The sequence below is a fragment of the Bradyrhizobium sp. MI1.3 genome, assembly GCF_055811695.1.
In genome coordinates, this window is record NZ_JBVVPQ010000016.1 from 81380 (window position 1) to 137454 (window position 56075).

General features: G+C 63.8%; 54 protein-coding genes and 1 pseudogene (1 of these 55 cut by a window edge). 31 read left to right on the forward strand and 24 right to left on the reverse strand.

Annotated elements, in window-relative coordinates; genetic code table 11:
• Nucleotides 1-134 precede the first annotated feature (134 nt).
• Nucleotides 135-1421, reverse strand: coding sequence for an oxalate/formate MFS antiporter (gene oxlT, locus AC0L3A_RS14445; RefSeq protein ID WP_007593335.1), 1287 nt, complete (start codon nt 1419-1421; stop codon nt 135-137).
• A 247-nt stretch (nt 1422-1668) separates the two neighbouring features.
• Nucleotides 1669-1806, reverse strand: coding sequence for a hypothetical protein (locus AC0L3A_RS14450; protein WP_007593333.1), 138 nt, complete (start codon nt 1804-1806; stop codon nt 1669-1671).
• A 280-nt stretch (nt 1807-2086) separates the two neighbouring features.
• On the opposite strand from AC0L3A_RS14450, the gene AC0L3A_RS14455 reads away from it, so the two are divergent.
• A complete protein-coding gene (locus AC0L3A_RS14455; RefSeq protein WP_219680890.1) occupies nt 2087-3418 on the forward strand; it encodes an Hsp70 family protein in 1332 nt (443 codons plus the stop codon).
• 227 nt (nt 3419-3645) lie between these two features.
• Here the strand turns inward: AC0L3A_RS14455 and AC0L3A_RS14460 are convergent, their stop codons facing one another.
• The 3 genes from AC0L3A_RS14460 to pcaB all read right to left on the reverse strand — a co-directional run bounded on the left by AC0L3A_RS14460 (nt 3646) and on the right by pcaB (nt 6751).
• Complete coding sequence (locus AC0L3A_RS14460; RefSeq protein WP_007593330.1) at nt 3646-4089, reverse strand: SRPBCC family protein; 444 nt, start codon at nt 4087-4089, stop codon at nt 3646-3648.
• Nucleotides 4090-4351: 262 nt separating this feature from the next.
• Nucleotides 4352-5341, reverse strand: a complete 990-nt coding sequence (locus tag AC0L3A_RS14465) for a Bug family tripartite tricarboxylate transporter substrate binding protein (RefSeq protein WP_007593328.1) — start codon at nt 5339-5341, stop codon at nt 4352-4354.
• 6 nt (nt 5342-5347) lie between these two features.
• The gene (pcaB, locus tag AC0L3A_RS14470) at nt 5348-6751 is read right to left on the reverse strand and encodes a 3-carboxy-cis,cis-muconate cycloisomerase (RefSeq protein ID WP_219680901.1); all 1404 of its coding nucleotides are present in this window, start codon (nt 6749-6751) and stop codon (nt 5348-5350) included.
• 676 nt (nt 6752-7427) lie between these two features.
• Here pcaB and AC0L3A_RS14475 point away from each other — a divergent pair.
• From AC0L3A_RS14475 to AC0L3A_RS14485, 3 genes are all read left to right on the forward strand, one after another.
• A complete protein-coding gene (locus AC0L3A_RS14475) occupies nt 7428-7637 on the forward strand; it encodes a cold-shock protein (protein ID WP_007593324.1) in 210 nt (69 codons plus the stop codon).
• A 98-nt stretch (nt 7638-7735) separates the two neighbouring features.
• Nucleotides 7736-7978, forward strand: coding sequence for a hypothetical protein (locus AC0L3A_RS14480; RefSeq protein WP_007593322.1), 243 nt, complete (start codon nt 7736-7738; stop codon nt 7976-7978).
• Between the two features lie 54 nt (nt 7979-8032).
• Nucleotides 8033-8257 carry a hypothetical protein gene (locus AC0L3A_RS14485; protein WP_007593316.1) on the forward strand — a complete coding sequence of 75 codons (225 nt, stop codon included), beginning with the start codon at nt 8033-8035 and terminating at the stop codon, nt 8255-8257.
• 65 nt (nt 8258-8322) lie between these two features.
• Here the strand turns inward: AC0L3A_RS14485 and AC0L3A_RS14490 are convergent, their stop codons facing one another.
• The 4 genes from AC0L3A_RS14490 to AC0L3A_RS14505 form a co-directional block, all read right to left on the reverse strand.
• Nucleotides 8323-8505, reverse strand: coding sequence for a hypothetical protein (locus AC0L3A_RS14490; protein WP_007593314.1), 183 nt, complete (start codon nt 8503-8505; stop codon nt 8323-8325).
• A gap of 375 nt (nt 8506-8880) precedes the next feature.
• Nucleotides 8881-10158, reverse strand: a complete 1278-nt coding sequence (gene frc / locus AC0L3A_RS14495; RefSeq protein ID WP_007593311.1) for a formyl-CoA transferase — start codon at nt 10156-10158, stop codon at nt 8881-8883.
• A 154-nt stretch (nt 10159-10312) separates the two neighbouring features.
• Nucleotides 10313-12046 (reverse strand): oxalyl-CoA decarboxylase, encoded by a 1734-nt coding sequence (gene oxc, locus AC0L3A_RS14500; protein WP_219680904.1) that lies wholly within the window; start codon nt 12044-12046, stop codon nt 10313-10315.
• Nucleotides 12047-12124: 78 nt separating this feature from the next.
• Nucleotides 12125-12817, reverse strand: coding sequence for a GntR family transcriptional regulator (locus AC0L3A_RS14505; RefSeq protein WP_197031202.1), 693 nt, complete (start codon nt 12815-12817; stop codon nt 12125-12127).
• 348 nt (nt 12818-13165) lie between these two features.
• Between AC0L3A_RS14505 and AC0L3A_RS14510 the strand changes: the two genes are divergently transcribed.
• The 8 genes from AC0L3A_RS14510 to AC0L3A_RS14545 all read left to right on the forward strand — a co-directional run bounded on the left by AC0L3A_RS14510 (nt 13166) and on the right by AC0L3A_RS14545 (nt 23279).
• A complete protein-coding gene (locus tag AC0L3A_RS14510) occupies nt 13166-15295 on the forward strand; it encodes an acetate--CoA ligase family protein (RefSeq protein ID WP_473254629.1) in 2130 nt (709 codons plus the stop codon).
• A 196-nt stretch (nt 15296-15491) separates the two neighbouring features.
• Nucleotides 15492-16340, forward strand: a complete 849-nt coding sequence (locus AC0L3A_RS14515) for an IclR family transcriptional regulator (protein ID WP_007593306.1) — start codon at nt 15492-15494, stop codon at nt 16338-16340.
• A gap of 108 nt (nt 16341-16448) precedes the next feature.
• Nucleotides 16449-17249, forward strand: a complete 801-nt coding sequence (locus AC0L3A_RS14520) for an NYN domain-containing protein (protein ID WP_007593304.1) — start codon at nt 16449-16451, stop codon at nt 17247-17249.
• Nucleotides 17250-17335: 86 nt separating this feature from the next.
• Complete coding sequence (locus AC0L3A_RS14525) at nt 17336-19138, forward strand: adenine deaminase (RefSeq protein WP_473254630.1); 1803 nt, start codon at nt 17336-17338, stop codon at nt 19136-19138.
• A gap of 153 nt (nt 19139-19291) precedes the next feature.
• Nucleotides 19292-21082: a glyoxylate carboligase gene (gcl, locus tag AC0L3A_RS14530; RefSeq protein WP_473254631.1), complete on the forward strand. Its 1791-nt coding sequence runs from the start codon at nt 19292-19294 to the stop codon at nt 21080-21082.
• 11 nt (nt 21083-21093) lie between these two features.
• Complete coding sequence (gene hyi, locus AC0L3A_RS14535) at nt 21094-21879, forward strand: hydroxypyruvate isomerase (RefSeq protein ID WP_473254632.1); 786 nt, start codon at nt 21094-21096, stop codon at nt 21877-21879.
• Nucleotides 21880-21892: 13 nt separating this feature from the next.
• Complete coding sequence (locus AC0L3A_RS14540; RefSeq protein ID WP_219680918.1) at nt 21893-22780, forward strand: 2-hydroxy-3-oxopropionate reductase; 888 nt, start codon at nt 21893-21895, stop codon at nt 22778-22780.
• A gap of 115 nt (nt 22781-22895) precedes the next feature.
• The gene (locus AC0L3A_RS14545) at nt 22896-23279 is read left to right on the forward strand and encodes a DUF1236 domain-containing protein (RefSeq protein WP_007593296.1); all 384 of its coding nucleotides are present in this window, start codon (nt 22896-22898) and stop codon (nt 23277-23279) included.
• 43 nt (nt 23280-23322) lie between these two features.
• On the opposite strand, the gene AC0L3A_RS14550 is transcribed toward AC0L3A_RS14545, so the two are convergent.
• The 3 genes from AC0L3A_RS14550 to AC0L3A_RS14560 all read right to left on the reverse strand — a co-directional run bounded on the left by AC0L3A_RS14550 (nt 23323) and on the right by AC0L3A_RS14560 (nt 24956).
• Nucleotides 23323-23700 (reverse strand): VanZ family protein, encoded by a 378-nt coding sequence (locus AC0L3A_RS14550; protein WP_007593295.1) that lies wholly within the window; start codon nt 23698-23700, stop codon nt 23323-23325.
• A gap of 76 nt (nt 23701-23776) precedes the next feature.
• Entirely contained in the window at nt 23777-24379 is a 603-nt protein-coding gene (locus tag AC0L3A_RS14555) for a thiamine pyrophosphate-dependent enzyme (protein WP_007593294.1), read from the reverse strand.
• 10 nt (nt 24380-24389) lie between these two features.
• On the reverse strand, nt 24390-24956 hold the full coding sequence (locus tag AC0L3A_RS14560; RefSeq protein ID WP_007593293.1) for a thiamine pyrophosphate-binding protein: 567 nt from the start codon (nt 24954-24956) through the stop codon (nt 24390-24392).
• Nucleotides 24957-25223: 267 nt separating this feature from the next.
• On the opposite strand from AC0L3A_RS14560, the pseudogene AC0L3A_RS14565 reads away from it, so the two are divergent.
• The 3 genes and pseudogenes from AC0L3A_RS14565 to AC0L3A_RS14575 all read left to right on the forward strand — a co-directional run bounded on the left by AC0L3A_RS14565 (nt 25224) and on the right by AC0L3A_RS14575 (nt 27246).
• Nucleotides 25224-26274 (forward strand): annotated as a pseudogene (locus AC0L3A_RS14565) (hydroxyacid dehydrogenase).
• A 116-nt stretch (nt 26275-26390) separates the two neighbouring features.
• Complete coding sequence (locus AC0L3A_RS14570; RefSeq protein WP_007593291.1) at nt 26391-26840, forward strand: flagellar basal body rod protein FlgC; 450 nt, start codon at nt 26391-26393, stop codon at nt 26838-26840.
• Between the two features lie 193 nt (nt 26841-27033).
• Nucleotides 27034-27246, forward strand: a complete 213-nt coding sequence (locus tag AC0L3A_RS14575) for a hypothetical protein (RefSeq protein WP_007593289.1) — start codon at nt 27034-27036, stop codon at nt 27244-27246.
• A 4-nt stretch (nt 27247-27250) separates the two neighbouring features.
• Here AC0L3A_RS14575 and AC0L3A_RS14580 read toward each other — a convergent pair whose 3' ends face one another.
• From AC0L3A_RS14580 to AC0L3A_RS14605, 6 genes are all read right to left on the reverse strand, one after another.
• Complete coding sequence (locus AC0L3A_RS14580) at nt 27251-27829, reverse strand: GNAT family N-acetyltransferase (RefSeq protein ID WP_007593282.1); 579 nt, start codon at nt 27827-27829, stop codon at nt 27251-27253.
• Between the two features lie 6 nt (nt 27830-27835).
• Nucleotides 27836-30193 carry an Orn/Lys/Arg family decarboxylase gene (locus AC0L3A_RS14585; protein WP_473254633.1) on the reverse strand — a complete coding sequence of 786 codons (2358 nt, stop codon included), beginning with the start codon at nt 30191-30193 and terminating at the stop codon, nt 27836-27838.
• Between the two features lie 103 nt (nt 30194-30296).
• A complete protein-coding gene (locus AC0L3A_RS14590) occupies nt 30297-32501 on the reverse strand; it encodes a xanthine dehydrogenase family protein molybdopterin-binding subunit (protein WP_473254634.1) in 2205 nt (734 codons plus the stop codon).
• A 7-nt stretch (nt 32502-32508) separates the two neighbouring features.
• A complete protein-coding gene (locus tag AC0L3A_RS14595) occupies nt 32509-33525 on the reverse strand; it encodes an FAD binding domain-containing protein (protein WP_007593279.1) in 1017 nt (338 codons plus the stop codon).
• Nucleotides 33522-34013 carry a (2Fe-2S)-binding protein gene (locus AC0L3A_RS14600; RefSeq protein ID WP_007593272.1) on the reverse strand — a complete coding sequence of 164 codons (492 nt, stop codon included), beginning with the start codon at nt 34011-34013 and terminating at the stop codon, nt 33522-33524. The genes AC0L3A_RS14595 and AC0L3A_RS14600 overlap by 4 nt, the downstream gene beginning before the upstream one ends.
• A 150-nt stretch (nt 34014-34163) precedes the next feature.
• Nucleotides 34164-34643 (reverse strand): Lrp/AsnC family transcriptional regulator, encoded by a 480-nt coding sequence (locus AC0L3A_RS14605; RefSeq protein ID WP_007593271.1) that lies wholly within the window; start codon nt 34641-34643, stop codon nt 34164-34166.
• Nucleotides 34644-34777: 134 nt separating this feature from the next.
• Between AC0L3A_RS14605 and ald the strand changes: the two genes are divergently transcribed.
• The 3 genes from ald to AC0L3A_RS14620 all read left to right on the forward strand — a co-directional run bounded on the left by ald (nt 34778) and on the right by AC0L3A_RS14620 (nt 37494).
• Entirely contained in the window at nt 34778-35893 is a 1116-nt protein-coding gene (gene ald / locus AC0L3A_RS14610) for an alanine dehydrogenase (protein ID WP_007593269.1), read from the forward strand.
• Between the two features lie 175 nt (nt 35894-36068).
• Entirely contained in the window at nt 36069-36287 is a 219-nt protein-coding gene (locus AC0L3A_RS14615; RefSeq protein WP_007593267.1) for a hypothetical protein, read from the forward strand.
• Nucleotides 36288-36435: 148 nt separating this feature from the next.
• Entirely contained in the window at nt 36436-37494 is a 1059-nt protein-coding gene (locus AC0L3A_RS14620) for a YeiH family protein (RefSeq protein ID WP_473254635.1), read from the forward strand.
• A 138-nt stretch (nt 37495-37632) separates the two neighbouring features.
• Here the strand turns inward: AC0L3A_RS14620 and AC0L3A_RS14625 are convergent, their stop codons facing one another.
• The 5 genes from AC0L3A_RS14625 to AC0L3A_RS14645 all read right to left on the reverse strand — a co-directional run bounded on the left by AC0L3A_RS14625 (nt 37633) and on the right by AC0L3A_RS14645 (nt 42263).
• Nucleotides 37633-38505, reverse strand: coding sequence for an ABC transporter ATP-binding protein (locus AC0L3A_RS14625; RefSeq protein ID WP_007593264.1), 873 nt, complete (start codon nt 38503-38505; stop codon nt 37633-37635).
• On the reverse strand, nt 38502-39410 hold the full coding sequence (locus AC0L3A_RS14630) for an ABC transporter permease (protein ID WP_088940900.1): 909 nt from the start codon (nt 39408-39410) through the stop codon (nt 38502-38504). Before AC0L3A_RS14630 ends, AC0L3A_RS14625 begins: the two co-directional genes overlap by 4 nt.
• The gene (locus AC0L3A_RS14635; protein WP_007593262.1) at nt 39407-40828 is read right to left on the reverse strand and encodes an ABC transporter substrate-binding protein; all 1422 of its coding nucleotides are present in this window, start codon (nt 40826-40828) and stop codon (nt 39407-39409) included. Before AC0L3A_RS14635 ends, AC0L3A_RS14630 begins: the two co-directional genes overlap by 4 nt.
• A gap of 165 nt (nt 40829-40993) precedes the next feature.
• On the reverse strand, nt 40994-41770 hold the full coding sequence (locus AC0L3A_RS14640) for a Crp/Fnr family transcriptional regulator (RefSeq protein WP_007593261.1): 777 nt from the start codon (nt 41768-41770) through the stop codon (nt 40994-40996).
• Between the two features lie 196 nt (nt 41771-41966).
• Nucleotides 41967-42263: a gamma-butyrobetaine hydroxylase-like domain-containing protein gene (locus tag AC0L3A_RS14645; protein ID WP_007593255.1), complete on the reverse strand. Its 297-nt coding sequence runs from the start codon at nt 42261-42263 to the stop codon at nt 41967-41969.
• Between the two features lie 208 nt (nt 42264-42471).
• Here AC0L3A_RS14645 and AC0L3A_RS14650 point away from each other — a divergent pair, with 208 nt between their 5' ends.
• From AC0L3A_RS14650 to AC0L3A_RS14670, 5 genes are all read left to right on the forward strand, one after another.
• Nucleotides 42472-43245: a ferredoxin--NADP reductase gene (locus tag AC0L3A_RS14650; protein WP_007593254.1), complete on the forward strand. Its 774-nt coding sequence runs from the start codon at nt 42472-42474 to the stop codon at nt 43243-43245.
• 104 nt (nt 43246-43349) lie between these two features.
• The gene (locus AC0L3A_RS14655; protein ID WP_007593253.1) at nt 43350-45092 is read left to right on the forward strand and encodes a fumarate reductase/succinate dehydrogenase flavoprotein subunit; all 1743 of its coding nucleotides are present in this window, start codon (nt 43350-43352) and stop codon (nt 45090-45092) included.
• A 26-nt stretch (nt 45093-45118) separates the two neighbouring features.
• Nucleotides 45119-45352, forward strand: coding sequence for a 4Fe-4S dicluster domain-containing protein (locus tag AC0L3A_RS14660; RefSeq protein ID WP_007593252.1), 234 nt, complete (start codon nt 45119-45121; stop codon nt 45350-45352).
• A 2-nt stretch (nt 45353-45354) separates the two neighbouring features.
• The gene (locus AC0L3A_RS14665; protein ID WP_007593251.1) at nt 45355-46332 is read left to right on the forward strand and encodes a HEAT repeat domain-containing protein; all 978 of its coding nucleotides are present in this window, start codon (nt 45355-45357) and stop codon (nt 46330-46332) included.
• Nucleotides 46333-46443: 111 nt separating this feature from the next.
• A complete protein-coding gene (locus AC0L3A_RS14670) occupies nt 46444-47616 on the forward strand; it encodes a fumarylacetoacetate hydrolase family protein (RefSeq protein ID WP_007593250.1) in 1173 nt (390 codons plus the stop codon).
• A 59-nt stretch (nt 47617-47675) separates the two neighbouring features.
• Here the strand turns inward: AC0L3A_RS14670 and AC0L3A_RS14675 are convergent, their stop codons facing one another.
• Nucleotides 47676-47843, reverse strand: coding sequence for a hypothetical protein (locus AC0L3A_RS14675; RefSeq protein ID WP_157158567.1), 168 nt, complete (start codon nt 47841-47843; stop codon nt 47676-47678).
• 161 nt (nt 47844-48004) lie between these two features.
• Here AC0L3A_RS14675 and ytfQ point away from each other — a divergent pair, with 161 nt between their 5' ends.
• The 8 genes from ytfQ to AC0L3A_RS14715 all read left to right on the forward strand — a co-directional run.
• Nucleotides 48005-48970, forward strand: coding sequence for a galactofuranose ABC transporter, galactofuranose-binding protein YtfQ (ytfQ, locus tag AC0L3A_RS14680; RefSeq protein WP_007593249.1), 966 nt, complete (start codon nt 48005-48007; stop codon nt 48968-48970).
• A 121-nt stretch (nt 48971-49091) separates the two neighbouring features.
• Nucleotides 49092-50636 carry a sugar ABC transporter ATP-binding protein gene (locus tag AC0L3A_RS14685; RefSeq protein ID WP_473254648.1) on the forward strand — a complete coding sequence of 515 codons (1545 nt, stop codon included), beginning with the start codon at nt 49092-49094 and terminating at the stop codon, nt 50634-50636.
• Nucleotides 50633-51625 (forward strand): ABC transporter permease, encoded by a 993-nt coding sequence (locus AC0L3A_RS14690; protein WP_007593247.1) that lies wholly within the window; start codon nt 50633-50635, stop codon nt 51623-51625. Before AC0L3A_RS14685 ends, AC0L3A_RS14690 begins: the two co-directional genes overlap by 4 nt.
• Nucleotides 51622-52602, forward strand: coding sequence for a galactofuranose ABC transporter, permease protein YjfF (yjfF, locus tag AC0L3A_RS14695; protein ID WP_007593246.1), 981 nt, complete (start codon nt 51622-51624; stop codon nt 52600-52602). The genes AC0L3A_RS14690 and yjfF overlap by 4 nt, the downstream gene beginning before the upstream one ends.
• Nucleotides 52599-53378: a FadR/GntR family transcriptional regulator gene (locus AC0L3A_RS14700; protein ID WP_007593245.1), complete on the forward strand. Its 780-nt coding sequence runs from the start codon at nt 52599-52601 to the stop codon at nt 53376-53378. The genes yjfF and AC0L3A_RS14700 overlap by 4 nt, the downstream gene beginning before the upstream one ends.
• Nucleotides 53375-54301: a Gfo/Idh/MocA family protein gene (locus AC0L3A_RS14705; protein WP_007593244.1), complete on the forward strand. Its 927-nt coding sequence runs from the start codon at nt 53375-53377 to the stop codon at nt 54299-54301. The genes AC0L3A_RS14700 and AC0L3A_RS14705 overlap by 4 nt, the downstream gene beginning before the upstream one ends.
• Before the next feature lie 2 nt (nt 54302-54303).
• A complete protein-coding gene (locus AC0L3A_RS14710) occupies nt 54304-55380 on the forward strand; it encodes an aldose epimerase family protein (RefSeq protein WP_007593243.1) in 1077 nt (358 codons plus the stop codon).
• On the forward strand, nt 55380-56075 hold the 5' portion of the coding sequence (locus tag AC0L3A_RS14715) for an SMP-30/gluconolactonase/LRE family protein (protein ID WP_473254649.1). Its footprint extends 183 nt past the window's final position; only the first 696 of its 879 coding nucleotides appear in the window; the start codon lies at nt 55380-55382; its stop codon lies off the right edge, out of view. Before AC0L3A_RS14710 ends, AC0L3A_RS14715 begins: the two co-directional genes overlap by 1 nt.

A 56075-nucleotide genomic window follows, 5' to 3' on the forward strand; every position in this document is an offset into this window, starting at 1 on the left:
TCTTTTGGGGGGGGGCCCCCAAAAAATTGGGTGGGGCTTCTCCCCCCGGGGGGGCCCCCCCCCCCCCCCCCCCTCCCCCCCCCCCCGGCGGCGGGGGGGGGGGCGTCTTGCGCGAGAAGCGCTTTTGGAGTGCGTCAGACGGTCGATTGCGCGACCACGACCTTGCGCCAGGGCTTGAGCACCGCGATCGCCAGCGCCGAGGCCAGGATGTTGGCGCCGGCCGCGATGATGAACACGTTGTCCCAACTGCCCGACGACTGCTGCATGTAATTGCCGATCGGGACCAGCAGCGCGGCCGTCCCCTTCGCGGTGTAGAGCAGGCCGGCATTGGTGGTCGCGAACTTGGCGCCGAACGTGTCGGTACAGGTCGAGGGGAACAGCGAATAGATCTCACCCCAGGCGAAGAACACGAAGCCCGAGAGCAGCACGAACCAGAGCGGATCGTGGCCCCAGAGGTAGAGCATCCAGATGCCGATACCTTCCATCCCGAAGGCGATGAACATCGTGTTCTCGCGGCCGATCATGTCGGAGATCCATCCGAAGAACGGACGCGTCAGGCCGTTGAGCACGCGGTCGATCGTGGCCGCGAAGGTCACCGCGGTCATCGTCACCGCCATCAACGTGACCGGCACGTTGTCGATCTTCCAGTCGGCCGCGATCGGCTTCAAATTGGCCGTCACCATCAGGCCGCCGGCGCCGACGATCACGAACATGAAGTACATCAGCCAGAAGATCGGCTGACGCAGCACCTCGGTCGGCTGATAGTTGCGGCGGCTCTGTTGCAGATTGGCGTTCGCCACCACGCTCGGCACCTGGCCTGCCTTCGGCGCCAGCAGGAAGAAGGCGAGGATGCAGATGATGATGCCTTGTCCGAGGCCGAAATAGAGGAATGTGGTCTGGAAGCCGCTGTCCTTGATCATGGCCTGGATCGGCGCGACGGTGAGCGCGGAGCCTGCACCGAAGCCCGCGGCGGTGATGCCCGCGGCAAGACCGCGCTTGTCCGGAAACCACTTCAAGGCGTTGCCGACGCAGGTGCCGTAGACGCCGCCGGCGCCGATGCCTGCGATGATCATGCCGAGATAGTAGCCGTTGAGCGTGGTCGCCTCCGCGTTGATCGCCCAGCCGGCGGCACAGAGCACGCCGCCGACCAGCACCACGATGCGCGGACCGTATTTGTCGACGAACCATCCTTCGATCGGCACGAGCCAGGTCTCGAACAGCACGAACAGCGTAAAGGCCCATTGGATCGACGCGCGATCCCAGCCGAATTTCTTCTGGATGTCGGGGACGAAGAACGTCCAGCCATATTGATAGTTGGCGATCATCACCATCGCCGCGACGCCAACCGCCAATTGCGTCCAGCGATATGTGTCGCTAACGCGCGCGGCTGTCGGGGCGGTTGCTTGCACCATGTCCGTCATAAAGCCTCCCGTGGCGCCTCTCATTTTTCTGCGAGCGCTGGAACGGCATTCTTGTATGCATTATGCCAAGCTTCAAGCGCTGGTCCGGTCACCGTGCGCAAATGCCGCAGCACCTTGCCCGGTGGCGGCTGTGACTCAGGACAGCACAAGTAGAAATGGCCCCGTCATCCGGGGCCATTCATCAAAAGTCGTATTCGAACCGATCTAAAACCGTGCCGCTGCGCGGCGGCGCGGGAAGGGGGCCGGCTTACAGGCCGAAGCGCGGCAGGTCGCCATTGTGATTCGAGATCTCGGCGCTCGCCATCAGGAGGCGGTCGATCGTGGCCATCAAGCGGGCGAACAGCGAGGAGGAGGGCGCGAGAGCGACGGAAGCGGTCTTGGACATCGAAAATCCCTTTCTTGAGACGGTCAGTGCTGCTGTCTCATTTCGAAGGGCAACCTATGTATACCAGATGCCAATGTCTATGCATGCCATTGCATGGCAGCATTTAGTGTACCGCATTGCAGCATAATAATCCGTTAAATGGGCCGATTTGAGCGGGGATATGCCCAAACCCCGCCGAAACTGAACCATTTGACCGTCGATGTCCAAAAACGGAGCCTTGGCAGCGGCACACGAAGCCGCTAGTGGTCTGCCCCCTTCCAATCATCTGTCAGAGTGGTTCATGTCGAGCGCCTCGCCCGCCGTCTCGATCGGCATCGATTTTGGGACCAGCAACACGGTCGTGGCCCTTGCGGCGGACGACCGCCGGGTCGAGGCCATCCGCTTCGACCATGGTGGACAGCGCCACAGCGTCTTCGTATCGGCGCTGTGCTTCTGGGAGGATCGGCCGGGAGCCGGCGCCCAGGCCGAAGGTGGCCCGTGGGCGATCGAGCAGTTCCTGGAAGGACGGCATGTCTACCGCTTCCTCCAGTCGTTCAAGACCTTCGCCGCGAGCTCCAGCTTCAACACCACCCAGGTGTTCCGGCAGCGCTACAAGTTCGAGGACATTTTGGCGGCGTTCCTGCGGACGCTGGCGCGCCATGGCGGCGATAAATTCGGCTTCGAGACGTCCACCATCACGGTCGGTCGCCCCGTCCGCTTCGCCGGCGGCAATCCTGACGAGGCGCTCGCGATGCAGCGCTACCGGGCCGCGTTCGAGCGCCTTGGCGCCGGCCACGCGCGCTATGTCTACGAACCCGTGGGCGCAGCGTTCTCCTTCGCTCGCCGCCTGGAGCGGGATGCGACCGTGCTGGTTGCGGATTTCGGCGGCGGTACCAGCGATTTCTCCGTGATGCGGTTCTCGCGTGCCGGCGGCGCCTTGCGCGCCGAACCGCTCGGCCATGCCGGCATCGGGATTGCGGGCGACACCTTCGATTACCGCATCGTCGATCACGTCGTCTCGCCGCGGCTAGGCAAGGGCTCGAGCTTCCGCTCGTTCGACAAGGTGCTGCCGATCCCCACCGGCCACTACACCAACCTCGCGCGCTGGCATCAGCTCGCGATGATGAAGAGCAACGGCGACCTGCGCGAACTCCGGGAGCTTGCGCGCACCGCGGTGAAGCCGACTCTGCTCGAGGATTTCATCACCATCGTCGATCTCGACCTCGGCTTTTCGTTGTACCGCGCGGTATCCGACGCCAAGGTCGCGCTGTCGGCGCAGGATCAGGTGGAGTTCCGCTTCAAAGGCGGCGGGGTCGACATTGGCGCGACCATCACGCGGAAGAATTTCGAAGCCTGGATTGCCGACGATATCGCGAGGCTCGGGGCCACCGTCGACAAGGTGCTTGGCGAAGCCGGCATCACCGCGCGCGAGATCGAAAAGGTGTTTCTGACCGGCGGCACGTCCTTCGTGCCGGCCGTTCGAAAACTGTTCGCCGAGCGGTTCGGCAACGAACGGCTGATGTCGGGCGATCAGTTCGAGTCGATCGCCTACGGCCTTGCTTTGATCGGACATAGCCCGGATCCGGACCGCTGGACCGCAAGCGGCGGGGTTGCGCCGAAGGCAGGGGCGTAGGCTCGCTGAGATGACACTCGATCGCTGGTTCCCGTCGTGAGCTGGCCATCGCACTTGGCGACCGTTTCGGCGGCCCATCCTTCGAGACGCCCGCCTTTGGCGGGCCCTCAGGATGAGGTCGGAGTATGTGGCCGCAGTCTCGACGAGCGCTGTTGCCGCTAGCCTCATCTTGAGGAGACCGCGGAGCGGTCGTCTCGAAGGACGAGGCGCTCGCTCTACCTCAGACGCTATTGTTTGATCTCAGGCTCGACGAGCTTCGCCAGATTGCGCAGCGATTCCTGCCAGCCGAGATAACAAGCCTCCGGCGGAATGACGTCGGGGATGCCGGCCTGCGTGATATCCAGCTCAGTGCCGACGGATACCTTCTTCAGGATCACGGTGACCTGGATTTCGCCGGGCAGATTGGGGTCGTCGAACCTGTCGGTGTAGCGGAGACGTTCGCCGGGAACGAGCTCGAGATATTCGCCGCCGAAGGCGTGGCTGTTGCCCGTCGTGAAGTTACGGAACGACATCTTGAACGTGCCCCCGACCTTCGGCTCGAAATGATGGACCGTGCAGGTGAAGCCGTTCGGCGGAAGCCATTTCGCCAGCGCATCCGCCTCCAGGAAGGCGCGATAGACTTTCTCCGGGCTGGTCGTCAAAACGCGGTGCAGGCGGACAGTGCTGGGCATGATCATCTTCCTCATGAATCGCCGGGCTCGACGTCAGCGTCTATTGCCCATTCATGTCTAGATGACGGATCAGATACCGCCGATCCGACAGGGCGTCTCGATTTTTTTGATGGATGATTGGCAGACTGCCGCCACGTCGTGCGGCGTCATGGTGAATGCGAGATTGTAGCCGGGGATCGTCGGATTGTTCCGCCCGCCTGCGGCTGATGCGCCGACGGCGAAAGCTGGCCGGCGATCACGCGCTCGACTGCATCGGTCGCACTTATTGATCGAGTCGAATCTGCGCGGTTTTGACGATGTCCTGCCAGCGCGCGATCTCTTCGGTCATCCGTCGCTTGAGCGGTTCGGGGCCTCGCTGGTCCGGCGGTGGCAGGATCAAGCCTACCAGTTCGAGCCGTCTCCGCACGCCGTCATCGTCGAGCGCTGCGCAAAGCGCATCCGAGAACCGGTCGCGAATGGCGTCAGGCGCGCCTTTCGGCAGGTAGAACGCGAACCAGCTCGATGCGACAAACTGTGGAAGCCCTGCTTCCCTGGCCGTCGGTGTCTCCGGCAATTGCGGAACCCGCGCTGCGGCCGAAACGGTCAGGAAACGCAGATTGTTGTCACCCAGGAAGGGAAGAACGTCGCCCAACAATCCACAACTGAAGTCGCTGCGGCCGGCGATCAGGTCGGTCATCGCCAGTGCTGATCCCCGATATGGCACCTCGACCGGCTTGAATCCGATCACGGAGGTGAACAGCAGACAGCTGATGTGGCTGATCGAACCGACACCCGCATGGGCCAAGGTGAGGTCCGGGCCGCGCGCCTTGGCGATCGCGATGAACGACGCCATGCTGTCCGCGCCAAGGTCGCGGCGAGCGACGACGAGGATCGGCGTTTCCGCGACCAGGCCAATCGGCGTGAAATCAACCAGCGGGTCGTAACGCAGATTCGGATACAGCGCGACCGATGCCGCATGCGTCCCGACGTGACCGCTGACGAGCGTATAACCGTCGGGCGCGCTTTTTGCGACGCGCGCTGAGCCGGTCGTGCCGCCCGCCCCGGCGATGTTCTCGACAATGATCGGCTGCCCGAGTTTTCGCGACATGTGTTCGGACACGATCCGGCTCATCACGTCATTCGGGCCGCCAGCCGCGAACGGGACGATCAACGTGATCGGCCGTGATGGGAAGGGCGACTCGGCATGTGCCGCATTCAACATTGACAGCATCGCAGCTGCGAGGAGGGCCGTATGCTTGCGTTTCAGAATCATATGGCCTCACTCCGCATCAGGGGCGTCGTCTTGCGCAGCACTGGCCGGTCGATCGGCACAGGCCGCGAGGACACGATCGACCTCACGGGCGGACAGGCCGATGTATCGAGCCGGGTCCGCAGCCGCCTCGATCTCATGCAGGGCGATGTGGGCCGTCACGGCCGGATCGCGCGAAAGGCTCTGGGCCAATGTCAGGCCCGAAGCGATCGCGTGCGTGCATGCCGCGCTCACCATCTCGTGCGCATGATGGCGCCCGACGTGTGGAGCCAGCGCCATCATGACGGCCTCGGCGGCGATGAGACCCTGTGTCCGCCCGAGATTGGCCTGCATCGCATCGGGTCTGACGACCAGTCCGCCGCAGAGGCGAACAGCGTTGTCCAAGGCCCGGGAGACCAGTACGAATGCTTCCGGCAGCAGCGACCATTCGGCCTGCCACGGTCCCGTCGCCCGTTCATGGTCGTGGACCGAAGCGTCGAGCATGGCGCTCGCGAGCCGGCGCAACGACAGTCCGGTGCTGAGAATCTGCTCACAGATGATTGGGTTGCGCTTGTGCGGCATGGTGCTGGAGGCGCCGTGGCCCTGGCCGCCTGGCTCCAGCACTTCGCCGACCTCAGTCTGCGCCATCAACACGACATCGGTCGCGATCTTGCTCAAGGTCGCGGAGATCAGCCCAAGCAGGCAAACCGTCTCGGCCAAACTATCGCGCGCGGCGTGCCATGCCACCAGAGGTTCGCCGAGTTCGAGTTCGCTGGCCAACGCAGCGCGGACGCTGTCGCCATTGTCGCCGAGTGATGCGAAAGTGCCGACCGCACCGCCGAACTGGACCTGGAGGACTCTTGGTTTGAGTTCGGCGAGACGTTGCCTGTGGCGCAGCAGGCCCGACAGCCAGACGGAAACCTTGAATCCGAAGGTGATCGGAATCGCGTGTTGAAGTTTCGTCCTGCCGACCATGGGCGTATCGCGGTGGGTACGCGCCAGATCCGCAAGCGTCGATATCAGGCGCTCCAGATCGCGGTGGATGAGCTCGAGCGCGTCGCGGATCTGCACCACGAGCGCGGTGTCCATGATGTCCTGACTCGTGGCGCCCCAATGGACGAATTCGCCATGGGGGTTGCCGGTGAGTCGGATCAACTGCTCGACCAGATTCACGACCGGCAAACCAGCGCGCAAAGTTCCCGCCGCCAATTCGTCGAGGTCGAGTAGTTCAGCACGTGCAGCGGAGGCGATCGCAGCAGCAGCCTCGGCAGGAATCACACCGAGCTGCGCTTGAACCTTCGCCAGCGCGACCTCGACCAGAAGCATGGACTCAAGCGAATTGCGCTCACCGAACATGGTGCGCATCGGGGCGGTGCTGAAAATATCGGCGAGGTGGCGGCTGCTGAAGACCGTTCCGGGCTCGAAACTCAGCATGGCCGTATCGCGATCATGGATGAGCGAACGCGCGCGCGTTCAAACCAGTCGGCAAGCCTCAATCCGAGCTCATGAATGGCGACTCTTACCTTGCGGGCGTATGGCGACGTCTGAGTAAAAAATAGCCGCATCGGTCGGTATCGGTCCCTCCGTCGTCGCGCTCCATTGCGCGCCGTACGGCTTGGCATCGATCAAGCCTAGATTACCCCCTCGTTTTGTAAAAATGCATTATTGCGATACATGCGTTCTGAATTGGAGAACGCGGCGAGCGCCCCCAAAATACTCTGAATTCGGATATTGCAACCCGTAATCGGGTTGGGTCGCAGATCGTCGCCGAGAAAATCAGAGCCGCTACGAAAGCTTCATCGGGCGCGATCTGGTCTCCGTGCGGCCGAGTCGACGCATGTGGCGCTCGGCAGCCCTCCCAGAGCAGCTGGCGCCGAACGATGAGTGCTCGGCAGCGTGACGTCCTGTACCTACCGCCGGGCTCCCCAAGGCGGTAAATTCGGTCAAGCCTTGCAAATGGCGAGGATGAGGTATACGTTGAGGCTGTTCGTTCAGCCGCTGTGCCTTGTTGAATGCGCCCGCGGGCTCCTTTTCCATAGACATCGACGAATAGAATTTGTTCTGCGTGACGATCACGCGGAACCTGCGCGTATGCGCTTTGGAGAAGAAAATGACGACAGGTACTGTGAAGTGGTTTAACGGCCAGAAGGGCTTTGGATTCATTCAGCCGAACGACGGCGGCAACGATGTGTTCGTTCACATCAGCGCGGTCGAGCGGGCTGGTCTTGCAGGTCTCGCTGAAGGCCAAAAGGTCAACTTCGAGCTCAAGACCGACAAGATGCGGGGCAAGGTCAGCGCTGAGAATCTCTCGCTGGCCTAAAGCCTTGGTGCCGTTTCACGGATGTACTGAAACGGCCATGCCACCCGCTCGATCCCAGGATTGAGCGGGTTTTTGTCCGTTGCAGAGCAGGGTGAATAATGAGCGCCAAGAGACCGGCCGAACCGTCACCCGAAAGCATCGCGCGTACTAACCGTCAGCGTTTGGCCGCTGAGGAAGGCGCTCGGGCGATGGTGGATGTTGGAAAGCAAGCCGTCGATGTTCGCAAGAACATGGCGCGGCTTCGAGAGCTGCGCGAAGCCAAGGAAGCGGCAGACGCCGCCCTTCAGGCATCGTTGCCCGCGGCCACCCCGACGAAGCGCAAGAAGAAGGTGACGCCATAGCTGCCTTCCATTGCGCCAACGACAATTCGGAGAGGGCCGATCACATGCCAAAGAGTGCGGATCGTGCCTAGAATCAAGTCGGATGGCGGTGGCACCATCACCTTCTTTCTCGCGCTTGGCGCAGGACGACAGATGTGCCGTCTTGCGACGACGTTCCTGACGCAGAAGCAGGCTTTCAGTTATCTTCGCAAGAACCGGACCGAGTTAGAGCGGATGGCGCGGGCGCAGCTCGCTTCCGGGGCAGTTGAAGACGGAATCGTCGTGCTCTCGATGCTGTAGATCAGGCGGATTTCGGCGCCCCCGCTTCAGCGGAATTCGCCGTCGGAGCCTGGTACCGTCCGCGCTTATTCGGAACGGCTTCCCGGCTTCGCTTCGCGGGCCAATCGCTCCGCTTTCAGCCGTTCGCGATTTTCGTTGAAGGAGTTCTGGTCCTTCGCATAGTCATTGATCGGCTTCTGCGTTGTCGCAGGCTTGAACGCCTTGTTGGCTTCACGCTTGGCGCGATCAGAGGATTGATCTTTCGACATTTAAGCCCTCAATTTGATCAAAGAGCGTGGTCCTGGCGAGTGCCGGACGCGACGCCACCCGTGCCCGAACTGAAAGGCCGACTTGCCATCCTCGGAAGCGAAGGCGACCAGTTATTCAGCGTGGGGCAGGGTCTTTGCGAGGCGTGCTGCACTCGCTGTGGAGATGGCATGCTGGCATTTCCGGGCATGCTCTCATTCCCGGGAGCACGCCGGTCGAGGGAGCAACGGCCGGCCGCCGCGTCTGTTCCTCGCGAACCAATCTTTAATCCAGCCTTCGCGGCGCGGCAAGCGTGCCGATCGTGCGATGCAGCCCCTTCGGCGTCAACAAAAAGGCCGCCGAAGCCGGCGGCCTTTCGCGTCGTGAGATGAGCCCGCTCACTCGGCGGCCTGCTTTTGCGGCGGATCGAGCGCGCCGGACTTGTGGATATCGGCGACCTGATGGTCCGAGAAGCCAAGCACGGTGCGCAGGATCTCGTCGGTGTGCTCGCCGAGCAGCGGGGAGCGCTCCACATCGCTGGGGGAGTCCGACAGCTTGATCGGGTTGCCGACCGAGATGTACTTGCCGCGGGTGGGGTGGTCGACCTCAACCACGGTGCCGGTCGCGCGCAGCGACTGGTCCTCGGCGATCTCCTTCATCGACAGGATCGGGCCGCAGGGGATGTCGTCCTTGTTGAGGATTTCCATCGCCTCGAACTTCGTCTTCGTCATCGTCCACTGTTCGATGCGGCCGAAGATCTCGTTCAGGCGCGGCAGGCGGACGGCCGGCTTGGCGTAGTTCGGATCGGTCTTCCAGGAGGGCTCACCGATCACGTCGCAGATCTTCTCCCAGACCGGGGCCTGGGTGATGAAGTAGATGTAGGCGTTGGGATCGGTCTCCCAGCCCTTGCACTTCAGGATGCGGCCGGGCTGGCCGCCGCCGGAATCGTTGCCGGCACGCGGCACGGCATCGCCGAACGGAATGCCTTCGCCGAACTGGCTGTATTCCTTGAGCGGGCCGTGGGCGAGGCGCTGCTGGTCGCGCAGCTTGACGCGCGCGAGGTTGAGCACGCCGTCTTGCATCGCAGCCGTCACCTTCTGGCCCTTGCCGGAATGGGTGCGGTGATAGAGTGCGGTGACGATGCCGAGCGCCAGATGCAGACCGGTGCCGCTGTCGCCGATCTGCGCGCCGGTGACCAGCGGCAGGCCGTCGCGGAAGCCGGTGGTGGAGGCGGCGCCGCCGGTGCACTGTGCGACGTTCTCATAAACCTTGCAGTCTTCGTACGGTCCGGGGCCAAAGCCCTTGATCGAGGCGACGATCATCTTCGGGTTGATCGCCTGGATCTTCTCCCAGGGGAAGCCCATGCGGTCGAGCACGCCGGGGCCGAAGTTCTCGACCAGCACGTCGCACTTCTTGATGAGCTCGGTGAGGACTTCCTTGCCCTTGGGGTTCTTGGTGTCGAGCGTGATCGAGCGCTTGTTGTGGTTGAGCATGGTGAAATACAGGCTGTCCACGTTCGGGATGTCCTGCAGCTGGCCGCGGGTGATGTCACCCACGCCCGGGCGCTCTACCTTGATCACGTCGGCGCCGAACCAAGCGAGCAACTGCGTGCAGGTCGGCCCGGACTGGACGTGGGTGAAGTCGAGAATGCGAACGCCCTCGAGCGCTTTTGTCATCGTGTTGCTCCTGTTACTCTTCTGTTTCCGTCATGCCCGCGAAGGCGGGCATCCATTATTCGCTGAAGGTTCAGTTGGGCCTCAGTGCTCGCCTCAAGGATGATCTGGCGATTACTGGATTCCCCGCCTGCGCGGGGAATGACCCGGCGGCTGGTTACTTCTTCTTCTGCAGAACGCTCTGCGGATTGAGGTTGCCGATGCGGCCGCTCTCGGAACCGGCGGCCGGATCGATCACGGCGTTGATGAGCGTCGGCTTGCCCGAGGCCATGGCTTCGTTGACGGCGCGCTTGAGCTCGTCCGGCGAGGTGGCGTTGACGCCGACACCGCCGAAGGCTTCCATCATCTTGTCGTAGCGGGCGCCCTTGACGAACACCGTCGTCGCCGGATCGGCATTGGCGCCGTTGACGTCGGTGCCGCGATAGATGCCGTCATTGTTGAAGATGACGACGCAGATCGGCAAATTGTAGCGGCAGATGGTCTCCACTTCCATGCCGGAGAAGCCGAAGGCCGAGTCGCCTTCCACCGCGAGCACGGGATGGCCGGTCTCGAGCGTAGCCGCGATCGCCTGGCCCATGCCGATGCCCATCACGCCCCAGGTGCCGACGTCGAGACGCTTGCGTGGGCGATACATGTCGATGACGCCGCGGGCGAGGTCGAGCGTGTTGGCGCCCTCGTTGACGAGGATCGCCTCGGGATGATCCTTGATGACGTTCTTCAGCACGCCGAGCGCGCCGTGATAGTCCATCGGCGATTTGTTGTTCATGAGCTTCGGCGCCATCTTGGCGACGTTCTCTTCGCGCTTGGTCGAAATCGCCTTGGTCCATTCGACCGGCGGCGCGGTCCAGCCCGACGCCATCGCCTGGTTGAAGGCGGAAACGACCGAGCCGATGTCGCCGACGACGGGCGCGACGATCTCGACGTTGGAGTCCATCTCGCGCGGTTCGATGTCGACCTGGATGAACTTCTTGGGCGCTTCGCCCCAGTTCTTGCCCTTACCGTGCGAGAGCAGCCAGTTCAGTCGGGCGCCGATCAGCAGCACGACGTCGGATTCCTTCAGCACCGTCGAACGGGCGGCGCCTGCGCACTGCGGATGCGTGTCGGAGAGGAGGCCCTTGGCCATGCTCATCGGCAGGAAGGGAATGCCGCTCTTCTCGACGAAGGTCTTGATCTCCTCGTCGGCCTGCGCGTAGGCCGCGCCCTTGCCGAGGATGATGAGCGGACGTTTTGCGCCCTTCAAAACATCAAGCGCGCGCTTGATCGAAGCGGGCGAGGGGATCTGCGCGGGAGCCGCGTCGATCACCTTGACCAGCGACTTCCGTCCGGCATCGGCGTTCATCACCTGGCCGAACAGCTTTGCCGGCAGGTCGAGATAGACGCCGCCCGGACGGCCGGAGACGGCGGCACGGATGGCACGGGCAAGACCGATGCCGATGTCCTGGGCGTGCAGCACGCGATAGGCTGCCTTGCACAGCGGCTTGGCGATCGCCAGCTGGTCCATTTCTTCGTAGTCGCCCTGCTGGAGGTCGACGATCTCGCGCTCGGAGGAGCCTGAGATCAGGATCATCGGGTAGCAGTTGGTGGTGGCGTGCGCGAGCGCGGTGAGACCGTTGAGGAAGCCGGGAGCGGAGACGGTGAGGCAGATGCCGGGCTTCTTGGTGAGGTAGCCGGCGATGCCCGCCGCATAGCCGGCGTTCTGCTCGTGGCGGAACGAGATCATGCGAATACCGGCCGCCTGGGCCATGCGGCCCAAATCCGTGATCGGGATGCCCGGCACATTGTAGATGGTGTTGATGCCGTTCAGCTTGAGCGCGTCGATGACGAGATGAAAGCCATCCGTCAATTCCTGCTCGGTGCCCGGTGCTTCGGACTTGGTCGCGGTATTCAGCATGGGCCTTGTCTCCCTGGTCTCAAGATGCCGTTTCAGGCTTTAGGGGCGATGCCTCGCCCTTCTGGTGAACGTTGCTGGCTAGAAGAGTTCCTGACCATGCGCTTCGACGTAAGCGGCAAGGCCAAGGGTGTGATCGCGGGCGCGCTTCTCGGCGAGCTCGGTATCGCGCGCCTCCAAGGCTTCGATCATGCCGAGATGCTCGGGGAGCGACGTCGCGGTACGGTCCTTGCGTCCGATGGTCAATTGCCGATAGCCACGCACGTGCAGCAGCAAGTCGTTGGTGAGATCGACCAGCACCGGTGATTCCGACAGCGAGATCAGCGCCTGGTGGAAGGCGATGTTGGCGCGCGAATATTCCTCGACGTGATCCTCGGGCAGGCGGTCTTTACCAAAATCCTTGAAGTAGTCGCGCAGCGCCGTGATGTCTTTCTTTCGCGCTGTGGCGGTGATGAGGCGGGCCGCCATGCTCTCCAGCGCCGCCCAGGCGCGGATCATGTCGACGATCTCGCTCTTGGTCCTCCGCACCACCATGATGCCGCGGCGCGGGACCGTCTTCACGAAGCCGTCCTGCTCGAGCATCGCGATGGCTTCGCGGATCGGCGTGCGGCTCACACCCAGGCGCTCGGACAACGCCCGCTCGTCGAGCATCACCGGCTCGGGTGTCGAGTAGATGTCCATCTTGAGGATGGCTTCCTTCAAGGCGTCATACGCCTTGTTCTTGAAGCTCGACTCCGGGGCAATACGAACGATTGCGATATCTGCCTCGGCCATGTTCGGCAACGCCTTGGTTGGTTTCCGCAGTGACACGACGAATCTCCTCCAGTGGGAGTCGTCTTTTACAGGATTATTAACGGGAAAGTTTTTGGCATACCAAATACCAGAATGTCAAGCTGCCTATTTTTTGCAGCGTTCTAAGGTGCGCTGCAGCTTGACAAGTTGGCTTCTGGCATACCAAATGCCATCGCCAGCCATTTTTGATCCAAGCCGGCGGAGTAATCTCGGCTTTATGCCACTCCGTTCCGCGACATGGAACAGAGCGCGGCGAATGGAAAGCATCACGGGCAGCCGCAACACGCGCGCGCTTCGAGAACGCAAGAACCAAGGTCAAGGGAGAGCCACATGTCCAATTCCAAAGATGCCGTCCGCAAGGTGCTTGACCAGGTCAAGGCGGACAAGCGCACCAGCCTGACCGCGCCGGAAGGCAAGCTGGTCTGCGACGCCTACGGCATTCCAGTGCCGAAGGAGGGTGTGGCGAAATCGGCCGGCGAGGCCGGCAAAATGGCCGCCTCGATGGGCTTTCCGGTGGTGATGAAGATCGTCTCGCCGGACATTCTCCACAAGACCGAAGCCGGCGGCGTCATCGTCGGCCTCAAGACGGCCGAAGACGCCGAGAAGGCCTACGAGACGATCCTGTCCAACGCCAGGAAGTACAAGTCCGACGCCAAGATCGAGGGCGTCCAGGTGCAGCAGATGCTGGCCGGCGGCACCGAAGTGATCGTCGGGTCGATCACCGATGCCTCGTTCGGCAAGCTGGTTGCCTTCGGCCTCGGCGGCGTGCTGGTCGAAGTCCTGAAGGACATCACCTTCCGCCTCGCGCCCGCGACCAAACAAGACGCGCTGTCGATGCTCGACGGCATCCAGGCGCATGAAATTTTGAAGGGCGTTCGCGGCGGCGAGCCGGTGAACCGCACGGCGCTTGCGGATGTCATCGTCAAGGTCTCGCAGCTCGTCACCGATTTCCCGGAGATCGTCGAGCTCGATCTCAACCCGGTGTTCGCGACGGCCAAGGACGCGATCGCGGCCGACGTCCGCATCGTCGTCGACTTCGCTTACGTGCCCAAGCCGAAGCCGCGCCCGACCGAAGAGATCGTCGCGGCCATGAGCCGCATCATGCAGCCGAAGGCCGTTGCCGTGGTCGGCGCTTCGGCCGAGGACGGCAAGATCGGCAATTCCGTGATGAAAAACCTCATCAACGGCGGCTACAAGGGCGACATCTACCCGATCCATCCCAAGGCCGCCGAGATCCTCGGCTACAAGGCCTATAAGAGCGTCAAGGACGTGCCCGGCGTGATCGATACCGCGGTGTTCGCCATTCCCGCGAAGTTCGTCGCCGCGGCGCTCACCGAATGCGGCGAGAAGAAAATTCCCGGCGCGGTTCTGATCCCGTCCGGTTTCGCGGAAGCCGGCGCGCCGGAGCTGCAGGCCGAGATCGTCGAAGTCGGCAAGAAGTACGACATCCGCCTGATGGGCCCGAACATCTACGGCTTCTATTATACGCCTGCCAATCTCTGCGCGACCTTCTGCACCGCCTATGACGTCAAGGGCCACGCGGCGCTGTCCTCGCAGTCGGGCGGCATCGGCATGGCCATCATCGGCTTCTCGCGTTCGGCCAAGATGGGCGTGTCCGCGATCGTCGGCCTCGGCAACAAGTCCGATATCGACGAGGACGATCTGCTCGCCTTCTTCGAGCAGGATCCGAACACCAACCTGATCGCGCAGCACTGCGAAGACCTCAAGGACGGCCGCGCCTTTGCGGAAGCGGCAAAGCGCGTCTCCAGGAAAAAACCGGTCATCGTGCTCAAGGCCGGCCGCACCTCGGCCGGCGCGAAGGCGGCCTCGTCGCACACCGGCGCGCTCGCCGGCAACGACAAGATCTACGAGGACGTCCTCGCGCAGTCCGGCGTGATCCGCGCCCGTAGCTTGCGGCAACTGCTCGAATTCGCCCGCGGCGTGCCGGTGCTGCCGACGCCGAAGGGCGAGAACGTGCTGATCATCACCGGTGCCGGCGGGTCGGGCGTGCTGCTGTCGGACTCCTGCGTCGACAACGGCCTGTCGCTGATGTCGATGCCGGCAGATCTCGATGCTGCCTTCCGCAAGTTCATCCCGCCGTTTGGCGCGGCCGGAAATCCCGTGGACATCACCGGCGGCGAGCCGCCGATCACCTACGTCAACACGGTGAAGCTCGGCCTGACGGACGAGCGCATTCATTCGCTCATCCTCGGCTACTGGCACACCATCGTCACGCCGCCGATGGTGTTCGCCCGCAACATGGTCGAGGTGAAGAAGGAGATGGAGGCCAAGGGCTTCGTGAAGCCGATCGTCGCCTCGCTCGCCGGCGACGTCGAGGTCGAGGAGGCCGCCGAATATCTCTACCAGAACGGCATCCCGGCCTATGCGTATTCGACCGAGCTGCCGGTCGAAGTCCTCGGCGCCAAGTACAAATGGGCGCGCGGAGCAGGGCTGCTCTGAGGCTGCCTTCGCCTCTCCCCGCCTGCGGGGAGAGGCCGGAATTTGCACAGCAAATTTCGGGTGAGGGGCACTCTCCGCGAGTCCGTCTCTCACCGTCTTCGCGGAGATAGCCCCTCACCCCGACCCTCCCCCCGTAAGAACGGGGCGAGGGAGGGCAGGCGGCTCGCGTCTTGTCTGATTGGCAATGCAGGTCGCGATGAGCAAGAACGTGATCCGACGCAAATCGATCGAGCCCCGATCGTCATCGGAGCCTGACCACGACGCGCGCGACGGCGGCGTGCAATCCGTTGATCGCGCGCTGTCGATTCTCGAAACATTGTCCGAAGACGACGAAGGCTATCGCCTCAGCGATCTCGCCGTTCGCACCGGGCTCTCGGCCTCGACCGTACACCGCCTGCTGGCGACGCTGGAAAGCCGCCGCTTCGTGCAGTTCGACCGCGCCGAATCCAAATGGCATGTCGGCGTGCGCAGCTTCACGGTGGGCGCGAGCTTTGCCCGGCGGCGCAATTTCAGCGCCCAGGCTATCCCCTATTTGCGCAAGCTGCGTGATCTCACCCGCGAGACCGCCAATCTCGCCGTGGTCGACGACGAGTTCATCATCGTGCTGACCCGCATGGAGAGCCGTGAAATCATGCGTTCGCTGACCAAGGTCGGCGGCCGCGTTCCGATGGTAACGTCGGGCGTCGGCAAGGCGGTGCTCGCGACCTATTCCGACGAGGACGTCGGTGCCGTCATTCGCCATCACGGCATGCCACGCCTGACCGAGAAATCGATCGTGCGACCAAGCGACCTGTTCAAGGAGCTCGCGACCATCCGCAAGCAGGGTTTTGCGATCGACGACGAGGAAGCCGAGATCGGCCTGCGCTGCGTTGCCGCCGTGGTCTACAACGCGCTTGCCGAGCCGTTGGCGGCGATCTCCGTTTCCGGCTTGACCAGCAGGGTCACCGATGCGCGGCTGCCGGAGATCGGCCGTGTGGTGCGCGAGGTTGCGGCGGAACTGACGGCCGCGCTCGGGGGTGTGACCCCGGTCGCGAAGCCAGCCTGACCCCGGTTCGCGGTCCGTCGTGGCCCGTTGAAGAAATCAGCTCTGGCGGCAGCTGCCCCGACATCGGTATATCCACGCACCGTTGTCGCCTCCTTTTTAGGAAAAGTCATGCCGTCAGAGCTCCGTTCGCCCCGTCTCGCTGTCCTGATCGATGCCGACAACGCTTCGGCAAAGATTGCCGATGGACTGTTCGAGGAGATTGCCAAGATCGGCGAGGCCAGCGTTCGCCGCATCTACGGCGACTTCTCCAATGCCAGGTCCAGGGGCTGGGCCGACATCCTTTCCAAACACGCCATCATCCCGCAGCAACAGTTTGCCTATACGACCGGAAAGAATGCCTCCGACATCACCCTGGTCATCGACGCGATGGACCTGCTTCACAGCGGCCGGTTCGACGGCTTTTGCCTGGTGTCGTCGGATAGCGATTTTACCCGTCTGGCCGCCCGGATCCGGGAGCAGGGCATCGATGTCTTTGGGTTCGGCGAACAGAAGACGCCGGAGAGCTTCCGGCAGGCCTGCCGAAGGTTCGTCTACACGGAGAACCTGCTTGCCGCGCCGGCGCACACCCAGGACGCCGCTTCGAGATCGAAATCGCTTCAGCCGCTCGATGCCGCGACCCCCATCATCAAGAAGGTCATCACCCAGATGGAGAGCGAGGACGGCTGGGTCACGCTCGGGGAAGTCGGCCGCCAACTTGCCAATCTCGCGTCCGATTTCGATCCGAGAACGTTCGGCTTCCGCAAGCTGAGCGACCTCGTGCGCAAGACCAATTCCTTCGAGATCGACGAGCAGAACGGGAGGTCAATGCGGATTCGGGTCAAGCCCACTGCCGCAGCGGCCCCGAGACGACGGAACTCGCGCAGGCCCGCGAGGTCAGGGGCGGCAGGCGCTTCGCCGCCTAAGGCGTAAGCAGGGCCTGCCGTTATATTTGCGCTTGCCCGGTCCGGCGCAGGGCGTAACCATCGCGGGGACCGTAACGCCACGCGAGGGTCCCGATGACCAGACTTACCCGCTTCGCCGTCGCACCGTTGCATTCGATGACCCGGCGTCTCGCCGATGTGGCCTCGGCGCGGGTCGCGCCGGATCTCGTCGTCACCGGCGCGCGGGTGCTTTCGACCTATTCGGAGCGCATCCATCAGGGACGTGAGGTCTGGATCACCGGCGGCCGCATCGCGGCGGTGAAGCCGGCTGGAATAGCCAAGAAGGCCTGGAGCGGCGTCACGACCTACGATGCCGCGGGCGGCATTATCGCGCCGGGCCTGGTTGATCCGCACATCCACATTGAATCCTCGATGGTGACGGCCTGCGCCTATGCCGAGGCCGCCCTGCTCAACGGCACCACCACGATCTTCTGCGACAGCCACGAGATCGGCAACGTCATGGACGTCGCCGGCGTCGAGGCGATGCTGGAGGACGCGCGCGAGGCGCCGCTGTCGATCTTCTTGACAGTGCCGAGCACGGTGCCCGCGACTTCGGCCGCACTGGAGACTGCGGGCGGCGACCTCACACCGGACAAGATCGCCGGCCTGTTCGACCGCTGGCCGGAGGCTGTCGGGCTCGGCGAGAAGATGGATTTCGTGCCCGTGACCATGGGCGATGAGCGCAGCCACGCCATCCTCGCCGCCGCCCTGAAGCGTGGGCGGCCGGTGTCCGGCCATGTCTATGGCCGCGAATTCGTTGCGGCTTATGCGGCATCCGGCGTCACGGATACCCATGAGGCGATCGACCGCGACATCGCCGACGATTTGCTCGATGCCGGGGTCTGGGTCTTCCTGCGCGGGGGACCGCCGACCACACCGTGGCACTCGCTGCCGCAGGCGATCCGCACTATCACCGAGCTCGGCGCTTCGCACAAGCGCACGGCCGCGTGCACCGACGATCGCGACGCCGATGATCTCCTGCTGTTCGGTCTCGACTGGGTGGTGCGGGAGGCGGTGAAGGCGGGAATGTCGCCCGAGCAGGCCTGGTCGATGGGCTCGCTGCATGGCGCGACGCGCTTCAACATGGACAGCGATATCGGCGGGCTCGGCGGGGGGCGCCGCGCCGATCTGGTGCTGATGGACGACAATCTGAAGCCGCAATGCACCTGGTATGGCGGCGAGCTGGTGGTCGAGAACCGCAAGATCACGCCGCGGCTCGATCAGGCATTGTCGCAGCGATATCAATACCCGAAGGCGGCCTACGCGACTGTGAAGCTGCCGGAGAAGCTGAAGCTGACGCCGGAGCTGCCGGCGAAGGCCTGCACCGTCAACGCCATCAAGACCGCGTTGCCCGGCATCACGCTGATCCATGAGAAGATCGAGATCGAGCCGGCCAAGGATTGGCCGGAATTGTTCGCGCGCTACAGCCTGTGCTTCGTCACGGTGGTCGAGCGCCACGGCAAATCGGCCGGCAATGTCGCCTATGGCCTCTTGAAGGACTTTGGCCTGAAGCGCGGCGCGGTCGCCTCCAGCGTCGGGCACGACAGCCACAACATCATCGTTGCCGGTACCAACGAGGCCGACATGCAGGTCGCGGTGGCCGCCATCAAGGAGCAACAGGGCGCCGTCTGCCTCGTCGCCGAGGGCAAGGTGAGGGCGCTGGTGCCGCTGCCGATCGCCGGTCTGCTGTCCGACAAGCGCGTTACCGAAGTGGCGGAAGAGGTCAAGGTGCTGAAGAAAGAATGGGCGGAAGCCGGCTGCACCATCCCCTACATGGGCTTCAATTTGATTCCTCTATCGGTCATTCCGGAAATTCGCATCACCGACAAGGGCCTCGTGCTGGTGCCGCAGATGGAGCTGGCGCCGCTGTTCGAGTGAGCGCTTTCACGCGAGTCTCGACCTAACCGACTGAAGCCGCCGCGATTTTTTCGCGGCTGCCGCATCGTGGAAAATAAAATCGATCTCGTTGAGTGAAGCCCTCGCGGGCCCGATGATCTCGCTCGAGCCAATGCAACTCAAGCGAGGTCCGATATGGCGAAGATGCGAGCCATCGATGCTGCCGTGCGAATTCTGGAGAAGGAAGGCATCTCGACTGCCTTCGGCGTTCCCGGGGCCGCGATCAATCCGCTTTACTCGGCGCTGAAGAAGCGCGGCTCGATCCGCCATATCCTGGCGCGCCATGTCGAGGGGGCCTCGCACATGGCCGAGGGTTATACGCGGGCCAAGGCGGGCAATATCGGCGTCTGCATCGGAACCTCGGGGCCGGCGGGCACCGACATGATCACCGGGCTCTATTCGGCGATCGCCGATTCCATCCCGATCCTCTGCATCACCGGCCAGGCGCCGCGGGCGCGGCTCTACAAGGAGGATTTCCAGGCCGTCGACATCGAATCGATCGCAAAGCCCGTGACCAAATGGGCGGTGACCGTGCGGGAGCCCGGGCTGGTGCCTCGCGTGTTCAGCCAGGCCTTTCACATCATGCGCTCGGGAAGGCCTGGCCCGGTCCTGATCGATATGCCGCTCGACGTGCAGCTCGCCGAGATCGAGTTCGACGACGAGACCTATGAGCCGCTGCCGGTCTACAAGCCCACCGCGACGCGCAAGCAGGTGGAGAAGGCGCTGGAGATGCTCAACGCGGCCGAACGGCCGCTGATCGTCGCGGGCGGCGGCGTGATCAATGCCGACGCCTCGGATTTGCTGGTGGAATTCGCCGAGATCGCCAACGTGCCGGTCGTGCCGACGCTGATGGGGTGGGGGGCCATCCCCGATGACCACGTGCTGATGGCCGGCATGGTCGGTCTTCAGACCAGCCACCGTTACGGCAATGCCACCATGCTCGAATCCGATTTCGTGCTGGGCATCGGCAACCGCTGGGCCAATCGCCACACCGGCTCGGTCCAGACCTACACCAAGGGCCGCACCTTCGTGCATGTCGACATCGAGCCGACCCAGATCGGGCGCGTGTTCAACCCCGACCTCGGCATCGTCTCGGATGCCAAGGCCGCCCTTGAGCTTTTCGTCACCGTCGCCAGGGAGTGGCGCCGGTCAGGCAGGTTGCGCGAGCGCCAGGCGTGGCCCGCTTCCTGCCGCGACCGCAAGAAAACGATGTTGCGCAAGAGCCATTTCGACAACGTTCCGATCAAGCCGCAGCGCGTCTACGAGGAGATGACCAAGGCCTTTGGCCGTGACACCTGCTACGTCTCCGTGATTGGCCTGTCGCAGATTGCCGGGGCGCAGTTTCTGGGGGTCTACAAGCCGCGCAACTGGATCAATGCCGGGCAGGCCGGGCCGCTCGGCTGGACGCTGCCCGCGGCGCTCGGCGTGCGCGCGGCGTGTCCGGATCGCGACATCGTCGCGCTCTCCGGCGACTACGACTTCCAGTTCCTGATCGAAGAGCTCGCGGTCGGGGCGCAATTCAATCTGCCCTACATCCACGTCGTCGTGAACAACTCCTATCTCGGCCTGATCCGCCAGGCCCAGCGTGGCTTCGACATGGACTATCACGTCCAGCTCTCCTTTGAGAACATCAACGCGCCCGAGCTCGGCGGCTATGGCGTCGACCATGTTGCGGTCGCCGAAGGCCTCGGCTGCAAGGCGATCCGCGTCACCGACCCGAAAGACTCGCAGGCGGCGTTCGCGACCGCGCGCGAATTGATGGCCAAGCATCGCGTGCCCGTGATGGTCGAGTTCATCCTCGAACGTGTCACCAACATCGCGATGGGCACCGAGATCGACAACATCGTCGAATTCGAGGAGGTGCTGGATCTGCCGCTCGACGAGGTCGCGACCGCGCGGTCCGGCGTGCTGCAGCCGGCGGAATAGGGAACAGCATCATGCCGAGATTCGCCGCCAACCTCACCATGCTCTTCAACGAAATGCCGTTCGTGGACCGCTTCGCCGCGGCCAAAGCGGCGGGCTTTTCCGGGGTCGAGTACCTCTTCCCCTATGATTTCGATAAGGCGCTTTTGCGCGAGCAGCTCGACCGCCATGGGCTGACGCAGGTGCTGCACAATCTGCCGGCCGGCAATTGGGCGGCAGGCGAGCGCGGCATCGCGATCTTGCCGGATCGTGTCAGCGAGTTCCGGGACGGCGTGTTTCGCGCCATCGACTATGCCAAGGCACTCGATTGCGAGCAGCTCAACTGTCTCGTCGGCATCGCGCCTGTCGATGCCGACCCGCGTGAGCTCAACGAAACGCTGGTCGGGAATCTGCGGTTTGCAGCTTCGACCCTGGCGCGCGAGAACATCAAGCTTCTGGTCGAGCCGATCAACACGCTCGACATTCCCGGCTTCTTCCTCAACGGCACCGAGCAGGCCGTGCAGCTGGTCTCCGAGGTGCGCTCAAACAATCTGTTTGTCCAATACGACATCTATCACATGCAGATCATGGAGGGCGATCTCGCCCGTACCATGCAGGAATATCTGCCGCAGATCGCGCACATCCAGCTCGCCGACAATCCAGGTCGTCACGAGCCCGGCACCGGCGAGATCAACTTTCCCTTCCTGTTCCGCCATCTCGACGCGATCGGCTATCGCGGCTGGATCGGTTGCGAATACAAGCCGCGCACTACGACGCTGGAAGGCCTGTCCTGGCACGCCGCGCAGACTTTCGAGACCTGAGGAAACCGTAGACATGATCGACATCGGCTTTATCGGACTTGGCACCATGGGACGGCCGATGGCCGGTCATCTTCTGGCCGCAGGCCATCGCGTTCTCCTGCACGATGTCGGGCCGGTCGCACCCGAGCTGATCGCGGCCGGCGGCGTTGACTGCAAGTCAAGCAAGGAGGTCGCGGAGGAGGCGGATGCGGTCATCATCATGGTGCCGGATACCCCGCATGTGGAGGCCGTGCTGTTCGGCAAGGACGGCGTCGCGGGCGGCGTTTCCAAGGGCAAGATCGTGGTCGACATGAGCTCGATCTCGCCGCTGGCGACCAAGGAATTTGCGAAGAAGATCGAGGCGCTCGGCGCGGATTATCTCGATGCACCGGTGTCAGGCGGGGAGGTCGGTGCCAAGGCGGCAAGCCTCACCATCATGGTCGGTGGCCCCGAGCGCGCCTTCAACACCATGAAGCCGATCTTCGACCGGATGGGAAAGAACGTCACCCGCGTCGGCGCCAATGGCGACGGCCAGACGACGAAGGTCGCCAACCAGATCATCGTCGCGTTGACGATCGAGGCGGTCAGCGAAGCGCTACTGTTCGCGTCGAAAGCCGGTGCGGATCCGGCGCTGGTGCGGCAGGCCCTGATGGGCGGCTTTGCGTCGTCCCGGATTCTCGAAGTGCATGGCGAGCGCATGGTGAAGCGCAATTTCGATCCCGGCTTCCGCATCGAGCTGCACCAGAAGGATCTCAACCTCGCGCTTGAAGGCGCCCGCGCGCTCGGCCTGTCGCTGCCGAGCACGGCAGTGGCGCAGCAACTATTCTCGTCCTGCGCCGCGCATGGCGGCAAGGGCTGGGATCACTCGGCGATGGTGCGCGCGCTGGAACTGATGGCGGGCCACGAGATCGCGGCGGCCTGAACTGTTACCGGGTAACAGTCTCCGGTTTTGGTGCCGTCTAGATCGGGCGGGGAACCGGAACAATGATCCGGCCCCGCGGTTGAAGGCGCACAACAATCACTGGAGACATAAGCACATGAAAACCCGTCTTGCGATTTCGTTGGCTGCCGCGTCGCTGCTGGCGTCGAGTGCGGCCTTTGCTCAGTCGACGACCGAAGAGGGCGCCAGGAACGGCGCACGCGCGGGCGGCGACATCGGCGGCCCGGTCGGAGCGATGGTCGGTGGTACCGTCGGGGCGGCGGTCGGCGCTGGTCTGGAAATCCCGAATGCGATCCTCGGCGGAATTCCGCGTGATGATTCGGTCGTGGTCCACGAGCGCGTCGTGGTCGGCGAGCCGCTGCCGCCGACCGTGGTGCTGCGGCCCGTGCCGAACTACACCGAATATCGCTATGCGGTCGTGAACGATCGCCGCGTGATCGTGGAGCCGCGCACGCGCCGCGTCGTCAAGATCATCGACTGATCGATCAGAGCGTGAGCTTTGAAGAGACGGGCCCTGCGGAGCGTCACTCCGCGGGGCCTTGACTCGAGAGGGCCGAATTTGCGCGAAACCGCATCATGGCCCAATCGGCGATGGCCGCCAGCGCGAAGCCGATGCAGGTGGTGCCGGCATCGACCAGAAAGTCCTCCAGCCGCGGATGTCGTCCCGGTGCCCAGAATTGCATCAGTTCGAGCAGGCCGATCAGCACCACGGCGATGGCTGTCGCCGACAGGCGGCGGCGCGGATAGGCGAAGCCGAAGGCTAGTCCCACCAGGACGAAGGCAAGGGCATGCTCGCCGTCCTGGCCAAGGTCGGAATGGGGCCGCAGGCCGGGCGGACCGAGGGTTGCAAAGGCGACGGCGGCGGCAAGCAGCCAGGCAGAGGAGCGAACCAAAATGGACATCCGCACCGCTTAGCACGGATTGCAGCAGCTTGCCGAGGCGCCGGGATCAGATCGCCGTGTAGTTAATGACGAAACGTTAAAGCGGCTCGCGCACGCCCAGGCCGTGCATGAAGCGTTCCCGGATTTGTACGGGATCGCGTCGGGTGGCGCCGACGCCGGGCTTGTCATCGATACGAACGGCGATCAGGCTGGGCTCGCCAGCCGACATGGCTTCCTCGACCAGACGCTCGAAATCCTCCTCGTCCGCGGCCCAGGCGCTGTTGGCAAGCCCGGAGCCGGTCGCGATGGCGACGATGTCAGCTACGTTCGCGGCCGGTGTCGGCTGCGCGCCGGTGATCTGGTAGATGCCGTTGTCCATCACGATCATGACGAGATTTTTCGGCTTCAACGCCGCGATCGTCGAGAGCGCGCCGAGCTGCATCAGGAGCGAACCATCGCCTTCGAGCGCAAAGACGCGCCGGTCCGGTTGCGCCAGCGCCACGCCCAGCGCGATCGGGAAGGCGAGGCCCATGCTGCCGAGCATGTAGAAATTCTGCGGACGGTGGCCGGCGGCCCAGAGGTCGAAATTGGTGTTGCCGATGCCGCCGATCACGGCTTCCTCGTGCTCGAGTTTCGCGATCAGGCGCGAGGTGACGTCGAAGCGGCTCATCACTTTGGTGTTGCGCGCGTCTGTCTTCATTTGGCCGTCCTCACTTGTCGAACACCTTGCCGCCCGTGAGCAGCGGGTTGAGGATCAGCGCGACTGGCGCCTGCGTCGTGATGGCCTGCTTGATCGAACGGTCGGCAATGAATTCGAGCTCGTCGAGCCGGGTGATGGTGTGATGCTCCAGCGCCAGCGAATCCAGCACCGGACGCATGGTGCGGCAGACCAGTGACTGGCCGTAATTGAATTCGCCGAGCGTGCCGCGCTCAGACACGAACATGATCAGCGGAATCTGGTAGGGCACCGCAAGCGAGGCCAGCACGTTGGCGAGCGTCGCAAACCCCGAGGTCTGCATCAACACCGCGCCCCGTCGTCCGCCCATCCAGGCGCCCGAGACGATGCCGACGGCCTCCTCCTCGCGGGCGGTGGCAAAGGTGGTGAAGAACGGATCGGCGTGCAGGTTCTTGATCAGCGGCGTCAGCACGCGGTCGGGCACGTAAGGGACGAGGCTGATCTCGTTCCGCTTCAGCGTTTGCAGGACGATGCCGTGCCAGCTCTTGTCGCTGGAGGTCTGCGCCGCCTCGGACGAGGTCTGTTGCTCCGCAATCGGCATTGCGTTCTCCCTTCGGCCGCACATGCTTCTTGGTTTTTTGCCTTTGTCGTGGCCATCGTCTTGGCCGTCGCGGCGGTCTGCCGAACTTGACGCAGGCAGCGGGATTGTCAACATGTCCGGGCTGCACCGTGATCTGCGCCAGACGGCCTGCCGCGGCCGGTGCCGCCGTGTCATAAGCGGCAATAACAAGAGAACGGAGGAACGTATGAAAGGATCGCGCGCCGCGCTGGCCCTGCGGATCTCCTGGAGAAAGCCGGAAGGGTCCTGATGTCCGTCAACAGCAAGCGCGTCTTCTACGTTAAATATCTGGCCAATCCGATCTATATCGACATTCTGAAGGCGCGGCCCGACGTCCGGCTCGATCGCATCGAGAACGAGAGCCCCGAGGAATATTTCGCGCCGATCATCGAAGCGGCTCATGTCTACCAGATCGGCGCCGCCCGTGACGAACTGGCCCCGCATTTCCATGTCGATGCTGCCTTCCTGAAGCGCGCGCCGAACCTGCTGCTCGTCTCCAGCAACGGCGCTGGATTCGATCCTGTTGACGTCGAGGCCTGCACCGATGCCGGCGTGCTGGTCGTCAACCAGTCCGGCGGCAACGCCCATTCCGTCGCCGAGCATGCGCTGGCGATGATGCTGACGCTGTCCAAGCGCATCATCCAGTCCGACCGCAAGCTCCGCAGGGAGTCCAACGTCAACCGCAACGAACTCGTCGGCAACGAGATCGAGCACAAGACCGTCGGCATCATCGGCCTCGGCAATGTCGGTCGCCGCATCGCCGCGCTGTGCAAGGGCCTGTTCGGCATGAAGGTGCTGGCCTACGATCCGTACCTGACGGCCGAAATGATGGCCGAGCGGGGCGGCGAGAAGGTCGAGCTCGACGAGCTCTTGCGCCGCGCCGACTTCGTCTCGATCTCCTGTCCGCTCGACAAGGGCAGCCGCAATATGATCAGCGTGCGCGAGTTTGGGTTGATGCAGCCGCATGCGTACTTTATCACCACGGCGCGTGGCTTCATCCACGATGAGGATGCGCTGCTCCAGGCGTTGCGTGACAAGCGCATTGCGGGCGCCGGTCTCGACGTCTGGTCGAAGGAGCCGCCGCCGCCGGAGCATCCGCTGCTCCAGCTCGACAACGTGCTGGCGAGCCCGCATACGGCCGGCGTCACGATCGAGGCGCGCCAGAACATGGGCCGCATCGCCGCCGAGCAGGTGCTGCAGACGCTCGACGGTAAGCGCCCGCCGCGCATCATCAATCCCGAGGTCTGGCCAACGCTATGCCGAGCGGTTCAAGCAGGCGTTTGGTGTGATGCCGGCGTAGGGCGCGCGAAGTCTGATCGTGCTCCGATCGCTGGTTACGAGGATGAAAACAGAAAGCGGCGGATTTTACTGATGGCGTGAGTGAACACGTATGACTTGTCCTGTAGATCAGGGTTCATGAGCATATTTTCGATTGCGACATCCGGACTTTCCGCGGCGAGTTTGCGTGTGAACGTGGCCGCGAGCAATATCGCCAACATTCGCACGACAGGCCCGCTACCTGCGTCAGGCGGATCGAGCACATCGGCCAGTGCGGTCAGTTCGAGCATTAGTCCGACGTTTCCCGCGGCGTATGTGCCGTTGCGAGTCGATCAGGTCGACCAATCGAGCGGCTCGACGCCGGGCGGTACGTTCACGACCGTGTCGGCGGTTTCGCCGAGCTTTACCGCACAATCCGACCCAAGCGCCCCCTTCGCAAACCAGGACGGCCTGGTCGCCGCGCCGAATGTCGATCTCGCCAGCGAATTCGTTCAACTGGCGACCGCGAAGTACAGCTTCATTGCCAATGCGAAGGTCATTCAGGCCTATTCAGAAACGACAGAGTCGCTACTCGACATCACGACGTGATGTCGGCGCGGGCGCTCGTGTCGCGCGCGCCTTCCGCAGGCCCCTAGGCAGGGCGAGGGTGGTTGACGGATTGAGCCGACGACTGTCGGCGGGCGGGAACCGCGCCCCGACCTTGATCCGCATCAAAATCTCCCTCCCGCAATCCGGCTAAATGGGATTAGAGTGAGCGCCGCCGGGGCAGGCAGGAGGTCCCATGTCAACTTATGTGGTCAGGTTCATGAAGGACGTGCTCGGCCAGTACGGCCGGCAGATCGAGGTGTGCCAGGGCACGCTCGAGATCGACGCTTCCGACGAGAACGAAGCCAGAGAGCGGGCGAAGGCGAGGTTTTGCGAGGACCAGGCACTGCACCACTGGTCCTTGCATGCCGACCGCATCCAGGTCAGACCGGCTGACTTTCCGTCGTGAGGGCCTAGCGGCCGGGCGCCGTGACGGGCGGCGGCGCGGTGACGCCCGCACCGAGCGAGCGCTGTACCATGACGGTGTCGGACCAGTGACCGTTGCGATAGGCGACACCGCAGAGCAGGCCGGCGCGCGCGAAACCGAACTTCTCGTGCAGCGCCAGCGAGGGGGCATTGTCGGCATCGATATAGCCGATCATCTGGCGGAAGCCGGCCGCCGCACACGCGTCGATCAACTCCTGCAGCAATAGCCGTCCGACTCCGCGGCCGAGATGGTCGTGGTGCACATAGATCGAATGCTTGGCGGCGTAGCGATAAGCTGGACGCTTGCGGAACAGTACCGCATAGGCATATCCCACGACTTCACCACGAAAGGTCGCGACCAGATGCGGCAGGCGGGTCTGCTTCAGGTTCTTGCGCCGATCGCGCAGATCGTCCGGCTCGGGCGCACCGGTTCCCTCGACATCGCGCGGCACGCCGTTGCGGACGTGATGGCGGTAGATCGCCAGCATCGCATCGACGTCGCTCTCGCGTGAGGGCCGGACCACGACTGGCCCGTCATCCGGGCGCGCAATCGCAGTTTCGTTCATCGGCACCTACCCGGCAACGACGTAAGTATAGAGCCCGATGCGCCCCTGCGCATCGATCTCCTTGTAGACGCCCTGGATTTCCACATCGAAGCCCGGGAACGTGTTGAAGCAGGTCTCGAACATCTTGAGATAATCCAGCATGGGCTTGGCCCGTTCCGTCAGCCGCTCGCCGGGCACGATGGTTGCGATGCCGGGCGGATAGACCACGAAGGGCGTGGTGGCGATGCGGCCCGTGATCGCCTCGATCGGCAGATAGTCGACATCGTTGCGGAACAGGTAGCGCGCGGCATCGCGGGGCGACATCGCGATGTCAGGCATGTGCTCGGGCATGAACTGCCGGGCCTGGAGTGCGCTGACGTCGGCGGCACGGAAGAAACGGTGCATATCGCCGCAGAGATCGCGCAGCCGCACGCCGGCATAGCGCGCCTGCCGTCGCTGGCAGAACTCCGGGATGGCGTCGGCCAGCAGCGCATTGTCGTCGTGCAGCCGCTTGAATGCGACGAGACCGGAGATCAGCGTGCCCGCCTTGCTTGCTTCGACGCCCGGAGTGAGCAGGAAGAGCAGGGAGTTGAGGTCGTTCTTCTCGGGGACGATGCGGTTCTCGCGCAAATATTGCGCGACGACCGGCGCGGGGATGCCGTGCTCGACATAGGCGCCGGTGATGCGATCGAAGCCGGGCGTGAGCAGCGTCAGCTTGTTCGGATCGGTCATGGCAAAGCCCTCGCTGAGGCCAGGGAAGCCATGCCAGGCGCTGTCGGGGGAGAGCTGCCACAGCGCAGGGTTGGTGGCGAGTTCGTCGGTGGAGAGTGTTTCCCAGGCGACGTTGTGGGCGGCGCCGGCGCGGCTGACGTCGGGAATTGCGACGCGGTCGGGGACGAAGGGTTCGAAGAACCAGCGGCGGTCCGGAGTCTGCTCCTTCTCCTCGAACTCCCGGCGCATCGCGCGGATTTTCTTGCGCAACTCGATGCCGAGCCGGATCGTGTCGTCCCACAACACTTCGCCGGAGCGGCCCTTCATCATCTGTGCGCCGACGTCGAGCGAGGCGAACAGCGGGTAGAATGGCGACGTGGAAGCGTGCTGCATGAAACTTTCGTTGAAGCGGCGGTGCTCGACGCGCCGTTTCTGGCCGCGGATGTGACGATCCTTGATGTGGATCTGGGATGCCTGCGAGAAGCTCGCGAGCTGCTTGTGGGTCGACTGCGTCGCGATGATGCCGGGAGCCTCGGGGGGAAGGTTGGTCAGCCCCATGGCGAAGCGGCCGGCATAGAGCGGGTGGAATTTCATGAAGCCGGCCCAAGCCTCGTCGAACAGGATGTGCTCGCAGAGATGGCCGATGCGCTTCAAGATCATCTCGGCGCTGTGAATGGTGCCGTCATAGGTGCACTGCTCGACCACGGCGACGCGGAACGGCCGCTCCTTGCGCCAGGCGTCCTTGTCCGTCACCAAGGGATGATTGCGGATCGTCTCGCGCAAGGTTTTCTCGTCGAGCATGTCCCAGCGCATCGGGCCAATCAGGCCCCAGGCGTTGCGGATGGTCGGCACGTAGACCGGAACGCCGCCATTGATCATCAGCGCGCCATGATGAGCGGCTTTGTGATTGTTGCGGTCGAACAGCACGAGATCGCCGTCGGTGACGAGAGCGCCGAGCGCGATCTTGTTCGATGTCGAGGTTCCGTTGAGCACGAAATAGGTCTTTTCCGCGCCAAAAATCTGGGCGGCTTCCTTCTGCGCCCTTAGCGCGGGACCTTCGTGGGTGAGGAGGTCGCCGAGGTCGAGCACGGAATTGTCGAGGTCGTCGCGGAACACGGACTCGCCGAGATGTTCGACGAACACCCGCCCGATCGGGCTGCGGTTGTAGAACACGCCGCCATTGTGGCCTGGACAGGTCCAGAGCTGGTTGCCCTCTTCGGCATAATCGACCAGCGCGCCGAAGAAGGGCGTCTTCAGCGTCTCCGCATATTGCTTCAGACGGCTGATCAGGTTCTTGGCGATGAAGGTCGGTGTCTCCTCGGACAGGAAGACATAACCGTCGATGAAGTCGAGCACCTCGACCGGCAGATCCTCGAACCGCTTGCGCCGGATCAGGAGGATGATCGGGAAATCGAGGCCGCGCCGCCGCATCAAATTGATCAGCGCCGAGGTCTTGCCCTCCAGGCCCTTCTTGCCCCAGTCCACCACCATGCAGCCGATTGCGGCATCGGTCTGCACCGCCATCTCCGCGTCCTCCAGCTTGCGGGCGCGAACGACCTCGAAGCCGGAACGCTGGATCTCCTCGATGATCTGGTTGAAGCGGACACCTTCGAGGTCGTCGGCGTCGAACACAGGTGCGGCGAACAGGAAGTTGAAGCGCTTGAAATAGTCCATGTCATGTCCCGAATGTGCGAGACCGACAGGTCTCGACACATTTGATGACAGCTGGATGACAGGGAGCGCGATCCCGAGCGGGCCGGGTCGGATGACCATCGGCTCAGTCCAGCAGCTTGTCCAATGTGATCGGGAAGCGGCGGATGCGTTTGCCGGTGGCGTGATAGACGGCGTTTGCGATCGCCGCCGGGACGCCGACGATGCCGATCTCGCCAATGCCCTTGATGCCGAGCCCGTTGATGTGCGCGTCCGGCTCGTCGACGAAGATCACGTCGATGTCGTGAACATCCGCATTCACGGGAATGTGGTACTCGGCGATGTTCGCGTTCATGATCCGACCGAAGCGATGATCCATCACCGTCTCCTCATGGAGCGCCATCCCGATCCCCCAGACCACGCCGCCCATGATCTGGCTGCGGCCGGTCTTGGTGTTCAGAATCCGCCCGGCCGCAACGGCGCTCACGACCCGCGTCACGCGAATGACGTTTAGCTCTTCGTCCACCTTGACCTCGGCGAAGACGGCCGAATGGGTGTTGCGCGCGTGTTTCTTGTCCTCACCGAACTGGTTGAGCTTCTCCTTCTCGATGCGCTCGACGCCGCCATGGCGCATCGCGTCGGCGATCGAGACTGCGCGGCTGTTGTCGCTGGCGCTGGCAATGCTGCCGTCGGTCAGCACCGTATCGACAAGCTCGGCGCCGGCGACCGGCGAGCCTGGCATCTTCCCGGCCAGAGCTAACAGCTCCTTGCGCACTTCCTCGGCGGCTGCGAGCACCGCATGTGCGCTCGAGGCGGCCATCCAGGAGCCGCCCTCGACAGGCGCCTGCGGCAGACTGGAATCTGCGAGCCTGACGCTGATGTTCTCGATTGGCAGGCCGAGTGCGTCGGCTGCGACCTGAGCGACAATGGTGTAGGTGCCGGTGCCGATGTCCGATGCGGCACATGACACCTCGGCATGTCCGTTCGACGTCAGCGCGATACGGACGGCGACCGGCATCTGCAGTGCTTCCCACACACCCGTCGCCATGCCCCAGCCGACCAGCTCCTTGCCGTCGCGCATCGAGCGCGGCACAGGATTGCGTCTGCTCCAGCCGAAGGCGTCCGCGCCGCGCGCGTAGCATTCGCGCAACTGCTTGCTGGTGTAGGGCAGGTTTTCGCTCTGGTCGCGATCCGAGTAGCACTTCAGCCGCAGTTCGACCGGGTCGAGCTTGAGCGCGACGGCGAGCTCGTCCATGGCGCATTCGAGCGCGCAGACGCCCGACGCCGCGCCCGGTGCGCGCATATCGCAAGGCGTGGAGACGTCAAGGTGAACCAGCTTGTGCGCGAAGCGGCTGTTCGGACTCTTGTAGAGCTGTTCGGCCCAGCCGGTATCGTTGCGCGCAAAATCCTCGTAGCGCGAGGTGACGGCAATGGCCTCGTGCGTAACGGCGTCGAGCGTACCATCCGATTTTGCGCCGAGCGCGACGCGCTCGATGGTCATCGGCCGGTATCCGAGCCCGTACATCTGCTGCCGCGTCAGCACGACGCGAATGGACCGCTTCAGCGCGAGCGCGCCGAGCGTTGCCAACACCACCTGATATTGCGGCCGCAAGCCGGAGCCGAAGGCGCCGCCGACGTATGGCGAGACCACGCGAATGTCATCCGGTTTCTTGTCGAACACCCCGCAGAGAAATTTGTGGACGTTCTGGACGCCTTGAGTCTTGTCGTAGATCGTGAGCTTGCCATTGCTGTCCCAGACCGCCGTAGTCGCATAGAGCTCCATCGGATTGTGATGCTCGGTCGGTATCACGTAGTCCGCCTCGTGGCGCACATAAGCTCCCGCAAGAGCCGCTACGGCGTCGCCCCGCGGCTTGTGCGGCTTGTCCTTCTCGGCAGCGTTGCTGCGCTCGCCTTCGAGGTCGGTCGCAAAACCATGCTGCTCATATTCGACCCGCACGAGAGTCGCGGCAAATTTCGCGGTTTCCCAGTCCGCCGCCACGACCAACGCAATCGGCTGGCCATTGAACTTGATCGTGTCATCATAAAGCGGACGGAAAGGCGAGCCTTCCTCGGGCGCTACTTCGTCCTTCCACGAATCGTCCTTGTCGGCCAGTGGCGGACGGTTCGCATGCGTGAGCACGTCGAGTACGCCTTCGACCTGGAGTGCCGTACTGGTGTCGAGGCGGGCAATGCGCCCGCATGGAATGGTGGCCTCGACCACGAAGCCATGGAGGAGCCCGTCCGCCGGAAATTCGCCGGCGTATTTGGCGGCCCCGGTGACCTTGGCTCGGCCGTCGACACGCGACGTTGGCGTTCCGACATAAGCGTTCATAGGGTCCTCACGCGATCTTCTTGTGAGCCTGGGATTGCGGTGTGGCGTTCGCCGCCTGTGTCAGCGTCCGCACGATGGCGCGGCGTGCGAGCTCGACCTTAAAGCCGTTATGTGAGCGGGCCGTTGCTCCCTGGAGCAAGAGATCCGCGGCGTGCGAGAAGTGATCGGGCGTCGCGGCCTGACCGCGCAACGCAGCTTCGGCTTCGAGGCTGCGCCAGGGCTTGTGAGCCACGCCGCCGAGCGCCACGCGTGCCCCGCTGATTGCGTTGCCCTCCAATTCGAGCGCGGCGGCAACCGAGACCAGAGCAAAGGCATAGGACATGCGGTCGCGAATTTTGAGGTAGCTGTAGTTTTGAGCAAAGCCGAGCGGCGGCAGTTCGATCGCCGTGATGATCTCGCCGGTGCCGAGGTTGGTATCGACGTGAGGCTTGTCGCCGGGCACCCGGTGGAAATCAGTTAGCGCGATGGTGCGTTCGCCGGAGGGGCCCGCGATGTGCACGAGCGCATCGAGCGCGGCCAGCGCCACGCTCATATCGGACGGATTGGTCGCGATGCAGGCGGCGCTCGTACCCAGGATCGCATGGTTGCGGTTCAGCCCGTCCATCGCCGAGCAGCCGCTGCCGGGATGTCGCTTGTTGCAGGGCGTGGCCGTGTCATAGAAATAGGCGCAGCGCGTTCGCTGCATCAGATTGCCGCCAACGGAGGCCATGTTGCGCAATTGCGCCGAGGCGCCGGCCAGAATGGCGCTGGCGAGCAGGGGATAGCGCTGCTCGATCAATGGATGATAGGCGAGGTCCGAGTTCGGCACCAGGGCGCCGATGCGCAAGGACCCGTCGGCCGTCCCCTCGACCTTGCGGAGCGGCAGGCGGGAAATGTCGATCAGCCGGGTGGGGCGCTCGACATTCTCTTTCATCAGGTCGATCAGATTTGTGCCGCCGGCAATGAGTTTTGCGCCGGGATCGGCGGCGAGCAGGCGAATCGCGTCGGCGACATCATTGGCTCGGGCGTATAGGAAGTTGTTCATGGCTGGCCCATTGCCTGCTGGATGGCGGCGACGATGTTCGGATAGGCGCCGCAGCGGCAGAGGTTTCCGCTCATCGACTCCCGGATCTCGTCGGTATCTTTGGCACGGCCTTCGACGAGCAGTCCGGCCGCCGAACATATCTGTCCCGGCGTGCAATAGCCGCACTGGAAGGCGTCATGGTCGATAAACGCCTGTTGCAGTGGATGCAGCGCGCCGTCGTTGGCAAGGCCTTCGATGGTCGTGATCTTCGCGCCGTCGTTCATGACGGCGAGCGTGAGGCAGGAATTGATTCGCCGGCCGTCCACCAGCACCGTGCAGGCGCCGCACTGACCATGGTCGCAGCCCTTCTTGGTGCCGCTCAGCGCAAGATGGTCGCGCAAGGCATCGAGCAGCGTGGTCCATGGCACGAGATCGAGCGTGTGACTGACGCCGTTGACGACAAGATGGATCGGAATGCGTTCGGAAATTTGATGCGTGACATCGCCCATGTCCTGCTCCCTGCGACGGCGACCGTGCCGGACGTCAGCCGTGTTGACGCGGGGGCACGCCTCCGCCGGCCAATAGCGCCCAACGGACCACCGACCGGTTGGTTCCTTTTGATTCTCTTGCCGGCAGTTCGCCCTTCCGAGAGGTTGCGATCAGCGCTTCGCTTCGCCGAACACCACATTCGGCACGGCGCGGTTGACGACCTCGCGCAGCGCGAAGCTCGATTGTACCCGCGCGACGCGCGGCAGGCGCGACAGCTCCATGCGGTGGATGCGCTCAAAATCCTGGATGTCGCGGGCGAGCACGATCAGGATGTAGTCGTCGGTCCCCGACATCAGGAAGCAGCGCACGACGGACGGGCATTTCACCACTTCCGCCTCGAACGCCTTCAACGCCTCGTCGCTTTGGCTTTCCAACGCGATGCGGACCAGCACCGTGGTGGTAAGGCCGAACTGCGCGAGGTCGAGCGTGGCCTGATAGTCCTGGATATAGCCGTCGTCTTCCAGCGCCTTCTGGCGCCGCGCGAGCGCGGTGCTTGATAGCCCAACCTTGTTGGCGAGCTCGGTGTGGCTGGCCCGCGCATTGGTCGTGAGTTCCGCGAGGATTGCGAGATCTTTCCGGTCGAGGGCCAAAGTTTCGTTTCCAGCGTGAAAGGGCGTTTGCGCGCCGGAAACCGGCGCAGGGATGTCAAAGCTAGCGGATATTTGCACGAAACCAAACCGGGCAGGTCGCTACGATCATGAGGTGAATCAAAAGGAGGCCAGGGATGCGCGTCGGTGTGCCCAAGGAAATCAAAGTGCAGGAATATCGCGTCGGGCTCACCCCGGGCGCAGTCCGCGAATATGTCGCGGCCGGGCACGAGGTGACCGTCGAGAGCGGCGCGGGTGGCGGCATCGGCGCATCCGACGAAGTCTATAGGCGGGCAGGGGCCACCATTGCCGACAGCGCGCGCGACATCTTCGCGAAGTCCGACATGATCGTGAAGGTGAAGGAGCCCCAGAAAAGCGAGTGGGCCCAGCTCCGCGAAGGCCAGATCCTGTTTACTTACCTTCATCTTGCGCCGGATCCCGAACAGGCCAGGGGTTTGCTCGCCTCCGGCTGTACTGCGATAGCCTATGAAACCGTCACCGACGCGGCCGGTCACCTCCCCCTGCTTGCGCCGATGAGCGAAGTCGCCGGCCGCCTCACCATCGAGGCCGCCGGCGCCGCGCTCAAGCGTTCGGCCGGCGGCCGCGGGCTGCTGCTGGGCGGCGTTCCCGGCGTGCAGCCGGCGCGGGTCGTCGTGCTCGGCGGCGGCGTGGTGGGAACGCAAGCAGCGCGCATGGCCGCGGGCCTTGGCGCCGAGGTCACCGTGATCGACCGCTCCATTCTAAGGTTGCGGGAGCTTGATGACCTCTTTGCAGGGCGCGTGCGCACCCGCTTCTCCACCATCGAGTCAGTCGAGGAGGAGGTGTTCGCTGCCGACGTCGTGATCGGCGCGGTGCTGGTGCCGGGCGCGAGTGCGCCCAAGCTCGTCACGCGTGCGATGCTGGCATCGATGCGACCGGGCGGCGTGCTGGTCGACGTCGCGATCGATCAGGGCGGCTGCTTCGAGACCTCGCACCCGACCACGCATGCAGAACCAACTTATGTGGTCGACGGCATCGTGCATTATTGCGTCGCCAACATGCCCGGCGCAGTGCCGGTGACGTCGAGCCAGGCGCTGAACAACGCGACGCTACCGTTCGGCTTGATGCTCGCGGACAAGGGTTTTGCCGCGGTGCTGGAAAATCCACATCTGCGCAGCGGGCTGAATGTGCATCGCGGCCGCATCACCAACAAGGCGGTGGCGGAGAGCCTCGGGCTGGAATTTGCTCCGGTGGGGAGCGGGCTGGCGGCATAGAGCATGATCCGGAAAAGTGCGCAGCGGTTTTCCAGGCCGGAAGAAGAAAACTATTGTCCCGTGCCCGTCCTGCGGAAGGAGTTTCCCCGCCGGGAGGCAAAAAAGCCAATCGCTTCCATTGCTGTTTGGGGCCGAAACGACGACATTTCCATCAGAAATTGATGGATTGACTGCTATGGAACGCACCAGGTTTGAGCCTTTCGGCGAGCAATTGGTGTCCGCAACGGACACCCAACCGCGCTCGCGCGGGTCGAAGCTGCTGCTGCGGGTTGGTACCGGCCTGTTCTGGTCGCTGGTTGCCGGCATCGTGCTGGCGCGTGCGGCCTTCTTCGAGCCCGGCGTCTACGATGGCTTCAGCCGCGTCGCCTCGCTGGCCAAGAGCCTGATCTTCTAAGGCGCGCCTGATCTTCTAAAGGGCGCCTGACCTTCAGAGCCAGATTATTCCGGGCTGAGGATAGAACTTCCCTGAGCCCTGATATGTCGAAAACTTATTTCCCAATCGGATGGCGCTGCGTATAAATCCTTCTCCTTGGGAGAGATTTGTGTCGCAGAATCAAGCATCCAGCCCGGCCGACGCCAAGCCGACCACGGCCACTGGCCGCATCGTCGCGCTGATTCCCGGGATCCTCCTCTGCATCGCCGTGGCCGGCGTTTCGGCCCTGCTCGAACGGGCGGAATTGGGCGTCTTCGAACATCCCTATGTCGAGGCGCTGGTGATGGCGATCTTGCTCGGCATGGCCGTGCGCAGCTTCTGGAAGCCCGCGCCGCGCTGGCAGTCCGGCATCGCCTTCAGCGCCAAGCAACTGCTCGAAGTCGCCGTCATGCTGCTGGGGGCCTCGATCAGCTTTGCTGCTATCGCGGCGTCCGGGGTCGCGCTGTTGGCCTCGATCGCAGCGGTCGTCGTGATCGCGCTCTGCGTCTCCTTCGGCATCAGCCGCCTGCTTGGTCTCTCGACGCGGCTCTCGATCCTGATCGCCTGCGGCAACTCGATCTGCGGCAATTCGGCGATCGCCGCGGTGGCGCCGATCATCGGCGCCAACAATGACGAGATCGCATCCTCGATCTCCTTCACCGCGATTCTCGGCGTGATGATGGTGCTCGGCCTGCCGCTGCTGATTCCGCTGCTGCAGCTATCGGCCACGCAATACGGTATCCTCGCAGGCCTCACCGTCTATGCCGTGCCGCAGGTGCTGGCCGCGACGGTGCCGGCGGGACTCGTCTCGACGCAGATCGGCACGCTCGTCAAGCTGATGCGCGTGCTGATGCTCGGGCCGGTGGTCGTCGGCCTCTCGCTGACCGCCTCGCGCTGGCAGAGCGACGCCAAGAAGAGCAATGTCGGCTTTTTCCGCCTGGTCCCGTGGTTCATCCTCGGCTTCCTTGCGCTGGCGACCCTGCGATCCCTGGAGATCGTGCCGTCCACGGTGGTTGCCCCGATCACGCGGATCACGGGTTTTCTCACGGTGGTGTCGATGGCTGCACTTGGCCTGGGCGTCGACGTGAAGGTGCTTGCGAATGTCGGGGGCAGGGTGACGGCCGCTGTGACGCTGTCGCTGATACTGCTGCTCGGCATCAGCATCGCGCTGGTGCACTGGTTCAAGTGAGCGGCGCGACACTGCCGTAGGGTGGGCAAAGGCGCGAAAGCGCCGTGCCCACCATTTCTCTCATGGAGAACGATGGTGGGCACGCTTCGCTTTGCCCACCCTACGAAACTGGCTTCCCGCAAGCGGGGCGAGGTAAGATCAAATCACGTCCGCGAGCGAATGCCCGTGCAGCTCGATGTTCAGCCCCTGCATGCCCATGTCGTTGAGCTCGCCGCCCATCGCTTTGATGCTCTCCTCGCGGATCAGCGACATCAGTCCGCGGCGCAATGCCAGGAATTCCGACGACATCATCATCGACTGCTGCCGCGGCCGCTCCAGCGGGATCGGAATCTCCGCCTTGATCGAGCCGGGGCGCGCGGTCATGCAGTAGACGCGGTCGGACAGGAAGATCGCCTCGTCGATGTCGTGGGTGACGAACAGCACCGAGATCTTCAGCCGCTGCCACATGTTGGTGAGGATCTGCTGCATGATGACGCGGGTCTGCGCATCGAGCGCGCCGAAGGGCTCGTCCAGCAGCAGCACTTTGGGTCCTGTCGCGAGCGCGCGGACGATGCCGACGCGCTGTTTCATGCCACCTGAGAGTTTCTCGGGGTAATGCTTTTCGAAGGCTTCGAGGCCCGCGAGGCCCAGCAGCGTGCGCGCGGCGCGCTCGCGCTGCGAGCGCGGCATGCCGCGCATCTTCAGGCCGAACTCGACATTCTCTCGCACCGTCTTCCAGGGAAACAGCGAATATTGCTGGAACACCATGCCACGCTCGGCGCTCGGACCGTTCACCCTCTCGCCGTCGACGGTGACGATGCCCGTGGTCGGCTTGAGGAAGCCGGCGACCGCGTTAAGCAGCGTCGACTTTCCGCAGCCGGAGGGCCCGACGATCGAGACGAACTCGCCAGGCTTCACATGAATCTGCGTATCGGTGACGGCCTGTACCGGTCCTTCGATGCTGTCGTAGCTGAGGGAGAAATTCCTGACCTCGATATGCCCCTGCGGTGCCTTGACGACGATCTCACTCATCTTGACCTCCACGGCATCACCAATTGTCCGGCCCCCCGGATCAGCATGCTCGATCCGAGGCCGAGCACGCCGATCGCGATCATGCCGAGCGCGATGTCGGCATACTGGACCAGCGAATAGGCCTCCCAGGTGAAATAGCCGATGCCGTACTGCCCCGAGATCATCTCGGCGGCGATCAGCGACACCCAGGCCACCCCCATGCCGACGGTGAGGCCGGTGAAGATGTGCGGGAGCGAGGCCGGGAAATACACGTCGCGGAAGATCGAGCGTTCCCGCGCGCCGAGACATTGCGCGGCGCGCACCAGCACGGGGTCGACCAGCGACATGCCGTGCAGCGTGTTGACCAGGATCGGGAAGAACGAGCCGAGGAAGGTGATGTAGACGATGCTCTGCTCGTTGGTAGGCCACAGCATGATCGCCATCGGCACCCAGGCGATCGCCGGGATCGGCCGCAGCACCTCCGCCACGGGGAAGATAATCTCGTGGACCAGCTTGAAGCGGCCCATGATCAGGCCGAGCGGCACCGCGACGATGGCCGCGAGCGAGAAGCCGAAGAAGATGCGCCGGCAGCTCAAGAGAACGTGCAGCAGGAATTTCGGATCGTGGATCGCCTTGGTGAAGCTCGCATAGACCGCGAGTGGCGAGGGCACGTTGGTGAAGCGCACGAAGAACACGACGCGGTAGGTCGTCAGCAGGTGCCAGACCAGCAGGAAGGCGAGCAGCGAGATGATGCCGATCGCGGTCGCGCGCAGCCCGCCCCGGTTGAGCCGGTACCAGCGCAACGCGAGCGTGCCGAAGGAAGGCGGTGATGCGGGTGGAGTGGAGGCGGGCATGGCGCTTGCCTCCGCGATGGCACTTGCCGGCATGCTGTCCTCGGGATGTCTGAGGAGGGCGGGACTGCTCACGTCTTGCCCCCGCCGACCGCCGCCTTCACGGCCTCGTCGAAGCCGAGCACCTTGCCGCTGATCTTGGCGGCATAGGCTTCGGCGTCCTTCTTCAACAGGAACGGCACAACCTCGCCATTGCCGACCGCGAAGAAAGCCTGGTCGGCGAACAGCTTGATGCCGCGGGTGGTATCGAAGACGTAAGCGACGTTGATCTTCTTGCCCTTTGCCTTGTAGTCGGCATAGGCGGCGAGCGTGCAGCCGGTTGACGAGAAAGGCATGATGCCGGCTTCGTCGACCCAGACCTCGCCGGCTTTGCGCGGATCGGAGATCGGTTTCTTGCAGAAGGAATCTTCGCCGGAGATCTCGTAATTTCTGGTGCTGGCGAGCCGCGCGTCGTAGTCGAGCTTCATCTCGGAATAGGCTTTGCGGATGTAGCTGTCGTCGACCCATTTCTTCGGGTCGAACTCCTTCATCCGGCCGAGGTTCTGCAGCACCTTGACGTCGGCCGTCGCGGCGTCGATCAGCGCCGGCTTGATCGAGGGATCAGTGGTCATGTTGCCGCTGGGGCCGAGGAAGATGTAGACGACCTCCTTGTTGATGCCGGTCCATTCCTGGATTTTCTCGGCGGCGAGCTTGGGATCGTCGCGCAGCCACTGATTGGCGGCGATCAGCGCCTTGAAATATGCGACGACGACCTCGGGATATTTCTCGGCGAAATCGGTGCGGACCACGATGCCGTGGAAGGTCGGCAGATTAGTCTCGACGCCGTCAAAGATCTTTCGCGCGAAACCGCGGAACGGCAGCAACTCGGCGAACGGAACGAAGTCGGCATGCGCGTCGATCTTCTTCTCCTGGAGATTGGTCGAGCCGACCTCCGGGCTTTGGCTGACCAGCTGGAAGAAATCCGACGCGTAGCCGCGGTCCTGCATCGCCTTCAGCACCATGCCGTGCGCGGCGGAGCCGAACGGCACGCTCACGAGCTTCCCCTTGAGGTCTGCGAGATCGTAGTAGGGCGAATCCTTGTGAACGACGATGCCGTTGCCGGAGCCCGACAGGCTGTAGGCGGCGATGCCGATCAGTCGGCTCTTGCTCTCCGGATTGCTGTCGAAAGTGAAGCCGTTCACGATCAGCGGATAGTCGCCCATCATGCCGATCTGCAGCTTGTTCGCCATCATCGCATTGGTGACGGGCGGACCGGACGTGAAGTTCTGCCACTCCAGCTCGAACTTGATGTTGGCGTATTTGCCGTCCTTCGGCAGATATTTTTCGAGGAGATGGAGCTGGCGGATGACGACGCCGGCGGTCACCGTGTTGGTCGTGGTGTCCTGCGTTCCGATGCCGAGCGTAACGGTTTCCGCCGCGGCCGGCTGCGCGAGGAGAAGCGCCAGCGACGTCACCGACATCGCGATCGAGAGCGTGGGAAGATGGCGGACCATTCTCATCCTCATTCGGTTGGATGTGCTGTGGTTGCCATGATTGGGTGAGGGCGTGGGCAGGGCAAATCCGGAATGAGCGCCACAGTCGATTAGTTGCCGGGAAAAGTTGATTGCATAGTCCTTGGGCAGTCCTGCACTATAAAGCCGCTTGGGTGGGCACCGGCCCTAGTCCGACGCTTGCCCTCGCATCTCTTCCAGCACGTCGGGCCGGCAGACCACGATCTGGGAGCGCTTGGTCAGCACGATTCCCTTCTCCTGCATGCGCTTCAGGCTGATCGTGACCCATTGCCTGGTGGCGCCGACCATGTGGGCGATATCGGCATGGGTGAAGGCGGCCGCGATCACCCGGCCGTCGGCGTCATCGACGCCATAGAGGTCGACGAGATGCAGCAACAGATGCGCAAGGCGCTGTGTGATCGAGCGCGTTCCCAGCATCTGGGCCAGCGCCGAATAGCACTTGCCCTTGAAGGTCAGGCCTTCGATCAGGCCGATCGCGAGGTTCGGAATCTCGACCGCAAGCGATCGCAACTCCTTTCCGGGCAGATGCACCACGCTGCAATTGCTGGATGCAACGCCGGACCATTGATGCACGGTGCCTTCGAACACTTCCGGCCCGCCGACGAAATTGCCGACATGCCAATAGGCCAGCGTGATCTCGCGGCCGAGCGGCGAGGTGTAGAAGACCCGGATACGGCCGCTTTCGATCAGCCAGATACCGTCATGCTTGCCACCCTGGCTGAACAGCGTCTGGCCACGGTTGAGCACTTTTCGGCGGCCCTGCTTCAGCACCAGCTCCCGCTCGCGCTGGCTGAGCTTGTCCATCAACGGCGGCGGTCCGCCGATCCATTGCTGGTTCTCGGTGAGCAGCAGCGAGGAACCGCCGGCAGGCCGGACTGCCGGGGGACCGGCCCCCCGAACCGCATTCGCCGCCGCCTGCAACATTATCTGCCTCCGGAACGTTCAAACCGTTCTAAAGAGGAGCAATGTCCGTGCCAGATTCACTCCGCTGTCATCGCCCGGCTTGACCGGGCGATCCAGTATTCCAGAGACGTCAATGGGTTATCGAGAAGCCGCGGCGTACTGGATTCCCCGCCTTCGCGGGGAATGACAGCGGAGTTTGGAGGACGACCTGTTGCGTCTACCGTCCCGCCAGGCTCAGCAAATACGGCTTCGGGTAAATCCCCCGATTATGCCCATCCGAAAACGAGATGTTCAGCCCGTAACCGAGATCGCCGATTTCGGTGATCGCGATGCCCGGAAAACGCTCGGGGAAGCGGCCGTCGAAGCGGGCGCGGGTGCAGTGGGCGCATTTGCAGGAGAGGCGGAGCGTTTCCGCCGGCAAGTCCAGCGTGTCGTCCTGAGCGGTGCGAACGCGGAGCGTCGCGAGGTCGGCGCTTGCTTCGTAATCTGCCACGATCGGTGCCACCAAGGTCATGACGTGTCTCCGACCCTTCTCTACGTTGCCGCAGCGCTGCTGCGATAGCAACTAATTGCCAGGCTCAGGTGCGAGGCGCTGATCTTCGCTGCCTGCTGTTCGATCATCGCCCACGAAATGTGAAACTAATCGACCGGGAATTTCAGTTCGGCGTTGCCGGATTCCCGTCTCTCCGAAACCTTGTGCGCAATCGAGGTCAGGAGAGACAATGAGCGCATTTCAGAAGGAAACGGTCCTGTCGGTCAGGCACTGGACCGATAGCCTGTTCAGCTTCACCGCGACGCGCGATCCGGGCTTCCGCTTCCAGAACGGCCAGTTCGCGATGATCGGGCTGGAAGTCGAGGGCAAGCCGTTGCTGCGGGCCTACAGCATGGCGAGCGCCAATCACGAGGAGGCGCTCGAGTTCTTCTCGATCAAGGTGCAGGACGGTCCGCTGACCTCGCGCCTTCAGAAGATCAGGGAGGGAGACGTCATCCTGGTCGGCCGCAAGGCCACGGGCACGCTGATCACCGGCAACCTCCTTCCCGGCAAGCGCCTGTTGCTGCTCTCGACCGGCACGGGGCTCGCGCCGTTCGCCAGCCTGATCAAGGACCCCGACGTCTACGAGAATTACGAGACCATCGTGCTCGCCCATGGCTGCCGCCAGGTCTCCGAGCTCTCCTATGGCGAGCACCTGGTAGAAGGCCTGCGCGATCACGAGTTCTTCGGGCCGCTGATCCGGGACAAGCTCGTCTACTACCCGACCGTTACCCGCGAGCCGTTCAGGAATCGCGGCCGCATCTCCGACCTGATCGCGTCGAACCAGCTCTTCGACGACATCGGTCTATCAGGCCTCGATATCGAGACCGACCGCATCATGCTGTGCGGCAGCCCGGCGATGCTGGAGGAACTTCCCGCGATGTTGTCCGCACGCGACTTTGTCGAGGGCAATCACAGCCGGCCCGGTCATTTCGTGATCGAAAAGGCCTTTGTCGAGCGCTGAGGCGCAAATCGCAGCCCGGCGACAACTAATTGCTATCGCCGGGACGCCTGCTGAACAAATCTGATGCAAAGGCGCCGGACCTGCCGGCGAACCAGGAGCAAGCGATGTCACTAGATCAGATCGTCGATGGACTTTCGGAGGTTTCCTGCGACGTGCTGGTGATCGGCGGCGGCACGGCCGGCCCGATGGCGGCACTGAAGGCGAAGCTGAAGAATCCGAAGGCCAATGTCGTCCTGCTCGAAAAGGCCAACGTCAAGCGCTCCGGAGCGATCTCGATGGGCATGGACGGCTTGAACAACGCCGTCATTCCCGGATACGCAACGCCGGAGCAGTACACCAAGGAAATCACCATCGCCAATGACGGCATCGTCGATCAGAAGGCGGTCTACAAATACGCGCAGAACTGCTACTCGATCATCGAGGAACTCGACAGTTTCGGCATCCGCTTTCTGAAGAACGAGAACGGCGACTACGCCGTCAAGAAGGTGCACCACATCGGCACCTACGTGCTGCCGATGCCGAACGGCGAGACCGTGAAGAAGGCGCTGTATCGCCAGCTCCGTCGCGCCCGCATCCTGATCTCCAACCGCTACATGGCGACGCGGCTGCTCAAATCCGCCGACGGGCGCATTGCCGGCGCGATCAGCGTTAATACTCGTACCGCCGAGATGCTGGTGATCAAGGCCAAGGCCGTCATCCTGTGCATGGGCGCCGCCGGCCGGCTCGGTCTGCCGACCTCCGGCTACATGTTTGGTACCTACGAGAACGCAGCCAATTCCGGCGACGGCTATTCCATGGCCTATCATGCCGGTGCGGCTCTGGCGAACCTCGAATGCTATCAGATCAATCCGCTGATCAAGGACTATAACGGCCCGGCCTGCGCCTACGTCGCCGGTCCCTTCGGCGCCTTCACCGCCAACAACGAGGGATCGCGCTTCATCGAATGCGATTACTGGTCGGGTCAGATGATGCTGGAATTCTACAACGAGCTGCTGTCCGGCAAGGGCCCGGTGTTTCTCCAGCTCAAGCATCTTCACCCCGACACCATCTCGGAGATCGAATCGACGCTGCACAAGGTCGAGCGTCCCACACGCGGCCTGTTCCAGCAGGGGCGCGGGGTCGACTACCGCAGCGAGTCGATCGAGATGCATATCTCCGAGATCGGCTTCTGCTCCGGTCACAGTGCGTCGGGCGTGTTCGTCGACGACAACGCGCGCACCACCGTCCCGGGCCTCTATGCCGCCGGCGACATGGCCAGCGTGCCGCACAATTACATGCTCGGCGCCTTCACCAACGGTTCGGTCGCCGGCCTCGACGCGATGGAATTCGCTGACAATCACGACTTCGCGGAATTCGACGCGGCCGATGTCGCCAGCGAACGTGACCGCGTCATGGCGCCGACCAAACGCGAGGACGGCATTCCGCCGAACCAGATCGAGTACAAGACCCGGCGTCTCGTCAATGACTATCTCCAGCCGCCGAAAGTTACGCGCAAATACGAACTCGGCATGCGCCGGCTCGCCGAAGCGAGGGAAGACATGCAGGAGCGCATGATCGCGCGCAATGCGCACGAACTGCTCCGCGCGCTCGAAGTACAGTCGATCATGGACTGCGCGGACATGGCTGTGCATGCCTCGCTCTACCGCGAGGAAAGCCGCTGGGGTCTCTATCACTGGCGCACGGATTTCCCGGAGAAGGACAATGAGAACTGGTTCTGCCACACGCTGCTCAGCAAGCAGGACGGCAAGATGACCAGCGAGAAGCGTGCCGTGGAGCCCTATATCGTGCCGATCGCCGACGATGAGAAGGATCTCTACGACAAGCAGCGCATCCGCGCGACAGCCTGACCCGCCAAAGTAACAGGAGACATACGATGCCTCTCGCTTCCTATCAGACATCGGTTCCGGTGGTCGTCGACGACGCCAAATGCATCGCGGACAAGGGCTGCACGGTGTGCGTCGACGTCTGTCCGCTGGACGTGCTGCGTATCAGCGATATGACCAACAAGGCCTATATGGCCTATGACGAATGCTGGTACTGCATGCCCTGCGAGGCGGATTGCCCGACCGGCGCTGTCACCGTCAACATTCCCTATCTGCTGAGGTAGTCATGTCGAGCCCGTTCGAATCCTACGACGATCTCGAAGATGCCGACGAGCGGCTCCAGGCCGCCGATCCAGGGGAGCGCCGCGTCGCCATCATCGCGCTCGGCCATTCCGGCGATCCCGCAGCAGTCGGCCATCTCGCCAAAATGGTCGCCGATCCCGATGCCGGCGTCCGCCAGCAGGTCGCGATGGCGCTTGGCGAGTTCGACGGGCCGGAGGCTGCCAGCGCGCTGGTGAAGCTGCTGGTCGATCCTGAGAGAATCGTTGCGTCCGCCGCGGCCGACAGCATGGCCGAGTTCAAGGATCCTGCCTGCGCCGAAATCATCCTGCCGCTGGTCAAGCACGCCCACGCCTTCGTCCGCATGGGCGCGTTGCGCGCGCTGAAGGAGCTGCGCTGCAAGGATACGCTGAAGCCGGCGCTGGAAGCGCTCCAGGATTCCGACGCCGCCGTGCGGGTGCAAGCGATCGGCGTGATCGGGTTCCTCAAGCTGGAGGAATCAATCCCGGCGCTGACCGCGCTGATCAACGATCCCGACGCGCATGTGCGCCGTGCCGCCGTCAGCGCGCTCGCCTTCTCGCAGATGAAGCCCGCGGCTGAGATGATCACGCGCGCGTTGAAGGATTCGGACTGGATGGTGCGGGAGATGGCCGCAGAAACGCTGGGCCTCAACGTCAACGGCTCGATCGCCGCCGACCAGCTCATCGCTTCGCTCAGTGACGAGTTCTGGCAGGTGCGGCTGAAGGCAATCCGCAGCCTTGGCCGGATGAAGATCGAGCACGCGGTTCGCCCGATCGGCAATTGCGTCAACCATGAGCAGGCGAATTTGCGGAAGGAAGCCGCTGCTGCGCTCGGCGAAATCGCCCACCACGACGGCGAGGCGTTCCTTGCCGTCATCGCCAACGATCCAGATCCCGAGGTGCGCAAGAACGCGCGCTGGGCGCTTCAGCAGATCGCGGCCCGAAAAGCGCGCGCGGGGGCATAGGAGCGCGGCGGGCTGCCGCGCTGGACTTCCCGTCCCAGACGTTTATTGGTCTTCGCCAATGTGATCGGCCTCCGCGAGCGCGGCCGATCCGAAAAGAGCGAGGATACGCCCATGACGACATTGACGGTAAAGGACCTTCTTCCCGAGGACGGCACGCGGGGAACGCTTGTCGGCCGCGTCTGGCTGCCGCAGGCGAATGGCCCGGCCGTGGTCGCCGTGCGCGGCGATGGTGTGTTCGACGTCACCGCAACGTTCCCGACCGTCAGCACGCTCTGCGAGGAGGACGATCCGGCGAAGGCGCTTGCCACGACCAAGGGTGAGCGCATCGGCGATATCGAGGCCATCGTCCGCAACACGCCGCCCGATCAGCGCGATCCGAAAAAGCCGTGGCTGCTCGCGCCGGTCGATCTCCAGACGCTGAAGGCGGCCGGTGTGACCTTCGCCATCTCGATGCTGGAGCGCGTGATCGAGGAGCGGGCGAAAGGCAATCCGGCCTCGGCCGAAGCGATCCGGCAAGAGGTGACGCGGCTGATCGGCGACGATCTGTCGAAGCTCAAGCCGGGTTCGGACCAGGCGATGCACCTGAAGCAGGTGCTGATCGACCAGAACGCCTGGAGCCAGTATCTCGAGGTCGGCATTGGCCCCGATGCCGAGGTCTTCACCAAGGCGCCGACCTTGTCGTCGGTCGGCACCGGCATGGATGCGGGGCTGCATCCGAAATCGACCTGGAACAACCCCGAGCCGGAGCTGGTGCTGTTCGTCTCGAGCCGCGGCAAGATCGTCGGCGGCGCGCTCGGCAACGACGTCAATCTGCGCGACTTTGAGGGCCGTTCGGCGCTGTTGTTGTCGAAAGCCAAAGACAACAACGCGTCGTGTTCGATCGGTCCGCTGCTGCGCCTGTTCGACGACAGCTTTACCCTCGATGACGCCCGCAAGCTCGACATCAGCCTGAACGTGAAGGGGCAGGACGGTTTCGTCCTCGACGGCCATTCCTCGATCAGCATGATCAGCCGCGATCCGACCGATCTGGTCGAGCAGACCATCGGCAAGGTGCATCAATATCCTGATGGCTTCGTGCTATTCCTCGGGACCATGTTCGCACCGGTTAAGGATCGCGACGCGCCGGGGCAGGGGTTCACCCACAAGCGCGACGACATCGTCACGATCTCGGCGCCCCAGCTCGGCAAACTCGTCAACCGCATGCGGACCAGCGACGAGTGCGAGCCCTGGACCTTCGGCATCGGCGCGCTGATGAAGAATCTGGCGCAGCGGAAGCTGATCTAGCGGTCGGCATGTTGCCCGGCCGACAGCGGGCGATTGCACATCGAAATCAGAGAAGGTCGTCATGCCCGGGCTTGTTCCGGGCATCCACGTTCTTTGTCCCGCATGGCAAGAACGTGGATAGCCGCGACAAGCCCGCCCATGACGATGTGGCGCTGGCCAAGCTGCATCATTTCTTTCATCTTCCCGTTGCATCTGCGGAACAAAATCGCGCTGGGCGTGTCGTACAATGACTCTCCTGCCGAATGTCACCCCCGACCAAATAGTCAGATAATATGACTAGTCGGAACCAAGCTTCCGTGAAATAGTCCCTCCCGCCGCCTCAAAGGTCGGCCTGTGGGTGCGATGCTACCAATCGGCGCCCCGGATAACATTTTGGGAGATACGCCTGATGATCCTCAAAGCCCTCTTTGCGGCCAGCGCCACTGCCGCGTTGCTGCTCGCGCTGCCGGCGAATGCCGCCGAGCTCACCATCGGCTTCTCGCAGATCGGATCGGAATCCGGCTGGCGCGCGGCCGAGACCTCGGTCTCCAAGCAGGAAGCCACCAAGCGCAAGGTCAATCTCAAGATCGCCGACGCGCAGCAGAAGCAGGAGAACCAGATCAAGGCGATCCGCTCCTTCATCGCGCAGAATGTCGATGCGATCTTCCTCGCGCCCGTCGTCTCGACCGGCTGGGACTCGGTGCTGAAGGAAGCCAAGGAGGCCAAGATCCCGGTCGTGCTGCTCGACCGCGACATCGATCCCTCCGGCAAGGAGCTCTATCTCACCGCCGTGACCTCAGACAGCGTGCATGAAGGCGAGGTCGCCGGCGACTGGCTGGCCAAGACCGTCGGGGCCAAAGCCTGCAACATCGTCGAATTGCAGGGAACGGTCGGCGCGAGCGTCGCCGCCAACCGCAAGAAGGGTTTTGACACCGCCATCGCCAAACACGCGAACCTGAAGGTGGTGCGCAGCCAGACCGGCGACTTCACCCGCGCCAAGGGCAAGGAAGTGATGGAAAGCTTCATCAAGGCCGAAGGCGGCGGCAAGTCGATCTGCGCGGTCTACGCGCATAATGACGACATGATGGTCGGCGCGATCCAGGCGATGAAGGAAGCTGGCCTCAAGCCGGGCAAGGAGATCCTCACTGTCTCGATCGATGCGGTCCCCGACATCTTCAAGGCCATGGCCGCCGGCGAAGCCAATGCCACGGTCGAGCTGACGCCGAACATGGCGGGCCCCGCGCTCGATGCCATCGCGGCCTTCAAGGGCAAGGGCACGGTGCCGCCGAAATGGATCCAGACGGAGTCGAAGCTTTATACGGCCGCCGATGATCCGCAGAAGATCTACGACAGCAAGAAGGGCCTCGGTTACTGAGGCGAGGACGTCGCCGGACGGCCGTGTTTCGGCAGTCCGGCGATCCCGCTCGAAACCGCTGCGCGAACGAACAGGCTCCGTGTCCGCATCGTCGGCGGGCGCCGCTGGGAGTGAATTTGTGATGGAGAACAGCCCGCATTCCGCGGCTTCCCTGCTGGAGGCGCGCGGGATCAGCAAGAGTTTTGGTGCGGTACGCGCGTTGCAGCAAGTCGACTTCACGCTGCGCGCTGGCGAGATTCATGCGTTGCTTGGCGAGAACGGCGCCGGCAAGTCCACGTTGATCAAGGTGATCACCGGCGTGTTCCCGCGCGATGCTGGCATCGTCAGGCTCGGCGGCGAAGAGGTCGCGCCGCGCTCGGCCAAGGCGGCGCTTCAGGCCGGCATCGCCACCGTCTACCAGGAGGTCAATCTGCTGCCGAACCTCTCGGTGGCGCAGAACCTGTTCCTCGACCGGCAGCCGATGCGTTTCGGCATGGTGCGCGAAGGCGAGATGCGCCGCCGCGCCAAGGCGCTGCTCGCGGATTTCGGCCTCGACATCGACGTATCAGCGCCGCTTGGCAATTATTCGGTGGCGATCCAGCATGTCACCGCAATCGCGCGCGCTGTCGATCTCTCGGCGCGTGTGCTGATCCTGGACGAGCCGACCGCGAGCCTCGACCGCCATGAGGTCGAGATCCTCTTTCGCATCATGCGTCAGCTTGCCAAGCGCGGCATTGGCATCGTCTTCGTCAGCCATTTCCTCGACCAGGTCTACGAGATCTCCGATCGCATCACGGTTTTGCGAAATGGTCGCCTGGTCGGCGAGCGCGAGACCGCGTCGCTGTCGCGACTCGAGCTGATCCGGATGATGCTCGGCCGCGAGCTGGCCGAGACCACCAGCGCGCGGGCCGCGACGCGCGAGCATCAGGCCCGCGAAGTCTGCGCGAGCTTCGAGAGCTATGGCAAATCAGGCTATGTCGCGCCGTTCAATCTCGAGCTGCGCCATGGCGAGGTGGTCGGTCTCGCCGGCCTGCTCGGCTCGGGCCGGACCGAGACGGCGCGGCTGGTGTTCGGCGCCGAGCGCGCCGATCGCGGGCAGGCGAGGGTGGAAGGCGCGCCTGTCCGGCTTCACTCGCCGCGCGACGGCGTGCGCCACGGCTTTGGCTATTGCCCTGAGGAGCGCAAGACTGACGGCATCGTCGCCGAGCTCACCGTGCGCGAGAACATCGTGCTCGCGCTCCAGACCAAGCGCGGTCTGCATCGGCCGCTGTCGCGACGCGAGCAGGACGAGATCGCAAGCCGTTACGTCAAGATGCTCGACATTCGCCCGCCCGATCCGGAGCGTCCCGTCGGCCTGCTGTCCGGCGGCAATCAGCAGAAGGTCCTGCTGGCACGGTGGCTTGCGACCTCCCCGCGGCTCCTCGTGCTGGACGAGCCGACCCGCGGCATCGACGTCGGCGCGCATGCCGAGATCATCCGCCTGATACGCGAGCTCTGCGACGACGGGCTTGCGCTGCTCGTGATTTCCTCCGAGCTCGACGAGATCGTGACCTATTCCGATCGCGTGGTGGTGCTGCGCGACCGCGCTCATGTCGAGGAACTCGCGGGCGAGGCGATCGACGTCGGCAACATTCTCGCGGCCATTGCCGCCGATAGCGTCGCCGTTGCGCTTGAGGCTCACACATGACAGCGCTGCTGCCGCGCCGCGGCCTTGCCCAGATCCTCGCATTGATCGTCATCCTCGCGGTCGATCGTGTGGTGTCGCCGCAATTCTTCGATCTGCGCCTCCAGGATGGACGTCTGTTCGGCAGCCTGATCGACGTGCTCAATCGCGGCACGCCGGTGGCGCTGCTCTCGCTCGGCATGGTCCTGGTGATCGCGACGCGCGGCATCGATCTGTCGGTCGGCGCGGTCATGGCGATCTCGGGCGCGATCGCGGCGAGCCTCGCCGACAACCACAGTCTGGCCGTGGTGCTGGCGGCTGCGCTCGGCGCGGGCCTGATCTGCGGATTGTGGAACGGATTTCTCGTCGCGGTGCTCGGCATGCAGCCGATCGTGGCGACCCTGATCCTGATGGTGGCGGGACGCGGCATCGCTCAGCTCATTACCGAAGGCCGCATCGTGACCTTCTCCTCGCCCGATTTGGTCTGGCTCGGCAACGGCTCCATCCTCGGCGTGCCGGTGCCAGTCGCGATTGCGCTTGGCATGTTGATGCTCACCGGCGCGGTGGTGCGAGGCTCGGCACTTGGGTTACTGATCGAAGCAACCGGCGGCAATGCGCGGGCGAGCGAGCTTGCCGGCGTCGGCACGCGCGCGATGATTTTGGCGGTCTATGTCTGGTGCGGCGTTTGCGCTGCGCTTGCCGGTGTCATCGCGGCGGCCGACATTATGGGCGCGGATGCCAACAATGCCGGCCTCTGGCTCGAGCTCGACGCCATCCTCGCGGTGGTGATCGGCGGCACCTCGCTGTTCGGCGGCCGCTTCAGTCTCGTGCTGGCCGTACTCGGCGCGCTGATCATCCAGACCATGAACACCGGCATTCTGCTGTCGGGCTATCCGCCGGAGTTCAATTTGCTGGTCAAGGCGATGGTGGTGCTCGCCGTGCTGCTGCTGCAATCGCCGAAGCTGTCCGGCTTTGCCGGAATCGTGACGCGGCTGCGGGGGACCAAGGCATGAAAGGCCTGCCGCCCGTCCTCATCACGGCGATCGTGCTCGTCGCGGGATTCGCGCTTTGCGCGATGCAGTTTCCCAACATCGCCTCCACCCGCGTTGTCGGCAATCTCCTGACCGACAACGCCTTCCTCGGCATCGTCGCGACGGGCATGACCTTCGTCATCATTTCCGGCGGCATCGATCTCTCGGTCGGCTCGGTGATCGGCTTCACCACGGTGTTCGTCGCGCTGGCGATCGAGCGCTGGGGAATGCCGCCCCTGGTCGCCTTCGTCGCCATCCTCGCGCTCTCGGCCGCCTTCGGAGCGGCGATGGGCGCGGTGATCCATGTCTTCGATTTGCCGCCTTTCATCGTGACGCTCGCCGGCATGTTCTTGGCCCGGGGTGCCAGCTTCCTGCTCTCGACGGAATCGGTGCCGATCACAGCACCGGTCTATTCCACTGTGTCGGACTTCGCACTGCGAGTACCCGGCGGTGGACGGCTGACGGCGGTCGCGATCATCATGCTTACGATCGTGATCGGCGGCGCATTGCTGCTGCAGCTCACCCGGTTCGGCGCCAATGTTTATGCGCTCGGCGGCAGCCGGGCGACCGCGAGCCTGATGGGTGTCGCCGTCGGCAGGATGACGGTGAAGATCTACATGCTGTCGAGCCTGCTCGCCGGCATCGCCGGCATCGTCTTCTCCTTCTACACCAGCGCCGGCTACTCGTTGTCCGCGGTTGGCGTCGAGCTCGACAGCATCGCGGCCGTCGTGATCGGCGGCACGCTGCTCACGGGCGGGCAGGGCTCGGTGATCGGCACCTTCCTCGGGGTGCTGATCCAGGGCATGATCCAGACCTACATTAATTTCGACGGGACGCTGTCGAGCTGGTGGACCAAGATCGCGACCGGGGTGCTGCTGTTCGCCTTCATCGCCTTGCAGCAGGGGTTGGTCGCGCTCGCGCGCCGGCCCGTGGCAAAGCGCGCGGGAGCAGTCTCATGACCACCTCGCGCATCCTTGTCATCCCGACGCGCCGGGCGCACTCCAATCACGCGGAGGTGGCCCGCTCGATCGGCGTCGACATCATTGCCGGCCGCTACGCGGAGGGAACGCGCCTGCCTGGCGATGCCGAAATGATCGCGATGTTCGGGGTGTCGCGACCGGTGCTGCGCGAGAGCGTGAAGACGCTGGTGGCCAAGGGCCTGCTCACAACCAAGGCGCGGGTCGGCACCGTCGTGCGCGAGCGCGTCGCCTGGAACATGTTCGACGCCGACGTGCTGGCCTGGCACCTGGATGCCGGGATCGACAAGCGCTTCCTCAATGACCTCGCCGAAATCCGCCTCGCGGTCGAGCCGCGCGCGGCCGCGCTGGCGGCGGCGCGGCGGTCGGAGCAGGATCTCTCCGAGCTCCGTCGCTGCATGGAGCGGATGCGGCTTGAAGCCTCCGACTCCGTTGGCTTCGCCGATGCCGACCTCGCGCTCCATGTCGGTGTGGCGCGCGCCTCCGGAAATCTGTTCATGCGCTCGATCGGGCACGTCATCGAGGCTGCGTTGCGCGCCTCATTCCTGCTCAGCGCACCGGTCGAACCGGAGGACCGCGACACTGTTCTGCTCTGGCATCAGAAGATCGTCGATGCCATCGCGGACGGTGATGCCACGACTGCGTCGGAGGCGATGGTCTACGTCATTCACAACGGCATGCGCCGCCACGAGGGTACAGTGATCGAGACTGTACCGGCCGAAGCGCTGCCGTCCGCGGAAGCTGGAGAAAGATCGTGACTGAACTTCGCATCGCCATCGTCGGCTTCGGCAAGATCGCGCGGGACCAGCACGTCGGCGCCATCGCAGCGGTTCCCGGCGCGACGCTGGCGGCCGTCGCCAGCCGCAATGCCTCGTTGCCGGATCTGCCGCATTTCGCGACCATCGAGGAGCTGCTGGAAAAAGGCCCGCCGATCGACGCGGTGTCGCTCTGCACGCCGCCTCAAGTGCGCCGCGCCCAGGCCGTCGCAGCGCTCAGGGCCGGCAAGCATGTCATGCTGGAGAAGCCGCCCGGCGCCGGCGTTGCCGAGCTCGATCCGCTGATCGCGATGGCCGGTGAGGCCAAGCGAACGCTGTTTGCGACCTGGCATTCGCGCCATGCGCCGGCAGTCGAGCCGGCGCGCGAGTGGCTCGCCGCGCGCCGCATCCATTCCGTGCACATCAACTGGAAAGAGGACGTCCGCGTCTGGCATCCCGGGCAGGCGTGGATCTGGGAGCCGGGCGGGCTCGGGGTGTTCGATCCCGGCATCAATGCGCTGTCGATCCTGACCAGGATCCTGCCGAAACCTGTGTTCGTCACCGCGGCCGAGCTCGCCTTCCCTGCCAATTGCCAGGCGCCGATCGCCGCGAAGCTGACGCTGACCGACATCGACGGCCTGCCTGTGGCCGCCGAGTTTGATTTCCGCCAGACCGGGCCGCAGAGCTGGGATATCCTCGTCGAAACCGACCAGGGCCGGATGACGCTATCCCGCGGCGGCAGGATCATGGCGATCGACGGCAAGACCGTTGCCGAGGCGCCCGATGAGGAATATCGGGAGCTTTACCGGCGCTTCGTCGCGCTCGCCGCTACAGGCGCGAGCGACGTCGATTTGGCGCCGCTTCGTCTCGTCGCGGACGCCTTCCTGCTCGGCAGGCGCACGATCGTCGAACCGTTTGTGGATTGATCATGGCTGGATCGAAAACAGAAAGAGACGTCTTCGGAACGCTGCCGGACGGCCGCAAGGTGGACCGCATCGTGCTGCGCGGAGAGGGCGGGTTCGAGGCGCGCATCATCACCCATGGTGCAGTCTTGCAGGCCTTGAGCGCGCCGGACGCCAAGGGCGGCTACGACGACGTCGTGCTCGGCCATGACGCATTCGCCGGCTATCTCGCCGAGCGAAAGTTTTTCGGCGCCACCGTCGGCCGCTACGCCAATCGCATCGCCAACGGACAATTTTCGCTGGACGGCGAGACGGTGCAGCTTCCCGTCAACAACGGTCCGAATGCGCTGCATGGCGGCCTCGACGGCTTCGACCGCAAGCTCTGGGACATTGCGGAGATCGACGATGGCGCCAAGCCCGCAGTCACGCTGACCTACACGAGCCCGCATGGCGAGGAAAACTTTCCCGGTCGGCTCGATGTGCGCCTGACCTATCGCGTCACCGGCCCGGCCGAGCTATCCCTGACCATGGAGGCGCGGACCGACCGGCCGACCATCGTCAACCTGACCAACCACAGCTTCTTCAATCTGGAAGGCGCGACATCAGGCACGCCCATTCTCGATCACAAGCTGACGGTCGCCGCCGGGCATTTCCTCGCGATCGATCCCACCGCCATTCCGTTGCCGGAGCCGCCGCGCAGCGTTGCCGGCACGCCGTTCGACTTCCGCGAGCCGCGGGCCGTCGGCGAGCGCATCCGCGAGAGCGACCAGCAATTGCGCAACGGCAGGGGCTACGATCACACCTACAGTCTCGCGCGTGATGGCAAACTTGCGCTCGCGGCGCGGCTGGAGGGACCGCGCTCGGGGCGCATCATGGAGCTGCTCACCAATCAGCCCGGTCTGCAGGTCTATTCGGGTAATTATCTCGACGGCACGATCTCGGGCAAGGGCGGCAAGCTCTACCGGCAGTCCGACGCGATGTGCCTGGAGCCGCATATCTGGCCGGACGCACCGAACCGGCCGGATTTCCCGAGCCCGCGCCTAGCGCCGGGCGAGGTCTACCGCCATCACACGGTCTATCGCTTTGCGGTGAGGAGGTCATGATGGAACAGGTGCCCACCTCGGTTCTTTCGGACGATCCTTGCCATCTCGGCGAGGGGCCGACCTATGACGTGACCACGGACACGGCCTGGTGGTTCGATATCCGCGAGGGGCGACTGTTCGAGGCGCAGCTCGCCAGCGGCAGCATTCGCGTTCATGCGCTGGGCCGGATGGCGAGCGCACTTGGGCGGATCGACGCCGAACGGCAGTTGATCGTCGCGGAAGACGGGCTCTATGTCCGCAAAATCGCCGATGGCGCGATGACGCTGATCTGTCCGCTCGAAGCCGATAATCCCGCGACCCGTTCCAACGATGCCCGCGTGCATCCCTCCGGCACGTTCTGGATCGGCACCATGGGCCGCAAGGCGGAAGCAGGGGCAGGCGCGATCTACGCGTTCCATCACGGCGAGATCTCGATGCTGTTTCCGCGCGTCAGCATTCCCAACTCGATCTGCTTCTCGCCCGACGGCACCACCGGCTACTTCGCCGATACTGCGCGCGCGGTGCTCTACGCGGTGCCGCTCAATCCCACGACCGGCCTGCCGCGCGGCGAGCCGGAAGTGCTGCTGCGCCACACCGGCATCGGCGGTCTCGATGGTTCGGTGTGCGACGCCGACGGAAACATCTGGAACGCGTGCTGGGGCGCTGGCCGTATCGACGTCTACTCTCCGCAAGGCGAGCGGCTGCGCTCGATGAGC

Excerpts from the sequence above, each read along its gene's own strand:
- AC0L3A_RS14590 (WP_473254634.1), bottom strand. The coding sequence starts at position 32,501 with ATGAACGCTTATGTCGGAACGCCAACGTCGCGTGTCGACGGCCGAGCC.
- oxc (WP_219680904.1), bottom strand. The coding sequence starts at position 12,046 with ATGCTGAATACCGCGACCAAGTCCGAAGCACCGGGCACCGAGCAGGAA.
- AC0L3A_RS14585 (WP_473254633.1), bottom strand. The coding sequence starts at position 30,193 with ATGGACTATTTCAAGCGCTTCAACTTCCTGTTCGCCGCACCTGTGTTC.
- AC0L3A_RS14550 (WP_007593295.1), bottom strand. The coding sequence starts at position 23,700 with ATGTCCATTTTGGTTCGCTCCTCTGCCTGGCTGCTTGCCGCCGCCGTC.
- AC0L3A_RS14450 (WP_007593333.1), bottom strand. The coding sequence starts at position 1,806 with ATGTCCAAGACCGCTTCCGTCGCTCTCGCGCCCTCCTCCTCGCTGTTC.
- AC0L3A_RS14710 (WP_007593243.1), top strand. The coding sequence starts at position 54,304 with ATGGCTGGATCGAAAACAGAAAGAGACGTCTTCGGAACGCTGCCGGAC.
- ytfQ (WP_007593249.1), top strand. The coding sequence starts at position 48,005 with ATGATCCTCAAAGCCCTCTTTGCGGCCAGCGCCACTGCCGCGTTGCTG.
- AC0L3A_RS14600 (WP_007593272.1), bottom strand. The coding sequence starts at position 34,013 with ATGGGCGATGTCACGCATCAAATTTCCGAACGCATTCCGATCCATCTT.
- oxlT (WP_007593335.1), bottom strand. The coding sequence starts at position 1,421 with ATGACGGACATGGTGCAAGCAACCGCCCCGACAGCCGCGCGCGTTAGC.
- AC0L3A_RS14660 (WP_007593252.1), top strand. The coding sequence starts at position 45,119 with ATGCCTCTCGCTTCCTATCAGACATCGGTTCCGGTGGTCGTCGACGAC.
- AC0L3A_RS14690 (WP_007593247.1), top strand. The coding sequence starts at position 50,633 with ATGACAGCGCTGCTGCCGCGCCGCGGCCTTGCCCAGATCCTCGCATTG.
- AC0L3A_RS14570 (WP_007593291.1), top strand. The coding sequence starts at position 26,391 with ATGAGCATATTTTCGATTGCGACATCCGGACTTTCCGCGGCGAGTTTG.
- AC0L3A_RS14540 (WP_219680918.1), top strand. The coding sequence starts at position 21,893 with ATGATCGACATCGGCTTTATCGGACTTGGCACCATGGGACGGCCGATG.
- AC0L3A_RS14505 (WP_197031202.1), bottom strand. The coding sequence starts at position 12,817 with ATGGCCGAGGCAGATATCGCAATCGTTCGTATTGCCCCGGAGTCGAGC.
- AC0L3A_RS14555 (WP_007593294.1), bottom strand. The coding sequence starts at position 24,379 with ATGAAGACAGACGCGCGCAACACCAAAGTGATGAGCCGCTTCGACGTC.
- AC0L3A_RS14685 (WP_473254648.1), top strand. The coding sequence starts at position 49,092 with ATGGAGAACAGCCCGCATTCCGCGGCTTCCCTGCTGGAGGCGCGCGGG.
- AC0L3A_RS14595 (WP_007593279.1), bottom strand. The coding sequence starts at position 33,525 with ATGAACAACTTCCTATACGCCCGAGCCAATGATGTCGCCGACGCGATT.
- AC0L3A_RS14520 (WP_007593304.1), top strand. The coding sequence starts at position 16,449 with ATGCCGTCAGAGCTCCGTTCGCCCCGTCTCGCTGTCCTGATCGATGCC.
- AC0L3A_RS14655 (WP_007593253.1), top strand. The coding sequence starts at position 43,350 with ATGTCACTAGATCAGATCGTCGATGGACTTTCGGAGGTTTCCTGCGAC.
- AC0L3A_RS14650 (WP_007593254.1), top strand. The coding sequence starts at position 42,472 with ATGAGCGCATTTCAGAAGGAAACGGTCCTGTCGGTCAGGCACTGGACC.
- AC0L3A_RS14635 (WP_007593262.1), bottom strand. The coding sequence starts at position 40,828 with ATGGTCCGCCATCTTCCCACGCTCTCGATCGCGATGTCGGTGACGTCG.
- AC0L3A_RS14460 (WP_007593330.1), bottom strand. The coding sequence starts at position 4,089 with ATGCCCAGCACTGTCCGCCTGCACCGCGTTTTGACGACCAGCCCGGAG.
- AC0L3A_RS14545 (WP_007593296.1), top strand. The coding sequence starts at position 22,896 with ATGAAAACCCGTCTTGCGATTTCGTTGGCTGCCGCGTCGCTGCTGGCG.
- gcl (WP_473254631.1), top strand. The coding sequence starts at position 19,292 with ATGGCGAAGATGCGAGCCATCGATGCTGCCGTGCGAATTCTGGAGAAG.
- AC0L3A_RS14665 (WP_007593251.1), top strand. The coding sequence starts at position 45,355 with ATGTCGAGCCCGTTCGAATCCTACGACGATCTCGAAGATGCCGACGAG.
- AC0L3A_RS14640 (WP_007593261.1), bottom strand. The coding sequence starts at position 41,770 with ATGTTGCAGGCGGCGGCGAATGCGGTTCGGGGGGCCGGTCCCCCGGCA.
- AC0L3A_RS14490 (WP_007593314.1), bottom strand. The coding sequence starts at position 8,505 with ATGTCGAAAGATCAATCCTCTGATCGCGCCAAGCGTGAAGCCAACAAG.
- AC0L3A_RS14670 (WP_007593250.1), top strand. The coding sequence starts at position 46,444 with ATGACGACATTGACGGTAAAGGACCTTCTTCCCGAGGACGGCACGCGG.
- AC0L3A_RS14475 (WP_007593324.1), top strand. The coding sequence starts at position 7,428 with ATGACGACAGGTACTGTGAAGTGGTTTAACGGCCAGAAGGGCTTTGGA.
- AC0L3A_RS14645 (WP_007593255.1), bottom strand. The coding sequence starts at position 42,263 with ATGACCTTGGTGGCACCGATCGTGGCAGATTACGAAGCAAGCGCCGAC.
- pcaB (WP_219680901.1), bottom strand. The coding sequence starts at position 6,751 with ATGCTGAGTTTCGAGCCCGGAACGGTCTTCAGCAGCCGCCACCTCGCC.
- AC0L3A_RS14625 (WP_007593264.1), bottom strand. The coding sequence starts at position 38,505 with ATGAGTGAGATCGTCGTCAAGGCACCGCAGGGGCATATCGAGGTCAGG.
- AC0L3A_RS14510 (WP_473254629.1), top strand. The coding sequence starts at position 13,166 with ATGTCCAATTCCAAAGATGCCGTCCGCAAGGTGCTTGACCAGGTCAAG.
- ald (WP_007593269.1), top strand. The coding sequence starts at position 34,778 with ATGCGCGTCGGTGTGCCCAAGGAAATCAAAGTGCAGGAATATCGCGTC.
- AC0L3A_RS14560 (WP_007593293.1), bottom strand. The coding sequence starts at position 24,956 with ATGCCGATTGCGGAGCAACAGACCTCGTCCGAGGCGGCGCAGACCTCC.
- yjfF (WP_007593246.1), top strand. The coding sequence starts at position 51,622 with ATGAAAGGCCTGCCGCCCGTCCTCATCACGGCGATCGTGCTCGTCGCG.
- hyi (WP_473254632.1), top strand. The coding sequence starts at position 21,094 with ATGCCGAGATTCGCCGCCAACCTCACCATGCTCTTCAACGAAATGCCG.
- AC0L3A_RS14615 (WP_007593267.1), top strand. The coding sequence starts at position 36,069 with ATGGAACGCACCAGGTTTGAGCCTTTCGGCGAGCAATTGGTGTCCGCA.
- frc (WP_007593311.1), bottom strand. The coding sequence starts at position 10,158 with ATGACAAAAGCGCTCGAGGGCGTTCGCATTCTCGACTTCACCCACGTC.
- AC0L3A_RS14455 (WP_219680890.1), top strand. The coding sequence starts at position 2,087 with ATGTCGAGCGCCTCGCCCGCCGTCTCGATCGGCATCGATTTTGGGACC.
- AC0L3A_RS14700 (WP_007593245.1), top strand. The coding sequence starts at position 52,599 with ATGACCACCTCGCGCATCCTTGTCATCCCGACGCGCCGGGCGCACTCC.
- AC0L3A_RS14515 (WP_007593306.1), top strand. The coding sequence starts at position 15,492 with ATGAGCAAGAACGTGATCCGACGCAAATCGATCGAGCCCCGATCGTCA.
- AC0L3A_RS14525 (WP_473254630.1), top strand. The coding sequence starts at position 17,336 with ATGACCAGACTTACCCGCTTCGCCGTCGCACCGTTGCATTCGATGACC.
- AC0L3A_RS14575 (WP_007593289.1), top strand. The coding sequence starts at position 27,034 with ATGTCAACTTATGTGGTCAGGTTCATGAAGGACGTGCTCGGCCAGTAC.
- AC0L3A_RS14480 (WP_007593322.1), top strand. The coding sequence starts at position 7,736 with ATGAGCGCCAAGAGACCGGCCGAACCGTCACCCGAAAGCATCGCGCGT.
- AC0L3A_RS14465 (WP_007593328.1), bottom strand. The coding sequence starts at position 5,341 with ATGATTCTGAAACGCAAGCATACGGCCCTCCTCGCAGCTGCGATGCTG.
- AC0L3A_RS14580 (WP_007593282.1), bottom strand. The coding sequence starts at position 27,829 with ATGAACGAAACTGCGATTGCGCGCCCGGATGACGGGCCAGTCGTGGTC.